This window comes from Streptomyces sp. TSRI0281, assembly GCF_001905125.1.
GTDB lineage: Bacteria > Actinomycetota > Actinomycetes > Streptomycetales > Streptomycetaceae > Streptomyces.
Genome location: NZ_LWLE01000001.1, coordinates 980609 through 1034344 on the forward strand (window position 1 = coordinate 980609; position 53736 = coordinate 1034344).

General features: G+C 71.2%; 62 protein-coding genes and 1 pseudogene (2 of these 63 only partly in view). 34 read left to right on the plus strand and 29 right to left on the minus strand.

All coding sequences use genetic code 11. From position 1 onward, the window contains the following. The 3 genes from A6A29_RS04520 to A6A29_RS04530 form a co-directional block, all read right to left on the minus strand. Positions 1 to 918 carry the 5' portion of an acyclic terpene utilization AtuA family protein gene (locus A6A29_RS04520; protein WP_079182564.1) on the minus strand. 906 nt of this gene lie to the left of the window's left edge, so only the first 918 of its 1824 coding nucleotides appear in the window; it begins with the start codon at positions 916 to 918; the stop codon falls past the left edge of the window. Continuing rightward, on the minus strand, positions 918 to 1712 hold the full coding sequence (locus tag A6A29_RS04525) for a TIGR03084 family metal-binding protein (RefSeq protein WP_107468149.1): 795 nt from the start codon (positions 1710 to 1712) through the stop codon (positions 918 to 920). Before A6A29_RS04525 ends, A6A29_RS04520 begins: the two co-directional genes overlap by 1 nt. Before the next feature lie 253 nt (positions 1713 to 1965). Continuing rightward, positions 1966 to 4350: an FG-GAP-like repeat-containing protein gene (locus tag A6A29_RS04530; protein WP_241838312.1), complete on the minus strand. Its 2385-nt coding sequence runs from the start codon at positions 4348 to 4350 to the stop codon at positions 1966 to 1968. A 352-nt stretch (positions 4351 to 4702) separates the two neighbouring features. Here A6A29_RS04530 and A6A29_RS04540 point away from each other — a divergent pair, with 352 nt between their 5' ends. The 3 genes from A6A29_RS04540 to A6A29_RS04550 all read left to right on the plus strand — a co-directional run bounded on the left by A6A29_RS04540 (position 4703) and on the right by A6A29_RS04550 (position 5705). Then, positions 4703 to 5005: a hypothetical protein gene (locus A6A29_RS04540; protein WP_143196947.1), complete on the plus strand. Its 303-nt coding sequence runs from the start codon at positions 4703 to 4705 to the stop codon at positions 5003 to 5005. 19 nt (positions 5006 to 5024) lie between these two features. Beyond that, positions 5025 to 5243 carry a hypothetical protein gene (locus A6A29_RS43730; RefSeq protein ID WP_073718562.1) on the plus strand — a complete coding sequence of 73 codons (219 nt, stop codon included), beginning with the start codon at positions 5025 to 5027 and terminating at the stop codon, positions 5241 to 5243. A gap of 84 nt (positions 5244 to 5327) precedes the next feature. Next, complete coding sequence (locus A6A29_RS04550) at positions 5328 to 5705, plus strand: nuclear transport factor 2 family protein (protein WP_073718563.1); 378 nt, start codon at positions 5328 to 5330, stop codon at positions 5703 to 5705. Positions 5706 to 5902: 197 nt separating this feature from the next. Here A6A29_RS04550 and A6A29_RS04555 read toward each other — a convergent pair whose 3' ends face one another. Continuing rightward, the gene (locus A6A29_RS04555) at positions 5903 to 6268 is read right to left on the minus strand and encodes a DUF6112 family protein (RefSeq protein WP_443333349.1); all 366 of its coding nucleotides are present in this window, start codon (positions 6266 to 6268) and stop codon (positions 5903 to 5905) included. Between the two features lie 107 nt (positions 6269 to 6375). On the opposite strand from A6A29_RS04555, the gene A6A29_RS04560 reads away from it, so the two are divergent. Further along, positions 6376 to 6834 carry a hypothetical protein gene (locus A6A29_RS04560; RefSeq protein WP_073718564.1) on the plus strand — a complete coding sequence of 153 codons (459 nt, stop codon included), beginning with the start codon at positions 6376 to 6378 and terminating at the stop codon, positions 6832 to 6834. Positions 6835 to 6935: 101 nt separating this feature from the next. Continuing rightward, positions 6936 to 7259 (plus strand): hypothetical protein, encoded by a 324-nt coding sequence (locus A6A29_RS04565; protein WP_073718565.1) that lies wholly within the window; start codon positions 6936 to 6938, stop codon positions 7257 to 7259. Between the two features lie 116 nt (positions 7260 to 7375). Here A6A29_RS04565 and A6A29_RS04570 read toward each other — a convergent pair whose 3' ends face one another. The 3 genes from A6A29_RS04570 to A6A29_RS04580 all read right to left on the minus strand — a co-directional run bounded on the left by A6A29_RS04570 (position 7376) and on the right by A6A29_RS04580 (position 9320). Next, a complete protein-coding gene (locus A6A29_RS04570) occupies positions 7376 to 7948 on the minus strand; it encodes a DinB family protein (protein ID WP_241838314.1) in 573 nt (190 codons plus the stop codon). Positions 7949 to 8283: 335 nt separating this feature from the next. Further along, on the minus strand, positions 8284 to 8490 hold the full coding sequence (locus A6A29_RS04575) for a DUF397 domain-containing protein (RefSeq protein ID WP_198952983.1): 207 nt from the start codon (positions 8488 to 8490) through the stop codon (positions 8284 to 8286). Beyond that, entirely contained in the window at positions 8490 to 9320 is an 831-nt protein-coding gene (locus A6A29_RS04580) for a helix-turn-helix domain-containing protein (protein WP_073718567.1), read from the minus strand. The genes A6A29_RS04575 and A6A29_RS04580 overlap by 1 nt, the downstream gene beginning before the upstream one ends. A 103-nt stretch (positions 9321 to 9423) precedes the next feature. Here A6A29_RS04580 and A6A29_RS04585 point away from each other — a divergent pair. The 3 genes and pseudogenes from A6A29_RS04585 to A6A29_RS04595 form a co-directional block, all read left to right on the plus strand. Next, positions 9424 to 9612, plus strand: a pseudogene (locus A6A29_RS04585) (hypothetical protein); the annotation flags it as partial. Positions 9613 to 9782: 170 nt separating this feature from the next. Then, on the plus strand, positions 9783 to 10577 hold the full coding sequence (locus A6A29_RS47745; RefSeq protein ID WP_198952984.1) for a hypothetical protein: 795 nt from the start codon (positions 9783 to 9785) through the stop codon (positions 10575 to 10577). A gap of 206 nt (positions 10578 to 10783) precedes the next feature. Further along, entirely contained in the window at positions 10784 to 11392 is a 609-nt protein-coding gene (locus A6A29_RS04595; protein WP_073718569.1) for a hypothetical protein, read from the plus strand. A 58-nt stretch (positions 11393 to 11450) separates the two neighbouring features. On the opposite strand, the gene A6A29_RS04600 is transcribed toward A6A29_RS04595, so the two are convergent. Beyond that, positions 11451 to 12284 carry a helix-turn-helix transcriptional regulator gene (locus A6A29_RS04600; RefSeq protein ID WP_073718570.1) on the minus strand — a complete coding sequence of 278 codons (834 nt, stop codon included), beginning with the start codon at positions 12282 to 12284 and terminating at the stop codon, positions 11451 to 11453. Positions 12285 to 12402: 118 nt separating this feature from the next. On the opposite strand from A6A29_RS04600, the gene A6A29_RS04605 reads away from it, so the two are divergent. From A6A29_RS04605 to A6A29_RS04615, 3 genes are all read left to right on the plus strand, one after another. Beyond that, the gene (locus tag A6A29_RS04605; RefSeq protein WP_073718571.1) at positions 12403 to 13467 is read left to right on the plus strand and encodes an aldo/keto reductase; all 1065 of its coding nucleotides are present in this window, start codon (positions 12403 to 12405) and stop codon (positions 13465 to 13467) included. Positions 13468 to 13584: 117 nt separating this feature from the next. Beyond that, on the plus strand, positions 13585 to 13827 hold the full coding sequence (locus A6A29_RS04610) for a CopG family transcriptional regulator (RefSeq protein WP_073718572.1): 243 nt from the start codon (positions 13585 to 13587) through the stop codon (positions 13825 to 13827). Beyond that, the gene (locus tag A6A29_RS04615; protein WP_073718573.1) at positions 13824 to 14258 is read left to right on the plus strand and encodes a PIN domain-containing protein; all 435 of its coding nucleotides are present in this window, start codon (positions 13824 to 13826) and stop codon (positions 14256 to 14258) included. Before A6A29_RS04610 ends, A6A29_RS04615 begins: the two co-directional genes overlap by 4 nt. 27 nt (positions 14259 to 14285) lie before the next feature. Here the strand turns inward: A6A29_RS04615 and A6A29_RS04620 are convergent, their stop codons facing one another. After that, positions 14286 to 15245 carry an EamA family transporter gene (locus tag A6A29_RS04620; protein ID WP_073718574.1) on the minus strand — a complete coding sequence of 320 codons (960 nt, stop codon included), beginning with the start codon at positions 15243 to 15245 and terminating at the stop codon, positions 14286 to 14288. Between the two features lie 151 nt (positions 15246 to 15396). On the opposite strand from A6A29_RS04620, the gene A6A29_RS04625 reads away from it, so the two are divergent. Continuing rightward, entirely contained in the window at positions 15397 to 16299 is a 903-nt protein-coding gene (locus A6A29_RS04625; protein ID WP_073718575.1) for a LysR family transcriptional regulator, read from the plus strand. Between the two features lie 47 nt (positions 16300 to 16346). Here A6A29_RS04625 and A6A29_RS04630 read toward each other — a convergent pair whose 3' ends face one another. Together A6A29_RS04630 and A6A29_RS04635 are read right to left on the minus strand one after the other, a co-directional pair. Continuing rightward, positions 16347 to 16931, minus strand: coding sequence for a hypothetical protein (locus A6A29_RS04630; RefSeq protein ID WP_073718576.1), 585 nt, complete (start codon positions 16929 to 16931; stop codon positions 16347 to 16349). Further along, the gene (locus tag A6A29_RS04635; RefSeq protein ID WP_073718577.1) at positions 16928 to 19861 is read right to left on the minus strand and encodes an FAD-binding and (Fe-S)-binding domain-containing protein; all 2934 of its coding nucleotides are present in this window, start codon (positions 19859 to 19861) and stop codon (positions 16928 to 16930) included. Before A6A29_RS04635 ends, A6A29_RS04630 begins: the two co-directional genes overlap by 4 nt. 226 nt (positions 19862 to 20087) lie before the next feature. Here A6A29_RS04635 and A6A29_RS04640 point away from each other — a divergent pair, with 226 nt between their 5' ends. The 9 genes from A6A29_RS04640 (at position 20088) to A6A29_RS04680 (ending at position 28122) form a co-directional block, all read left to right on the plus strand. Continuing rightward, positions 20088 to 21674: a sensor histidine kinase gene (locus A6A29_RS04640; RefSeq protein ID WP_073718578.1), complete on the plus strand. Its 1587-nt coding sequence runs from the start codon at positions 20088 to 20090 to the stop codon at positions 21672 to 21674. Beyond that, entirely contained in the window at positions 21671 to 22108 is a 438-nt protein-coding gene (locus A6A29_RS04645) for a roadblock/LC7 domain-containing protein (protein WP_073718579.1), read from the plus strand. Before A6A29_RS04640 ends, A6A29_RS04645 begins: the two co-directional genes overlap by 4 nt. Next, positions 22105 to 22476, plus strand: a complete 372-nt coding sequence (locus A6A29_RS04650; protein WP_073718580.1) for a DUF742 domain-containing protein — start codon at positions 22105 to 22107, stop codon at positions 22474 to 22476. Before A6A29_RS04645 ends, A6A29_RS04650 begins: the two co-directional genes overlap by 4 nt. Further along, positions 22457 to 23110: a GTP-binding protein gene (locus A6A29_RS04655; protein WP_073718581.1), complete on the plus strand. Its 654-nt coding sequence runs from the start codon at positions 22457 to 22459 to the stop codon at positions 23108 to 23110. The genes A6A29_RS04650 and A6A29_RS04655 overlap by 20 nt, the downstream gene beginning before the upstream one ends. Before the next feature lie 11 nt (positions 23111 to 23121). Then, positions 23122 to 24357 (plus strand): cytochrome P450, encoded by a 1236-nt coding sequence (locus tag A6A29_RS04660; RefSeq protein ID WP_073719000.1) that lies wholly within the window; start codon positions 23122 to 23124, stop codon positions 24355 to 24357. After that, the gene (locus A6A29_RS04665) at positions 24354 to 25562 is read left to right on the plus strand and encodes a cytochrome P450 family protein (protein WP_073718582.1); all 1209 of its coding nucleotides are present in this window, start codon (positions 24354 to 24356) and stop codon (positions 25560 to 25562) included. The genes A6A29_RS04660 and A6A29_RS04665 overlap by 4 nt, the downstream gene beginning before the upstream one ends. A gap of 141 nt (positions 25563 to 25703) precedes the next feature. Next, on the plus strand, positions 25704 to 26822 hold the full coding sequence (gene serC / locus A6A29_RS04670) for a phosphoserine transaminase (RefSeq protein ID WP_073718583.1): 1119 nt from the start codon (positions 25704 to 25706) through the stop codon (positions 26820 to 26822). Between the two features lie 146 nt (positions 26823 to 26968). Further along, complete coding sequence (locus A6A29_RS04675) at positions 26969 to 27583, plus strand: Uma2 family endonuclease (RefSeq protein WP_073718584.1); 615 nt, start codon at positions 26969 to 26971, stop codon at positions 27581 to 27583. A gap of 35 nt (positions 27584 to 27618) precedes the next feature. Further along, on the plus strand, positions 27619 to 28122 hold the full coding sequence (locus A6A29_RS04680; protein WP_073718585.1) for a DinB family protein: 504 nt from the start codon (positions 27619 to 27621) through the stop codon (positions 28120 to 28122). A 35-nt stretch (positions 28123 to 28157) separates the two neighbouring features. On the opposite strand, the gene A6A29_RS04685 is transcribed toward A6A29_RS04680, so the two are convergent. The 5 genes from A6A29_RS04685 to A6A29_RS04705 form a co-directional block, all read right to left on the minus strand. After that, positions 28158 to 28571: a DUF4259 domain-containing protein gene (locus A6A29_RS04685; protein WP_073718586.1), complete on the minus strand. Its 414-nt coding sequence runs from the start codon at positions 28569 to 28571 to the stop codon at positions 28158 to 28160. Positions 28572 to 28584: 13 nt separating this feature from the next. Further along, positions 28585 to 29283: a class I SAM-dependent DNA methyltransferase gene (locus tag A6A29_RS04690; protein ID WP_073718587.1), complete on the minus strand. Its 699-nt coding sequence runs from the start codon at positions 29281 to 29283 to the stop codon at positions 28585 to 28587. 10 nt (positions 29284 to 29293) lie between these two features. After that, positions 29294 to 29818 (minus strand): GNAT family N-acetyltransferase, encoded by a 525-nt coding sequence (locus tag A6A29_RS04695; protein ID WP_073718588.1) that lies wholly within the window; start codon positions 29816 to 29818, stop codon positions 29294 to 29296. 110 nt (positions 29819 to 29928) lie between these two features. Beyond that, positions 29929 to 30768 carry an ABC transporter permease gene (locus A6A29_RS04700; RefSeq protein ID WP_073718589.1) on the minus strand — a complete coding sequence of 280 codons (840 nt, stop codon included), beginning with the start codon at positions 30766 to 30768 and terminating at the stop codon, positions 29929 to 29931. Further along, positions 30765 to 31826, minus strand: a complete 1062-nt coding sequence (locus A6A29_RS04705) for an ATP-binding cassette domain-containing protein (RefSeq protein ID WP_073718590.1) — start codon at positions 31824 to 31826, stop codon at positions 30765 to 30767. The genes A6A29_RS04700 and A6A29_RS04705 overlap by 4 nt, the downstream gene beginning before the upstream one ends. A gap of 94 nt (positions 31827 to 31920) precedes the next feature. On the opposite strand from A6A29_RS04705, the gene A6A29_RS04710 reads away from it, so the two are divergent. Continuing rightward, the gene (locus A6A29_RS04710) at positions 31921 to 32703 is read left to right on the plus strand and encodes a TetR/AcrR family transcriptional regulator (RefSeq protein ID WP_073718591.1); all 783 of its coding nucleotides are present in this window, start codon (positions 31921 to 31923) and stop codon (positions 32701 to 32703) included. 296 nt (positions 32704 to 32999) lie between these two features. Here A6A29_RS04710 and A6A29_RS04715 read toward each other — a convergent pair whose 3' ends face one another. After that, positions 33000 to 34007, minus strand: a complete 1008-nt coding sequence (locus A6A29_RS04715) for a hypothetical protein (RefSeq protein ID WP_073718592.1) — start codon at positions 34005 to 34007, stop codon at positions 33000 to 33002. Here A6A29_RS04715 and A6A29_RS04720 point away from each other — a divergent pair. Both A6A29_RS04720 and A6A29_RS04725 read left to right on the plus strand, forming a co-directional pair. Next, positions 34006 to 34752: a GDSL-type esterase/lipase family protein gene (locus tag A6A29_RS04720; protein ID WP_241838315.1), complete on the plus strand. Its 747-nt coding sequence runs from the start codon at positions 34006 to 34008 to the stop codon at positions 34750 to 34752. The two genes, A6A29_RS04715 and A6A29_RS04720, sit on opposite strands and share 2 nt — an antisense overlap. Positions 34753 to 34832: 80 nt before the next feature. Then, on the plus strand, positions 34833 to 35297 hold the full coding sequence (locus A6A29_RS04725) for a hypothetical protein (RefSeq protein WP_073718593.1): 465 nt from the start codon (positions 34833 to 34835) through the stop codon (positions 35295 to 35297). Between the two features lie 27 nt (positions 35298 to 35324). Here A6A29_RS04725 and A6A29_RS04730 read toward each other — a convergent pair whose 3' ends face one another. The 5 genes from A6A29_RS04730 to A6A29_RS04745 all read right to left on the minus strand — a co-directional run bounded on the left by A6A29_RS04730 (position 35325) and on the right by A6A29_RS04745 (position 38841). Then, complete coding sequence (locus A6A29_RS04730; protein ID WP_073719002.1) at positions 35325 to 36866, minus strand: sensor histidine kinase; 1542 nt, start codon at positions 36864 to 36866, stop codon at positions 35325 to 35327. Positions 36867 to 37028: 162 nt separating this feature from the next. Further along, positions 37029 to 37667: a TetR/AcrR family transcriptional regulator gene (locus tag A6A29_RS04735; RefSeq protein ID WP_107468128.1), complete on the minus strand. Its 639-nt coding sequence runs from the start codon at positions 37665 to 37667 to the stop codon at positions 37029 to 37031. Between the two features lie 137 nt (positions 37668 to 37804). Beyond that, a complete protein-coding gene (locus A6A29_RS47450) occupies positions 37805 to 37942 on the minus strand; it encodes a mycothiol transferase (protein WP_274535785.1) in 138 nt (45 codons plus the stop codon). A 22-nt stretch (positions 37943 to 37964) separates the two neighbouring features. Continuing rightward, positions 37965 to 38225 carry a DUF664 domain-containing protein gene (locus tag A6A29_RS47455; protein ID WP_079182568.1) on the minus strand — a complete coding sequence of 87 codons (261 nt, stop codon included), beginning with the start codon at positions 38223 to 38225 and terminating at the stop codon, positions 37965 to 37967. Positions 38226 to 38364: 139 nt separating this feature from the next. Continuing rightward, complete coding sequence (locus A6A29_RS04745; RefSeq protein WP_198952985.1) at positions 38365 to 38841, minus strand: polyketide cyclase; 477 nt, start codon at positions 38839 to 38841, stop codon at positions 38365 to 38367. A 305-nt stretch (positions 38842 to 39146) separates the two neighbouring features. On the opposite strand from A6A29_RS04745, the gene A6A29_RS04750 reads away from it, so the two are divergent. From A6A29_RS04750 to A6A29_RS04780, 7 genes are all read left to right on the plus strand, one after another. Beyond that, the gene (locus A6A29_RS04750) at positions 39147 to 39551 is read left to right on the plus strand and encodes a WXG100 family type VII secretion target (RefSeq protein ID WP_073718596.1); all 405 of its coding nucleotides are present in this window, start codon (positions 39147 to 39149) and stop codon (positions 39549 to 39551) included. Positions 39552 to 39568: 17 nt separating this feature from the next. Then, entirely contained in the window at positions 39569 to 39871 is a 303-nt protein-coding gene (locus A6A29_RS04755) for a WXG100 family type VII secretion target (protein WP_073718597.1), read from the plus strand. Next, positions 39871 to 41691, plus strand: coding sequence for an RNase A-like domain-containing protein (locus tag A6A29_RS04760; RefSeq protein WP_073718598.1), 1821 nt, complete (start codon positions 39871 to 39873; stop codon positions 41689 to 41691). The genes A6A29_RS04755 and A6A29_RS04760 overlap by 1 nt, the downstream gene beginning before the upstream one ends. A gap of 19 nt (positions 41692 to 41710) precedes the next feature. Then, on the plus strand, positions 41711 to 42460 hold the full coding sequence (locus tag A6A29_RS04765; RefSeq protein WP_073718599.1) for a hypothetical protein: 750 nt from the start codon (positions 41711 to 41713) through the stop codon (positions 42458 to 42460). After that, positions 42454 to 42753, plus strand: coding sequence for an RNase A-like domain-containing protein (locus tag A6A29_RS04770; protein WP_073718600.1), 300 nt, complete (start codon positions 42454 to 42456; stop codon positions 42751 to 42753). The genes A6A29_RS04765 and A6A29_RS04770 overlap by 7 nt, the downstream gene beginning before the upstream one ends. 15 nt (positions 42754 to 42768) lie before the next feature. Then, positions 42769 to 43425 (plus strand): contact-dependent growth inhibition system immunity protein, encoded by a 657-nt coding sequence (locus A6A29_RS04775; RefSeq protein WP_073718601.1) that lies wholly within the window; start codon positions 42769 to 42771, stop codon positions 43423 to 43425. 126 nt (positions 43426 to 43551) lie between these two features. Beyond that, entirely contained in the window at positions 43552 to 44736 is a 1185-nt protein-coding gene (locus tag A6A29_RS04780) for a serine hydrolase domain-containing protein (protein ID WP_073718602.1), read from the plus strand. A gap of 64 nt (positions 44737 to 44800) precedes the next feature. On the opposite strand, the gene A6A29_RS04785 is transcribed toward A6A29_RS04780, so the two are convergent. The 3 genes from A6A29_RS04785 to A6A29_RS04795 all read right to left on the minus strand — a co-directional run bounded on the left by A6A29_RS04785 (position 44801) and on the right by A6A29_RS04795 (position 47779). Further along, on the minus strand, positions 44801 to 45289 hold the full coding sequence (locus A6A29_RS04785) for a hypothetical protein (protein WP_241838316.1): 489 nt from the start codon (positions 45287 to 45289) through the stop codon (positions 44801 to 44803). 168 nt (positions 45290 to 45457) lie between these two features. Further along, positions 45458 to 47308 (minus strand): alpha/beta hydrolase, encoded by a 1851-nt coding sequence (locus A6A29_RS04790; protein ID WP_073718604.1) that lies wholly within the window; start codon positions 47306 to 47308, stop codon positions 45458 to 45460. Between the two features lie 9 nt (positions 47309 to 47317). Next, positions 47318 to 47779, minus strand: a complete 462-nt coding sequence (locus A6A29_RS04795) for a hypothetical protein (protein ID WP_073718605.1) — start codon at positions 47777 to 47779, stop codon at positions 47318 to 47320. 430 nt (positions 47780 to 48209) lie between these two features. On the opposite strand from A6A29_RS04795, the gene A6A29_RS04800 reads away from it, so the two are divergent. Both A6A29_RS04800 and A6A29_RS04805 read left to right on the plus strand, forming a co-directional pair. Next, on the plus strand, positions 48210 to 48599 hold the full coding sequence (locus A6A29_RS04800) for a PadR family transcriptional regulator (RefSeq protein ID WP_073719003.1): 390 nt from the start codon (positions 48210 to 48212) through the stop codon (positions 48597 to 48599). Beyond that, on the plus strand, positions 48596 to 49234 hold the full coding sequence (locus tag A6A29_RS04805) for an HAAS signaling domain-containing protein (protein WP_073718606.1): 639 nt from the start codon (positions 48596 to 48598) through the stop codon (positions 49232 to 49234). Before A6A29_RS04800 ends, A6A29_RS04805 begins: the two co-directional genes overlap by 4 nt. 90 nt (positions 49235 to 49324) lie before the next feature. Here the strand turns inward: A6A29_RS04805 and A6A29_RS45710 are convergent, their stop codons facing one another. The 4 genes from A6A29_RS45710 to A6A29_RS04825 all read right to left on the minus strand — a co-directional run bounded on the left by A6A29_RS45710 (position 49325) and on the right by A6A29_RS04825 (position 53565). After that, positions 49325 to 49486, minus strand: coding sequence for a hypothetical protein (locus tag A6A29_RS45710; RefSeq protein WP_198952986.1), 162 nt, complete (start codon positions 49484 to 49486; stop codon positions 49325 to 49327). 170 nt (positions 49487 to 49656) lie between these two features. Then, positions 49657 to 49956, minus strand: coding sequence for a hypothetical protein (locus tag A6A29_RS04815; RefSeq protein ID WP_073718608.1), 300 nt, complete (start codon positions 49954 to 49956; stop codon positions 49657 to 49659). A gap of 243 nt (positions 49957 to 50199) precedes the next feature. Beyond that, positions 50200 to 51066, minus strand: coding sequence for an AraC family transcriptional regulator (locus tag A6A29_RS04820; protein ID WP_073718609.1), 867 nt, complete (start codon positions 51064 to 51066; stop codon positions 50200 to 50202). 180 nt (positions 51067 to 51246) lie between these two features. Beyond that, positions 51247 to 53565 (minus strand): glycoside hydrolase family 3 N-terminal domain-containing protein, encoded by a 2319-nt coding sequence (locus tag A6A29_RS04825; protein WP_073718610.1) that lies wholly within the window; start codon positions 53563 to 53565, stop codon positions 51247 to 51249. 138 nt (positions 53566 to 53703) lie between these two features. Between A6A29_RS04825 and A6A29_RS04830 the strand changes: the two genes are divergently transcribed. Next, positions 53704 to 53736, plus strand: partial view of a TetR/AcrR family transcriptional regulator gene (locus A6A29_RS04830; RefSeq protein ID WP_073718611.1) — the 5' portion only. Its footprint extends 567 nt past the window's final position; 33 of the gene's 600 nt are visible here — the first part of the coding sequence; the start codon lies at positions 53704 to 53706; the stop codon falls past the right edge of the window.

A 53736-nucleotide genomic window follows, 5' to 3' on the forward strand; every position in this document is an offset into this window, starting at 1 on the left:
GCGCCAGCCGCCGAGCCGGTTGAGCCCGGCCTTGAGCGTGGGCGGCGGGGCCTCGCCCCGTACCCCGTGGACACGGACCCGGTCCGGCCCTTCCTGGGTGAGCCGTACGGTGTCGAGCCGGGCGGTGACGTCGGGCCCGGCGTACCGGGCGCCCCCGGTCTCGTACAGGAGTTGCGCGGTCACCGTGCCGATGTCGACGACGCCGCCCGTCCCGTCGTGCTTGGTGATGACGGACGATCCGTCGGCGTGGATCTCGGCGAGCGGGAAGCCGGGGCGGCGCACGTCGTGCTCGCCGAAGAAGGCGTAGTTGCCGCCGGTGGCCTGGGTGCCGCACTCCAGGACGTGCCCGGCGACGACGGCTCCGGCGAGTGCGTCGAGGTCGTCCGGCCCCCAGCCGAAGTGGGCGGAGGCGGGTCCGGTGACGAGGGCGGCGTCGGTGACCCGCCCGGTGACGACGACATCGGCCCCGGCGCGCAGACAGGCGGCGATGCCCGCGCCGCCGAGGTAGGCGTTGGCGGTGAGGAACCCGTCGGGCACGGGCAGGCTGTCGCCCTCGACATGGGCGACGCGCACCGGCACGCCCACCTTGTCGGCCAACTCCCGTACGGTGGCGGCCAATCCGGCGGGGTTGAGCCCCCCGGCGTTGGCGACGATCTTTACTCCGCGTTCGTGGGCGAGCCCGAGCCCTTCTTCGAGCTGGCGCAGGAAGGTGGTGGCGTATCCGCGCTGCGGGTCCTTCAGGCGGCTGCGTCCGAGGATCAGCATGGTCAGCTCGGCGAGATAGTCGCCGGTGAGGACGTCGAGGGGGCCGCCGGTGAGCATGTCGCGTACGGCGTCGAAGCGGTCGCCGTAGAACCCGGAGGCGTTGCCGATCCGCAGGGGTCCGGACCGCGCTGGGGGTATCGGTGGGGGCTGCATCAGTGGCCCTTGCGGGGTGAGCGCCCGGTTCCCGCGGGCCCCGCGAACGCCTGGGCGATGTTCAGCCACTGGTCGGCGTCGTGCCCGGTGGCGGTGACGGCGAGGTCGTCGCGGTGGGCGCGCTGGGTGACCAGGAGGCAGAAGTCCAGGAGCGGCCCGGCGATGCACTGCGGGGCACCCTCGGGCCCGTACGCAATCAATTCGCCCTCAGGTGACGTCAGTTCCACCCGGAACTCGCTCTCCGGCGGCTTGATCCCCCGTACCGCGTAGGCGTAGTCACGGGCCCGGACCCCGATCCGCGCCACATGCCGGAGCCGGGCGGTCGGCGTGCGGGTGACGCCGAGGGCGTCGGCGATGTCCTGCCCGTGCGCCCAGGTCTCCATGATCCGGGCGGTGGCCATCGACGCAACGCCCATGGGCGGCCCGTACCAGGGGAAACGGCTCCCGGCGGGGGCGGCGCGCAACACCCCCTGGAGCCGCTGCCTTCCCGCCCGCCACCGCGCGAGCAGCGCGTCCGGGCCATGGGCGGCCACCAGCTCCCCGGCCGCCTCGTCGACGAAGGAGTCCGGGCGCTCCAGCGCCTTCGCCACCTCGTCGGCGAACCGGTCCGGCTCGGTCGCTGCCACCAGCGCGACATCGTCGGTCCAGCTGAGGTGGGCGATCTGATGGGCGACGGTCCACCCCTCGGCGGGCGTCGGAACGGCCCACCGCTCGGCGCTCAACCCGCCGACCAGCCGGTCGAGTTCGCCGCTCTCCTCGCGCAGATCGTCGATCACGGCTACGGCGTCGAACACGTGCGCCCCCTCGGGACCGGGTGTGGTGCCCAGGAGCATGGCAGCGGGCCAGGAAACAATCAAGCACGCTTGCATGATTACCTGATTCCCCGCCCGGGTGCCCGCGATGGCCGTCCGACGCGGCTCCGACGCCGGGGCGGCGTCGGCGAGGACGTGCGGGGGAAGGCGGCACGCCGTCCCGGCGAGGACATGCGGGGGCGGCGGCGCCGCCCTCCGCACGCCCACCACCGCCCCCCCGCACGCGCTCAGAGCGTCAGATGCACCGTCCGTCCAGCCAGGACGCGAACTCCTTGGTCCAGGTGGTGGCCATCGGCACCGAGGTGGTCGGGAGCCCGTTCCGGGTCAGCCTGTCCAGCCAGGAGGCATGGTTGCCGGAGGCCGCCGGAGCGGGCTCATCCCAGACGATGCCGTCGACCCAGTAGGGGCGGCTGTTGAGCGCGGCGCCGAGACCGGCCGCCGCGATGCGCTTCTTGAGCTCTTCATCCAGCTTGGGGTACCCGTCACTCGTGTAGATCATGATCTTCTGCTCGGAGATGCGTTCCTTGATGGGATCGATGACTTCCTTCCACGCGGCCTCGCGGATCGACGCGTCGGTGTTGAGCAGTGACGGCTCGGTCTCGCCCTTGAGCTCCACATAGGCGGCCATCTTCTGGGCCTTGGCGCTTTCGAGCCACTCACGGAAGGTGTAGACGGTCTCCCCCGCGTACGGGCCTTGGTTGATCGTGCGGCCCTTGAGCTGGTCGGCACCGGTGGCCCACCACAGGTCCGTGATCTTCGCACTGGTGCCCGTCAGTCCCCTGGTCGTGGCGTTGTGCCACATCACGCCCTTGGTGCCGTCCCTGGTGAGCTGGAGGTCGGCCTCCACACCCCCCGCTCCCCAGCTCTTCTGCTGTGCGAGGCCCTTGGGATGGTTCGGCTGACGGATCTGGTCGCGCTTCCCGGCGTCCGCCCCGGTGGGGTAGCCGCCGTGTCCGAAGATCGTCGGGCAGACGGGCAGCCCCTCCGAGTGGCGCTCGATCAGGTGCGCCCTGTCGAAGTTCCAGCCGGTGAGGTCTTCCCAGCCGTGCAGGTCGCCCCCAAGAATGCCGTCGGCCCCGGCGGTGAAGGTGATGGTCTTCACCGTCTTCACCCGCAGGTCGCTGTATCCGTAGAGAGCGGCGAGGTCGTCGCGGCCGTCACCGTTGTAGTCACCGGTGACGATCTTCATGCGAGACCGCTCGTACCAGCCCGCCGGTCTGTTCAGGATCTCGCGGCGGTTGCCGAACGTGCCGTCGGCGCCGAGGGTGAAGGCGATCAGGGCATCGTGACCGTCGCTGTAGTCGTACCAGGCGGCGAGGTCGTCGCGCCCGTCGCCGTCGAAGTCACCGGAGTGCATGGTCGCCCGGCTGAACGTCCAGCCGCTGGTGGCCTCCCAGCCGCGGACGACCTCGTTGAACCCGCCGTCGGGCCTGGTCGTGAAGGACATCAGCGTCACGGTGCCGGAGGCGTAGCCGTACAGGGCACCGAGGTCGTCGCGGCCGTCACCGTTGTAGTCGCCGGTGGCGAACTTCATGCGCTCGACGTCCCATCCGTCGGCGGCGGTCCGCTCGAAGGACGAGAAGGGGGCGGCGAACCCGCCGTTGGCGTTGGCGAGGAAGGTGAAGAGCTTGTCGTCGCCGTTGCTGTAGTCGTACCAGACGGCGAGGTCGTCACGGCCGTCACCGTTGAAGTCACCGGCCTCGGCGGTCATGGCGTCGAACCACCACATCTTGGGAGCCACGGACCAGGAGGAGAAGGGGGCGGCGAAGGTGCCGTCGCCCTTGCCGAGCCAGGTCCAGAGGGTGACCTTCCCGTCGTCGTAGCCGTAGAACGCGGCGACGTCGCCCGTCCCGTCACCGTTGAAGTCACCGGTGAGGCGCTTCATGTGCTCGGCCCAGTAGTGGCCAGGGACCGCCGACCACCCCTCACCGGGCGTGAGCAGGGCACCGTCCGCACCGGCGGGGAAGACGTGCAGGGAGTCTTTGCCGTCCGTCTGCCCGGCTGCCTCGGCATAGTCGTACCAGGCCACCAGGTCGCTGCGGCCGTCGCTGTTGTAGTCGTGGCGGGCGGAGGTACCGCTGGTCCACTGCGACGCGTCGTCCGCGTCGTAGATGACGAGGTTGCCGCGGTCCTGGAGGACGGCCTCGCCATCGGGAGCGGAAGTACCCGACTCCCACAGGACGGTGGAGGCGTCGTCGTCGAGGACGCGGAGATTGCCGCTGTCGTCGAACCGGGCGGTGGCACCGGGGTTGCCCGCGGTGCCGGTGGACCACACCGTCGCCCCCGTGCCCGAGACGATGGCGAGATTGCCGTCGGTCCGCATCGTCATCCGTACGCTCTCGGAGCGCACGCTCTCTCCGGGGGTGAGCGTGGTTCCGGCCGCGATCCGCGTCCCGTCGACGGCTTCACCGCCGCGCGGCGAGGCGGCACCGGGCTCCACACCGGCCGGGCAGTTGTCGGCGCACACACGGTCCGCGTCGGTGCCGCCGGCGCCCACGGTGGACTCGATGCCCACCTGCGGGCCCTGTTTCACCACGGCGCCCGCACTGCCGGTACCGGCGTGCAGACCGAGCAGAGCGCACACAACTGCGGCGCTTATTATGCCAAAAGGTTTCTTCATCCGGCTGTTCATGCCCCTTGTCACTGGACGGGAGAATGCGCCCGTGAGCTACGGGCGCGCATCGCTCCGCCGCGAAGAGACCGCACCCCCGGCCATCGATAGGGCATACGTTCGACCCGTCGGAGCGCCGCTGATTAGACCACCGGCGCGCTGTGTGAGCCAGCCTTTATGTGGCGGGCCGGACGTATCGGGCCGTTCTCCCACCGCCCGTCGACCGCTGCCCTCGTACGTCAACTGCGGGGCGGCTCCGGTCTGCTGATATCGACACAGCCAACTCGCCGCGTGCGCTGGAGGAATGCGCAGGGACTCCCCCTGGTCGGTCTCACCGGACGCTGTCTCCCGTGGAGGTACCGTGACCGGTCGAGTGATCTACGCGTCGTTCGAGTTCCAGTTCCCGGTGGGCGGCATTCGCGTACTGAACCAACAGATCTCGTTGCTGCGGTCCATCGGGGTCGAGGCCTACCGCTGGACCCCCACGCCGGGGTTCCGCTACACGTGGTTCGACGACGATGTGCCGACGCTGTCCGGTATGACCCTGGATCTCGGGCCCGAGGACGTACTCGTACTGCACGAGGTCAGCATGGTCCCGGACCACGACCCGGCACCCGGCGGACACAAGGTCATCTACTCGCAGGGCACTACGTCAACTTCCTGACCTGCCCGACCAGGAGGAGGTGCGGCAGGCGGGCCGCCGGTGGGTGGCCGACCGCTACACCGCCGAGGCCGCGACCGCAGCACCGATCGAGGGCATCCGCGGCGCACGCGCCCTCCCGGGCGGCGCCGCGACGGCCACCCATCCGGCAGCCTGGATGGAGGAGTTGCTGAGGCGCTTCCCGGTGCCGCCGGAGACGCACACACAGGTGGAACCGAAGGCCGCCTCTCACAACGGCTAGTGCTGTGACCGGGATGGTTCACCGTGGTCGGGAGACGGCTCACGGAACGAGCGCGGTCCGCGAGGCGAGTGGTATTACTGGTGCATGCAGGAAGAGACCGCGCGGTCCGCGATCGACACGTTCATCTCCGCGTTCAACGCCTTGGACGACAGCTATGTGACTGCGCTGCTCTCCCAGGCCCTAACCTCGGACGTGGTCTTCTGGGGACCGTTGGGCCGCAGTGAGGGGATCGAGGCGGTCGAGCGGTTCGTGCTGGACATCCGGCGCCACCCCGCGGGGACCGGCACGATGGTGCGCTGTTCGGCGGTGGACATGCCGAACGAGTGGGCCCGGTACCAGTGGGTCTTCACGACGCCGGATGGAGGCCCCCGCCTGGCGGGAACAGACGTCGTCCATCTGCGGCAGAGCCTCATCGATCAGGTCATCGTCTTCGCGGGGGAGATCGAGCCGTCCGCCTCCTGAGTCATTCCCCCTCTGGCGCCGTCCTTCTCCTGAACCGGCCCCGTTCGGGGCTCCGGGTCTGCCCAGCCGAGATCATCTTCACAACGCTTCAGTCGTCCGCGCTTGGCCACGAGCGGACCGATGATGCGCTGTGGCTGTGTAAGTTCGCGGTTGGTCAGGCTGCGGACCAAACCCGGCGAACCTATGCGGTCACAGCACTAATTCACGGCCTGGCCGACGGTCCAGAAGAAGTTGATCGGCGTGACCGCCGCTCCGCACAGGATCGCGGCACCGCACGGGACCAGCACCCCGGTCTTGCCACGGGACGCGGGATGAGGGTTGCTGCTGTTGGCTCCGAAGCCCCGGACGATCGCCGAGACGATGAGCGCGAGCACGCTCAGGAACAGGCCGACGGTCATCACCGCGCCCACGATGTCGCGCAACTGCGCGATCCCCGGAAGCCCGCTACTGTTTGGGGCCGATATCGATCGCGGCTTGGTCCTCCTGTCGGCGTGCGGACGTGGCTCGTCCGACAGACAGGTGCACCGACCGAGCCCGTCCGCGACCGCAGACGGCGACCCCATCGGGACGGGGCGATGCGACGGAAATCGGGAATGGCCGCGACGTACAACCGCAGTGAAGGCGAAGCGCCGGGCCGAGATTCCGGCACCGGTGTGAGGGAGGGGTCAGGATGTTCGGTTCGAAGAAGAAGCTCAACAATCTGAATCTCAACGATCTGATGGCGCAGCTCAGGCCCGACCTGAGTCGGGAATCGCTCGGCGTCGGGCCCGCCTTCCCGGGCGTCGCCCCGAACCCGCTCCTGAGCAGTGATGCACGGAAGCGCAATGCGGAACTGCGTACGGGGGTGCTCGCGCTCGGCGTTCTCGTCGACTGGCGGGAGGTCAGCAGCGACGGCAGTCCGCGCGTGGTCCTGATGTTCGACGTGGAGACCGCCGGCGGCATCTCGTTCCGCGGTATCGCGGACGAAGACCTCACGATCACCGCGCTCACCCGACTCGCCCCAGGACAGACGATGCCCGTGCGCTACCGGCCGGCCGTCATGGACCACTACGTCGCCCTTGCCCGGGACGCGGACCCCGCCCACGTGCAGCAGCTCTCTGACGAGATCGCGAGCCGCAAGCGGACCTGACCCGAAGCCCTTGGCCGGATGCCTGGCCAGTGCGCCGACCGCAGAGGTTCACCGGGTCGGCCCGGTCGGGACAGGCCCAGCGGCCCGAGTAGCCTCGCCCTGTGGTGGATGAAGCGGAGTACGCCCGCTATCGGGCGGACTCGAAGGTGCTGGCAGCGATCGGCAAGCATGTCGACGCGCAGGTCGGCCGGGTCACCGTGCGACTGCCCAGGGCGGTCGCCGAGGCCGCGGTGGACGCCTGGGAGCGTGACGAGTCGGGCGACCTCGGCGAGGAGACCTCCGAGCAGTACGACCTGCGGGACCAGGCCGGTGATCTGGCACTGATCGGCCTGGTGATCTCGGAGCGCGGCCGCCGGGAGGGCGAGGAGGTCGTGATCGACCTCGATGTCGTCTTCGCCGGGGCAGCCGTGCGGGCGTCGCTGTAGTCAGAGGTTGGACGCAACCCCGATGACCCGGCCCTGACCGGGACGGCCACGGAGCGCAGCCGCGGCCGTTGGCCCGCGCCGTCCCCCGCAGTCGCATCCGGGTCATGATCGGGGAATCACTCCGAGGCGGCCTTCGCCATCCGCGCGGTGGTGCTGGCGCCGTCCAGGGCTTCGCGCACGATGTCCGCGTGGCCGCTGTGGTGGGCGATCTCCCGGAAGATGTGCAGCAGAACGTGCCGGACGGTCCAGGTGACCGGCTCCGGCGGTGACCACGGGTACTGGGGCAGCGTCACCGTACGGTTGAGATCGGTCTCTTCCCGGACCGTGCGGTCGAACTCCCCGGCGGCGGAGTGAAAGGCGTCGATCGCGCCCGCCAGCGTCTCGGACTCGGTCAGCCGGTTGCCGTCGGGGTCGAGGTCGGACCACTCGACCTTCACCGGCGCCGTGCCGTCGACCACTTCGAGCCAGCCGCGCTGCACCTGCGCGAGGTGCTTGACCAGCCCGCCGAGTGTCAGCTCGCTCACCGTCGTACGGGAGCGGGCCTGCTCCTCGGTGAGGTCCGCGACGGTGTACAGAAAGTTGGTGCGCTGGTCGGTGACCAGCGCCAGCAGATCCTCGCGCTCCACGGACTGCGGGAGGTCGGAGCCGTTCGACGTCATGGTGATGTCCTTCTGATCGTTCTGGATCAACCAGGCGATTCTGCGCTGCGCGACCGGGCGGACGATGGCGTTCCGGCAGGTCCGCCCCAGGTACACCCGCGTGGCCCTGGCAGCCCGGCCTGCACTCCGCGTTGCTCGCTGGTGTTGCCGTAACGCATAGTCGACCGGATGCCCGTCCGCGTACGCGAGGACAGCTGTGAACCCCGGCACGGCGCTGTGTGAAGGAGGGCGGGGGCGACGACTGGCAACTCCCGTCAATCCCGGTGCTCGACGCCGACTGCAAACCGTGTCGCGACCCGAACAGCACGGAGCCCCACCATGCGGCGCACGATGGGGCTGCTCGGCTCGCCAAGAGTTCGGGGTGTTCAGACGTTGCCAAACTCTCCGGCCTTGACGCCGCCCACGAACGCGGAGAACGCAGCAGCGGGCAAGTCCAGAACGGGACCTGTCAGATTCTTGGAGTCACGGACGGGAACCACGCCGCGCGAGGCGATCAGATCGGCGGCGACCTCAACACAGCTACCGCCGTTGGAGCTGTGGGAGGACTTGAACCAGTTGAGCGATTCGGTCATCACGGGATGTCCTTTCCTGCTTGATTGATCATGGCCATGGAATCTGCCTGGGACAGTGACTCAACCTGTAGGTGATGGTAGGCCGTGAACAACGGCCCGACGAAACGGGATTCCCGCTCCATGCGTCCCTGATGTGCCGACTCTGCGTACGCGACGCGAGTGCCGTCACTCAATGTCACCAAGTTGACCGGTAGGTCATAGGCCCGCATCTCTGCGAGGCTGTACGGCGCGATCTGGAGGACGACGTTCGGGCGGGATGCGAACTGTGCCAGGTGTGCCAACTGCTCCCGCGTGACCCCGGACCCGCCCACGGGGCGGCGCAGGCAGCTTTCGTCCAGGACGAAGTACAGCAACGGCGGCTGCTCGCGCTCCATGGCCGCCTGGCGCCGCGCAAGCAGAGACAGGCGCTCTTCTGCCTGCACTTCCGTGATAGCACCCCGGCGAACTGCGCCGCTGGTGATCGCCTGGGCGTACTCGGGGGTCTGGAGGAGTCCGGGCACGATCCCCAGTTCAAATGCGCGCACCTTCGCCGCGGTCATCTCCAAGGCCAGGTACTCGGGAAATCCTTCGAGTATGGCGCTGTCCCGGGCCGCCGCCCCCTGCCGGGCGAGTGCTTCCCCTGTGCCGAGTGCCTTGTCCGCACTTGCGGTGAACTTGGCGGTTGGATTTCGGGCCCCAGTTTCGACCCCGGAAATATGCGACGGGGAGTAGCCGGTGCGGTATGCCAAATCCTCCTGTGTCCAGCCTCGCTCCTCTCGCAGCCTGCGTAAACGCTCCCCGAAGGCCGCACGCGGCCCGTCATCAGGATCAAGTTGTTTGCGGTTAGCCACTTTTCACCCAACTTTCGTTCAACTTGTCGGAGGTTGAAGGTCCCCTGAGAGTAGGTCACGCTGGGCCGCCTTGGTAGTGGAATGACTACGGAGAGGCACGGCTGTGTGTACAGAAAACGGTTCCTCGAACGGACAGGCCCCCCACGTTCCGGCCCCAACCCTCGGCACCCTCATGCTCGACACCAGTCGCGCCAACCGTGTCGGGGAGTTCCGTGGGCTGGCCGGCCCGTACTGGTCTCTGCGGCCGGTTGGCGGTGGGCCGGAGTGGGAGGCCGATCCCGAACGCGTACGACTGGTCACTCCGAACGACCCATCTGCGCCCGAGCCGTGCCGGGGCTGCCAGGAGATCGATCACGCCGAGGCCGTCGCCAACGCCGAGCACGACACCGGCAAGCAGTCCGACTGCCGGACATCACGCGAGCGGCACAAGACCGCCGAACACGGTGGACACGGTGAGCGGTCATGAGGTTGAGATTCTTACCGGTCCTGCTCGCTCTCACCCTCGGGGCCGCCACTATTGGCCTGCGGCAGCGCTTCCCCCGGATCATGCGGGTGCTCGCCCCTCAACCGCGCCGGCCGCAGCCGTTGTTCGCCGAGCTGCAACGTATCGAGACCGACCTCGCGTACCGGGCCCTGTTCCTCGCCGGGCTGGACGCCGCGATCGTCCGGCGCGAAGCGGAACGCACGGCCGAGCTGCACGCGGTCGAAGCGGCGGCCGACCTGCTCCAGCGCCTGGTCCGCCCCAGCTACGTCGCCGAGGTCACCGTGACCACCGTGACCACCGGAACCAGACGCCCCGTCTCGCTCGGCCGGGTCACCGCGCCCAACCGCCGTCTCGCCCTGCGCTGGCTCCGCAGGCAGGCACTACGGCTCGCGGACGGGCACGGACACCTCCAACCCCCCGATACCACCCCCTGGGCACGGGCGGGGAACGACGTCCGGCCGGTCACCTTTCACAGCTCCGACGCCCCCGAAAGCCTCCGCGCCTGGGCCGCCGACGACCAGCGCCAGACCGACGCACTGCACCACCTGGAAACCGGCACCGGCACCCTGCTCACCGTGGCCGACCCGGCCGTCGGCCTGCACCTGACCCTCACCGGCCGACCCGCCCGACCCGCACGCCCGCACGGGACCACCGGCCTCCAGCACCCCACACACCCCCGTCCTGGTCGCGTTCGCAGTGGCTCCCCCACGGGCGACCAGGACGGGCACCACCCAACAAGGCACCGAACACACCCCATGGAAACCGCCCCCTGAGACCCGGATCCAGGACTGCCCCCACTGCAACCTCTGCACCGGCACCAAACCCGGCCGCCCCTACGCGAAAGCCGCCCCGCCCACCACGGCACCCCGCACCCCCGGCACACACCCGGCGGCCCAGTAACCCCCAAACCCCGCCCGGCTGCCCCCTGTCATGGGGACGGCGGCAGCCGGGCGGCCCCCACCCCCACAAGGAGGAACCCATGCCTCTCCTGACCCCGTATGTCGCCTCACGGAGCACCGACAGAGGCATGCCGGAATCCACCCTCGACGTCGAGTTCACCGCGAACGGGCCCCGACTCGCCTACCGGGACACACGCCCGGAGGACCGCGACAAGCACGGCAACCTGTGGGTCCGCATCGAGGAGTCCGACGACCCCGGCCATGTCCAGTACGACTCCCTGCACTCCACCCGCCAGCGCACCTGCATGGAAAACCTGCTCTGCCAGATCTGCGCCCGGCCCGCCGACCGGAACAAAGAGGGCTGGCTGTTCATCGACTGGCGGCGCGAGGACTCACCCCCCACCTGGCCCGAGAAATCGCTCACCACCATGCCCCCGCTCTGCACCGAACACGCCCGCATCTCCGTACGGCAATGCCCCTTCCTCCGCCGCGGCGAACACGTCCTCCTGCGGGTCAGGAAACCCCACCTCTACGGGGTGTCCGGCACGCTCTACCGCCTCACCACCACCGGCTGGGTCTCCACCGAGAACGGACAGCTCTCCCCCTACAGCAAACCCCGCTACCCCGGCATGCTCGCCTTCCTCGCCATCCGCGAACTACGCGGAGTGACCATCGCCGAGCTTCCCTGACCCCTGGTCGACGGACGGTGCGGGTCCGGCGAGATGCCGCCGGAACGCCGGTTCGACGTCACTGTGCGTACAACCGGGCCAGGGCCGCCCGGCTCCCCTCGTCCGCGGCGCGGTAGATCACCAGCCGCTGGTCAGGATCTTCGAGTGGCGTGAGGACTTCGAAATGCACGGCGATCACTCCGGCGTCGGGGTGCCGCAGCACCTTGCGCCCGCGGCCGTTGACCTTGATGTCCTGCTCGGCCCACAGTCGCGCGAACTCCTCGTTGTGGGTGGTGCATTCGGTGATCAGGTCGGTCAACGCCCGGTCCTCCGGATGCGCGGCCCACGCGGCGCGCAGGTGGGCGATCCCCTCCCGCACCACGCGTTCGCGGTCGACATAGAGGTCACGGATCTCCGGATGCAGCAGGCACAGCCACATCGCATTGCGCTGCGACGGCGGCAGGGTGTCGAAGTCCAGGAGCAGCCTCGCCATTTCGCTGTTCCACGCCAGAATGTCGTAGCGGTGGTTCATCACCATGGCCGGCAGCGGCGACAGGTCGTCGACCAGCCGGGCCAGCGGCGGCGCCGCGGCATCGGCGGGCTTGCCGGTGTTACGGGGGCGCTGCTGGGCCAGATCGAAGAGGTAGGCGCGTTCGGCGGGAGGCAGGCGCAGCGCACGGGCCAGCGCCTCCACCACGTCCGCCGAGGGCCGCAGTCCGCGGGCCTGTTCCAGCCGCACGACGTAGTCGGTGCTGACCCCGGCCAGTTCGGCGACCTCTTCGCGGCGCAGTCCGGGGGTCCGCCGGGCCTGGCGACGCGACGGCAGGCCGAAATCCTGCGGGTCCAGCCGTTCGCGCCGGGTCCGCAGGAACGCGGCCAGCTCCTGTGTCGTGTCCACGGTGCGGGTCGTCATGTTCGGTCCAACAGCGAGGGTAGGACCGGCGTTCCCAGGAACTGCCTTCCCTTATCCCCCGTGCGCGGCGGGCACAGACTTCGTTCTCGGCAACGGATCACACGCGCAGGAGGACACCATGTCGCTCACCTTGGACACCTACCGGCTTCTGGGCCGCTCCGGGTTGCGGGTCTCACCGCTGGCGCTGGGCACGGCGACCTTCGGCACCGAATGGGGCTGGGGCGCCGAGCAGGACGAGGCGCGCAAGCTGTTCGACCTCTACGTCGGGCGCGGCGGCAACTTCATCGACACCGCCAACACCTACACCGATGGCAGCTCCGAGCGGCTGCTGGGCGCATTCGCCCGCGGCAACCGCGAAAGCCTGGTGCTGGCGACGAAGTACACGACGCTGCGCCGGCCCGGCGATCCGAATTCCGGGGGTCCTCACCGAAAGAGCCTGTTCTCGTCGGTGGAAGCCAGTCTGCGCCGGCTGAATACGGACTACATCGATCTGCTCTACCTGCACGTGTGGGATTTCACGACACCGGTCGAGGAGATCCTGCGCGGCCTGGACGATCTGGTCCGGCAGGGCAAGGTCCTGTACGTGGCGATGTCCAACGTCCCGGCCTGGCAGGTGTCGCGCATGCAGGCGATCGCCGACCTGCGCGGCTGGTCGCCGCTGGTAGCGCTGCAGATCGAGTACAGCCTGATCGAGCGCACCGGGGAGCGCGACCTGATCCCCATGGCACGAGAGATGGGGCTGGGCGTGGTGCCGTACTCGCCCCTGGCCGGCGGGGTGCTCACCGGCAAGTACAGCCGCGACGACCTGACCGCGACGGACGCCGCGGTCGAGGACGGCACCCGGAAGAACTTCACCCTCGCCAACGGCGGACTCACCGAACGTAACCTCGACATCGCCGATGTCGTGAAGGAGGTCGCCACGGAGCTGGGCCGCACAACCGCCCAGGTCGGGCTGGCCTGGACCCTGCGGAACCCGGATGTGACGGCATCGCTCATCGGCGCCCGCACCCCCGCGCAGCTGGAGGACAATCTGGGCGCCCTGGAGGTCGACTTCACGGCCTCCCAGCTGGCCCGCCTCGCCGAGGTCAGCGCGATCGAACCCGGCTTCCCGCACGACATGCTCGCCGGCGACAGGATGCGCGCGGTGACCCGCGGCGATCTGAAGATCGAAGCCCGCCGCTGATACCCGATCGAGCGCCGGGGGCGGCACTACCGCTGCCCTCGGGGCGCTGTTCGGCGAGGTGTTTCCCGCAGGAGTTCGTCGGAGTGCCATACGTATGGCAGGGGGTAGCGTGGAAGCATGATAAAGACGACCGTGTACCTCCCGGAGGAGCTGGAAGTACGACTGGACGCCGAGTCGTCCGCCACCGGCGTCAGCAAGGCCGAGCTCATCAGGCGCGGTGTCGCCCTGCTCCTCGACAACGCGGAGCGTCCGAAGCGGGGCCATGAGATGCCCGTGTTCAACAGCGGCCGCCCGCTCACCGCCGAGGCCATGGACGACACGCTCTACGAGCACATCAAGGAACGAGCGGCCCGCCGTTGATCATCGTCGCCGATACATCCGCCCTGTACGCCGCGTTCGATGCCGCCCAGAAGGAGCACTCCGCGGCGGCCGAGATCCTGAGGAACGAGCGGCTTGCCGTCTCTCCCCTGGTCGTCACCGAACTGGATCATCTGGTCCATCGCGACCTGGGCTTCCCGGCAGCGATGCAGGTGATCGACGCCTTGAACGCACGCATGGCCGACGGCCAGTACCGGCTTGCCGAGCTGAAGCTCCCTGACCTCCGGGCCGCCCAGGAGGTCCGGCAGAAGTACGAAGGACTGCGGCTGGACCTCGCGGACGCGGTGGGGGTGGTCCTCGCGGACCGCTACCGGACGAACCGCATCTTCACACTGGACCAGCGCGACTTCCGGGCCATGACGCCCCTGACACCGGGGCTGGACGCCTTCCGCGTCCTGCCCGCCGACGGCTGAGCCCCGGCCGCGCGGGCCCGCCCCGGCTCAGCCCTTCTTGCCGCCGCCCACCTGGCTGCGTACCGCGCCCACGCTCGCGCCGATGACCAGGGCGATGGCGAGGGCGTCGGTGGTGGACAGGGCCTGGTCCAGGATCAGGAAGCCCGCCGCCGCCGCGATCGCCGGTTCCAGGCTCATCATCACCGCGAACGTGGGGGCGGGGAGCCGTCGCAGGGCCATCAGTTCCAGGGTGTACGGGAGGACCGAGCTCAGCATCGCCACCGCCGCGCCGAGCGCCAGCGTGGAGGGGACCACCAGCTTGCTGCCCGACTCGACGATGCCCAGCGGCAGCGAGAGGACCGCCGCGACCACCATCGCCAGGGCCAGGCCGTCCGCCTGCGGGAAGCGGCGGCCGGTGCGGGCGCTGAAGATGATGTACACCGCCCACATCGCGCCCGCGCCCAGGGCGTAGGCGGCGCCGACCGGGTCCAGGCGGTCGAAGCCCCCGCCACCGAGCAGGACGACCCCGCCCACCGCGAGGCCCGCCCACAGGACGTTGATCAGGCGGCGGGAGACGATGACGGAGAGGGCGAGCGGGCCCAGCACCTCCAGCGTCACGGCGATACCGAGCGGGATGCGGTCCAGCGCCTGGTAGAAGAGCGTGTTCATCCCGGCCATCGCGACGCCGAAGGCCAGCACCGTGCCCCAGTCCGCCCGCGAGTGGCCGCGCAGCCCGGGGCGGCAGACGATCAGCAGGACCAGCGCGGCGACGGCCAGGCGCAGGGTGACCACGCCGAGCGCACCGGCCTTCGGCATCAGCAGCGCCGCGACCGCCGAGCCGAACTGGACCGAGAGGCCGCCCGCGACCACCAGCACGACCGGGGCCAGTGCGGCCCGTCGGCCACCCGGGCGTCCCGCACCGCCGCCGGTCCCGTCGAGCGCCGACACCGCCTCGGGTACGGCGACGGCCGCTGCGGCCGATTCTGCGGCGGTGCGCCGGTCGTTCACGGGTGGCCTTCCGGAGGGCGGGAATCCGGTGCAATGAAATGCACCCGGCAATTGACGATACTGGACTGACCGCATCGCTGCGCCTCTCCACCGTAGGGACCCCGGCGCGTCCCGTGAAATGCCTGTTGGGCTCCCGTTATGCTCCCCGCGCATGAGCATGGAACCTACCTCCGGCCGCCCCATGGAGCTCCGGCATCTGCGGGCCTTCCTCGCCGTCGCGGACGAGGGCAACGTCACCCGCGCCGCCGCCCGCCTCCGGCTCACCCAGCCCGCCGTCTCCCGTACGCTCGCCGCCCTGGAGAAACACCTCGGCGTCCGGCTCGTCGACCGCTCCACCCACCACCTCGCCCTCACCCCCGAGGGCGTCGCCTTCCGCGACAAGGCCGCCGCCGCGGTCGCCGCCTTCGACGAGGCGCTCGACTCCGGACGGCTGCGCCACTGGCCCCTGCGCGTGGGGCACGCCTGGTCCGCCTTCGGCCCGTACACCACACCGCTGCTGCGGACCTGGCAGGAGCGCTACCCGGACACCCCGCTCGAACTGCTGCGGATCGACGACCGCACCGCCGGGCTCACCCGGGGCGAGGTCGACGCGGCCCTGCTGCGCGGACCGGTGGACGCGCCGGGGCTCGTCACCGAGGTGCTGTTCACCGAGGAACGGGTGGCCGCCGTGGCCGCCGACGGACCCCTTGCGGCGCGCGTCTCCCTCTCCCTCGCCGACCTCGCGGGTGCGGGCCGCACCGTCGTCCTGAACACCGTCTCCGGCACCACCGCCCTCGACCTGTGGCCGCCGCACGCCCGGCCCGCCGCCACCCTCACCGTCGCCAACACCGACGACTGGCTCACCGCCATCGCGGCCGGGCGCGGCAGCGGGGTGTCAGGCGCCTCCACCGCCGTCATGCATCCGCACGCCGGGGTGGCCTACCGCCCGCTCCACGACGCCCCGCCGCTGCCCGTGCTGCTCGCCCGCCGCGACGCCCCCGGCCATCCCGCGCTGCCGAAACTCGCCGCACTGGCCCGCGAGATCGTGGGGCGGGACCACGACGCCCGGCCCTGAGGGCTGCCGCATCGGACGACGGGCCGCCGAGCCGCGTTCCTGACTCCTCATTCGCCCGGAACCGGAAGCGGCCACGACCAGACCACATCGGCGGCGTCCCGTTCCCTGATGATCCGCCGCTGCCGGGATGCTTCGCGTTTCGTTCCCGAGTTGAGCGGGCGGTACCGGACCCAGTCGATCGGGACGATGTGGAGGGCCAGGGTTTCCCACGCACGTTGCCGGTCGACCAAGTGCACGAGCACCACGGCGAAGCGCTGGATGCACCACAAGCACTCCCAGGGCGGTCCGGTGACGACGGCTCCGGCGTCAGCGAGCTTCCGGCCGTACCCGTCCTCGGCATCGAGCTCCATCTCCGCATGGAAATCGTCGCCCCCGAAGAAGTGGACGCAGCTGCGCCGCAGGCTGTGCCTCATGTCCGACAGGCGCTCGGCCGGTCCGGAATCGCCGTCCCCCCGCACACGGGCCACCGCGAGCGGGAAGATCGCGTACGGGCCCCGGTCGATCACGGGGAAGCCGAGAGCTGCCCACTGCGGAGTCCTCTCGGAATACCTGTGGCCGAGCGTGCGCCCAAGCGCCTGCATGATCGACAGGCCGTCCGAGATCCGGTGCTCCTCCTGCCCGACCCCGGTCACGAGGCCCCCGTCCCCGCCGCGGGATCGTTCTGTGCGATGTCCAGCCCCTCCGCCAGCAGCTCCGCGAGATGTCTGGCCCGGCGTCCGGCCAGTTGTTCCAGCTGGGTCCGGCAGGAGAATCCGTCCGCCAGGATCTCCGTGCCGGGCTCCGCCGCCCGTACGGACGGCAGGAGTTGTTCCTCCGCGCAGGCCACCGACACCTCCCAGTGGCCCTTCTCGAAGCCGAAGTTCCCGGCGAGCCCGCAGCAGCCGCCGCTCAGTTCGCCGGTGAGCCCCATCCGCTCCCGGAGCCGCCGCTCGGCGCCGTCGCCCAGCACCGCGTGCTGGTGGCAGTGCGTCTGGCCCACGACGGGGCGCCCGGTGCGGGGCGGGGTCCAGTCGGGGGCGTACTCCTCAAGGTACTGAGCCAAGGTGCGGACGGACGCGGCGAGTTCGGCGGCTCGCGGGTCGTCGGGGAGCAGTTCGGGGAGGTCGGTGCGGAGGGTGGCGGCGCAGCTCGGTTCGAGGACGACGAGCGGTTGACCGGGGAAGAGGTCCACCCGGTCCAGGGTGCGGCGCATCACCCGGCGGGCCGCGTCGAGCTGGCCGGTCGATACGTAGGTGAGGCCGCAGCACACGCCCCGGGCCGGGAGGTATGCCGTGCGGCCGGTCGCCTCCAGAACCCGTACCGCCGCCCGCCCCACCTCCGGGGAGAGGTGGTCGGTGAAGGTGTCCGGCCAGAGGGCAACCTCCTGGTCGGCCGGGACGATCCGGGTCCCCCTGCCCGCCCGCGCCCGCATCCACCGGGCGAACGTCTCCGTCGCCAGTACCGGAATCGTCCGTTCCGGCGCGATGCCCGCCAGTCGTTTGGCGAGCGCGGCGAGCGGGCGCATCCGGGCCAGGGCGTTCAGCGGGCGGGCGAACGGGGCGGCGAGCCGCAGCCACCGGGGCAGCCGGCCCATCGCGTAGTGGGACGCGGGGCGCAGCCGCCCCTGGTAGTGGTGGTGCAGGAACTCCGCCTTGTACGTGGCCATGTCCACGCCCACCGGACAGTCGCTGCGGCAGCCCTTGCAGGACAGGCAGAGGTCGAGCGCGTCGCGTACCTCGCTCGACCGCCAGCCGTCCGTGATCACCTCGCCCGCCAGCATCTCGTGCAGCAGCCGGGCCCGGCCCCGCGTCGAGTGGGCCTCCTGCCCGGTGGCCCGGAAGGACGGGCACATCACGTCCGTGCCCGTGCCCGTGCCCGCCGTGGCCGTACGGCATTTCGCGACGCCCACGCAGCGGCGGACGGCCGCCGGGAAGTCGCCGCCGTCCTGCGGGTAGCCGAAGGCGACGTCCACGGGGCGTTTCGGCAGCACGGCGAAGCGGAGGTTGGCGTCGAGACGGTCCGGGCGGGCGAGCACGCCCGGGTTCAGGCCGCCGTCCGGGTCCCACAGGTCCTTGAAGCGGTGGAAGAGGCCGACGAGTTCGTCCCCGTACATCCGGGGCAGCAGTTCGGCGCGCGCCTGGCCGTCGCCGTGCTCCCCGCTGAGGGAGCCGCCGTGCGCGACGACGAGGTCCGCCTGCTCCTCGGAGAACCGGCGGAAGCGGGCCACGCCTTCGGCGCTCAGCAGGTCGAAGTCGATCCGGACGTGGATGCAGCCGTCGCCGAAGTGGCCGTAGGGCGTGCCGCGCAGCCCGTGGTCGGTGAGCAGGGCGCGGAAGTCACGGAGGTACGGGCCGAGCCGGGCGGGCGGAACCGCGCAGTCCTCCCAGCCCGGCCATGCCTCGCTGCCGTCGGGCATCCGGGTCGCCGTTCCGGCGGCGTCCTCGCGGATGCGCCACAGGGCGCGCTGTACGGCCGGGTCGGTGACGACCGAACCGTCGAGCGCGTCGGCCGCCCGCAGGACGCGTTCGGCGTGGGCGCGGGCCTCGGCCGGGGTCGCCCCGCCCGTCTCGACGAACAGCCAGGCCCCGCCGCGCGGGAGTCCGGCCGGTTCGCGTACGAGGTCGGCGGCCATGCCCTCGACGGTGAGCGGGCCGTACGGCAGGAGACCGGCGGCGGCTTCGGCGGCCTCGGACTCGTCGGCGTACCCGAGGACGGCGAGCGCACGGGAGCGCGGGACCTCGACCAGGCGGACGGTCGCTTCCGCGACGACGGCCAGGGTGCCCTCGCTGCCGCAGAAGGCGCGGGCCGGGTCGGGGCCGCCCGGATGTTCGGGGAGCAGGGCGTCGAGCGCGTAGCCGGAGATGCGGCGCGGGAGGTCGGGGTAGCCGGTGCGGAGCAGGGCGAGGTGGGCGTCGACGAGTGCGCGCAGGCCCGGCGGGGTGTCGGCGAGGCGCCGGTCCTGATCGCGGTTCCGGTCCCGGTCCCTGCCGGCCCCGCCCCGGCCCCCGCCCCGGTCCGCGTCCCGGTCCAGCCGCAGTGTCTCGCCGCCGTGGCGGACGACCGTCAGCGCGTGCACGTTGTCCGCGGTGGTGCCCCAGGCCACCGAGTGCGCGCCGCAGGAGTTGTTGCCGATCATGCCGCCGAGCGTGCAGCGGCTGTGCGTGGACGGGTCCGGGCCGAAGGTCAGCCCGTGCGGTGCCGCGGCGGCCCGCAGGTCGTCCAGGACCACACCCGGCTGGACCACGGCGGTACGGGAGGTGGCGTCCAGCTCCACGATCGACCGCAGGTGGCGGGTGAGGTCCAGGACGATGCCGGTACCGGTGGCCTGCCCGGCGATGGAGGTCCCGCCGCCGCGCGGCACGACCGGAACCGCGTGTTCACGGCAGACGGCGAGTGCGGCGGCGATGTCGTCGGCGTCGCGCGGGGCGACGACGCCGAGCGGCACCCGGCGGTAGTTGGAGGCGTCCATCGTCATGAGCGCCCGCGCGGAGGCGCCGAAATCGACCTCTCCGCGCACGGCGGCACCGAGGTCGTGCCTCAGGTCGCCCGTCTGTCCGGAAATCCCCTCGCGCTGTTCGGCCATGCCCTCAGGATGCCTTCGACGGGGTGAACTCTTGGGACAGGACCGGGCGCAAAGGTGCATTCGGAATATAAAAGCCCACAAGAACTTCCCAAACCAATCGTCAATTCTCTTATAGTGACCAAGACTTGAGCAGGAATTATCAGCTCCAGTTGTCATGATCATCCATACTCGTGATGAACTGTCCCGATCTGACCTGTCCCGCACCGTCCGCTCCCAAGGACTCCGATTGCGCCCCTCATTCCGGCCGACCGCACTCGCCTTGCTGATCTCGGCAATCGTCACCGGCTCACTGACCCTGTGGGCCGTCGCCGTCGCCCCCGATTCGGTGAGGACCCCGCTGGCCTGGGGGGCGGGCGCCGCCTCCGTACTGCTGAGCATCGCCGTGGCCGTCATCGTCCGCACCCTGGGCACCGCCCGCGCGCTGCGTGCCCAGCGGGCCGCCGAGGCCCAGCGGTTCACCGCCGAGACCTCGCGTCTGGTCTCCGCCTCGGCGGCCGACGCGCAGCGCTTCACCGCCGAGACCGCCCGGATCAAGGCGACCGCCTCCGCCGAGACCGCCCGGGTCACGGCCGAGGCGCGGGCCGAGATGTCCCGGATCACCACCGCGACCGCCGCTGAGCGGGCCCGGCTGACCGCGGAGTCCCAGCACCTCACCGCGCGTGCCACCCGCGCCGAGACCGAACGGTCCGCCGCCGTCGCCGCCTGCGCCAACGCCGCCGGTCGTATGCAGGCCCTGGCCACCAGCATGCTGGCCGACCTGCGGGACATGGAGCACCGGCACACCTCGGAGGACGTACTCGGGGATCTGCTGCACCTGGACCACCGCACCGCCCAGGCGGGCCGGCTCGCCGACTCCATCGCCGTGCTGACCGGTGCGCGTTCCGGTCGCCGCTGGGCGAAGCCGATCGTCATGGAGTCGATCCTGCGTGGCGCGATGGGCCGGATCGGCAGCTACCAGCGGGTGCGCCTGCACTCGACGAGCGACGTCGCCATCGCCGGGCACGCGGCCGAGGGCGTCATGCACGCCCTGGCCGAGCTGCTCGACAACGCCGCCAACTTCTCGCCGCCCACCGCCGAAGTGCATGTGTACGTCGAGGAGGTCCCGGCGGGCATCGTCATCACCGTCGAGGACAGCGGCCTGGTCATGAGCGATGTGCAGCTGCGCCGCGCCGAGCGTGCGGTGTCCGCCGAGAACCAGGACCTCACCGGCCTGTCCGGCACCCGGCTCGGCCTCGCCGTCGTCGGCCGGCTGGCCCGTAAACACGGACTCACCGTCTCTTTCCGGCCGTCCGCGCGCGGCGGCACCGGCGCGCTGATGATGCTGCCTCAGGACCTCATCTCCCGCACCCCGTCGCCCACGCCCGCCCAGCTCGCACCCGCCGCCGCGCCCGCCCCGGCGTCCGCCCCGCTCGCGGCGCCCGCGCCGGTGACCGGCCCCCTCGGGTCCGCCGAGCCGGAGCCCGCGCACGCGGGGGCCCTGTACCCGGACGCCACCCCCGCGTCCGTCCCCGCCGCCCGGCCCGCGCCGGACCCGGCCCCCGGCGCGCAGGACCCCGACCAGGACACCGGCCCCCAGGGTCCGGAGTCCGAAACGACCGGCGCCGTTCCCCAGTTCGGCGAGAGCGGCCTGCCCAAGCGCCGCCGCGGCCGCACGCTGGCCGCCGCCGAGTCCCGTACCGGCACTGCCGCCCCCGGCGAAGCCGAAAGCCCCCGGCCCCGTACCACCGACCCGAAGGTCCAGGCAGCCCGCTTCAGTACCTTCAGCAAGGCGGTACGAGCCAACTCCCCGCACCCGGAAGGCAACACCCGATGACCGCGACCACCGACGAGAAGCTCAACTGGCTGCTGGAGGGGCTGCTCGAACGCACGCCCGGCACCCGGCATGCCCTCGTCCTGTCCCGGGACGGCCTCAAGCTGTGCCGCACCCCCGAGCTCTCCGTCGACCAGGCGGACCAGCTGGCCGCGATCTCCGCCGGAATCCAGAGCCTGTCGCACGGCGCGTCCATCGAGTTCGGTGACGGCACCGGCGGCGTACGGTCCGCGATGACCGAGTTCTACGGCGGTGTGCTGTTCATCGTCGAGGCGGGCGCGGGCGCCCACCTGGCGGTCGTCGCCGCGGAGGACTCCGACGTCGGCCTCGTCGGCCACAACATGAGCGAACTCGTCGAGCAGCTCGGCGAGCACCTCGTCGCCCCGCCGCGCTATCCCGCCGAGGGCCAGGCCGCGGCCGAAACCACGGCCGTATGACGACGGCGCCCCGGCCCCGACCCGGTCGCGACGACGATCCGGACCGGCTCTACACCCTCACCGGTGGCCGCAGCCGTTCCGACTCGGCCGCCTTCGACCTGGTGACCCTCGTCGTCTCGGAATGCGATCCGTCTCCCGGCATGCAGTCGGAACACGTCGCGATCCTGCGGATGTGCGAGCGCCCCACGGCGGTCGTCGAGATCGCCGCGAGCCTGAGCCTGCCCGTCAGCATCGTCCGCATCATGCTCTGCGACCTGCTCGACACCAGCCGGATCAGTGCCCGTCACCCCCGTACAGCCCGTGTCGCGGACCGGCTCCCCGACCCCGACATCCTGGAACAGGTGCTCGTTGGACTCCGCAACCTCTGACCGTGCCGCCCTGCGGGCGACGGCCGACAACGGACTGAAGATCGTGGTCGTCGGCGGCTTCGGCGCCGGCAAGACCACCATGGTCCGTTCCGTCAGCGAGATCCGCCCGCTCAACACGGAAGAGACCATGACCCGCGCGGGCGAGGCCGTCGACCACCTCGACGGCGTGCACGCGAAGACGTCCACCACGGTCGCGTTCGACTTCGGCCGCATCACGCTCGACGCACGCTCGGTGCTCTACCTCTTCGGCGCGCCCGGACAGGAACGCTTCTGGTTCCTGTGGGACCGGCTGTTCTCCGGGACGCTGGGCGCCGTCGTCCTCGTCGACACCCGGCGGCTCGCCGACTCCTGGTACGCCATCGACCGGCTGGAACACCACGGCACGCCCTTCATCGTCGCGTGCAACGACTTCGGCGGCCCGCTCCACACCGAGCAGCAGATAAGGGAGGCCCTGGACCTCTCCGAGGACATCCCGCTCGTCGAGTGCGACGCCCGGGACCGGTCCTCCAGCAAGTACGTGCTGATCACGCTCGTCGAACACCTGCAGACGCTGGCGCGTGCCCGGACCCCGCAGGCGCCCCTGCCGGCGACCTCGGCGTCCCCGGCAGCCAAGACCCCGGAGCCCACCCCGTGACCGCTCTCCCCGTGACGGGCTGCCCCGTCACCCACGGGTCCGTACCGCTGTCCGGACCCCGCTTCCAGACCGACCCCGTGCAGCTGTACCGGGACATGCGGCGCGACCACGGCGCCGTGGCCCCGGTCGTCCTCGACGGCGACGTGCCCGCCTGGCTGATCCTCGGCTACCGCGAACTGCACCAGGTCACCGGCGATCCGGTGCTCTTCAGCCGGGACTCGGACCTCTGGAACCAGTGGGACCGCATCCCGGACGACTGGCCGCTGCTGCCGATGATCGGGCGCAAGCAGCCCTCGATCCTCTACACGGTCGGCGAACGGCACAGCCGGCGCGCCATGATGATCAGCGACGCCCTGGAGGGCGTCGACCCGTTCTCGCTGAAGCGGTACGCGGAGGAGTTCGCCGACGGTCTCATCGACCGGTTCTGCTCCACCGGCGGTACGGACATCATCGCCGCGTACGCGATGCTGCTCCCCGTACGCGTCCTGGCGAAGCTCTACGGCTTCTCCGACGAGACCGGTGCCGCGCTCGTCGGCTCGATCAACGACATGATAGACGGCCGGGAGCGGGCGCTCGCCGGACAGCAGCACCTCGCCTCGTCCATGGTCCAGCTGCTGGTCGACAAGCACACCGCGCCGGGCGACGACGTCGCCAGCCGGATGCTCGCCGACGACGGGGGCTTCACCGACGAGGAGATCGCCCAGGACCTGATGGTCATGATGGCCGCGGGCCACCAGCCGACCGCCGACTGGATGGGCAACTCCCTGCGCCTCATGCTCACCGACGACCGGTTCGCCGCCTCCCTCTCCGGCGGCCGGCACAGCGTCGCCGAGGCGATGAACGAGGTGCTCTGGGAGGACACCCCCAGCCAGAACATCGCCGGACGGTGGGCCTCCCGCGACACCCACCTCGGCGGCCGGCACATCCGCGCCGGGGACCTGCTCATCCTCGGGATCGCCGCCGCCAACGGCGACCCGCAGATACGGACCCACGCCTCGGCCCTCACCGGCGGCAACAACGCCTTCCTCTCCTTCGGCCACGGCGAGCACCGCTGCCCGTTCCCCGCCCAGGAGACCGCCGAGGTCATCGCCCGTACGGGCATCGAAGTCCTCCTGGACCGGCTGCCCGACGTGGACCTCGCCGTCCCCGCCGAGGCGCTGACCCGCCGCCCGTCGCCCTGGCTGCGCGGTCTGACCGACCTGCCGGTGCGTTTCACTCCCACTCCCGCCCTCGGAGGAAGACCATGACCCGGATCGCCCTGGACCCCTTCGTCGCGGACCTCGACGGCGAGGGCGCCGTACTGCGGGCGGCCGGACCACTGGCCGAGGTGGAGCTGCCGGGCGGGGTGCACTGCTACGCCGTCACGCACCACGCCGAGGCGAAGGCGCTGCTCACGGACAGCCGGATCGTGAAGGACATCAACGTCTGGGGCGCCTGGCAGCGCGGCGAGATACCGATGGACTGGCCCCTGATCGGCCTCGCCAACCCGGGCCGCTCCATGCTGACGGTCGACGGCACCGAGCACCGCAGGCTGCGCACCCTAGTCGCGCAGGCCCTGACCGTGAAGCGGGTGGAGCGGCTGCGGGCGGGGATCGAGGCGCTGACGAACGCGAGCCTGGACCGGCTGGCGGCGCTGCCCGAGGGGCACAGCGTCGACCTGAAGGCGGAGTTCGCCTACCCGCTGCCGATGAACGTCATCAGTGAGCTGATGGGCGTGGACGCCGCCGACCACCCCCGCCTCAAGGAGCTGTTCGAGAAGTTCTTCTCGACGCAGACGCCGCCCGAGGAGGTCCCGCGGATGATGGCGGACCTCGGCGCCCTGTTCACGAAGATCGTCGACGGCAAGCGGACGAACCCGGGCGACGATCTGACCAGCGCCCTGATCGCGGCGTCCGAGGACGGTGACAGCCTCACCGACGAGGAGATCGTCAACACGCTCCAGCTGATCATCGCGGCCGGTCACGAGACCACGATCAGCCTGATCGTCAACGTCGTCGAGGCGCTCCAGACCCACCCCGAGCAGCGCGAGCGGGTGCTCGACGGGGAGATCGCGTGGGAGAGCGTGATCGAGGAGACACTGCGCTGGAACACCCCGACCTCGCACGTCCTGATCCGGTTCGCCGCCGAGGACGTGGAGGTCGGCGACAAGGTGCTGCCGAAGGGTGAGGCGCTGATCGTCTCCTTCGGCGCGCTGGGCCGCGACGAGGCGCAGTACGGCCCGACGGCGGGCGAGTTCGACGCCGCCCGCACGCCCAACCGCCACATCGCCTTCGGCCACGGCCCGCACGTCTGCCCGGGTGCGGCCCTGTCCCGCCTGGAGGCGGGGATCGCGCTGCCCGCGCTGTACGAGCGCTTCCCGAAGCTCGATCTCGCGGTGCCCGCCGCCGAACTGCGCAACAAGCCGATCGTGACGCAGAACGACCTGTACGAGCTCCCCGTCGACCTCGGCTGACCCCGCGCCGCCGCCCGCGCCGCCCCACGGGCCGCACCCCGCGCCGCCGCCCGCGCGACGCCCCGCCCACGGGTCGGAGCCCCTGTCTCATCCGACGGACACGGACTTACGCCGTGCCGCCGAGGGACTACGCTCCGACTCGTGGCCGATATCCAGATTCCCGCTGACATCAAGCCCGCCGACGGACGTTTCGGCGCCGGACCCTCCAAGGTGCGGACGGAGGCGCTCGACGCGCTGGCCGCCACCGGTACCTCTCTTCTCGGTACGTCCCACCGCCAGGCCCCGGTCAAGAACCTGGTCGGCGAGGTACGTGACGGTGTACGCAGCCTCTTCTCCCTCCCCGAGGGATACGAGGTGATCCTGGGCAACGGCGGCTCCACCGCCTTCTGGGACGTCGCGACGCACGGTCTGATCGAGTCGAAGTCCCAGCACCTGAACTTCGGCGAGTTCTCGTCGAAGTTCGCCAAGGCCGCGAAGCTCGCGCCGTGGCTGGCCGACCCGACGGTCATCGCCTCCGACCCGGGCACCCACCCGGACCCGCGGGCCGAGGCGGGCGCCGACGTCTACGCCTTCACCCACAACGAGACCTCTACGGGTGTCGCCGCGCCGGTCAAGCGTGTCGCGGGCGCCGACGAGGGCTCCCTGGTCCTGGTGGACGCCACCTCCGGCGCGGGCGGCCTGCCGGTCGACATCACCGAGTCGGACGTCTACTACTTCGCCCCGCAGAAGTCCTTCGCCTCCGACGGCGGCCTGTGGATCGCGGCGTTCTCCCCGGCCGCCCTGGACCGCGCCGCGCGCATCCACGCGTCGGGCCGCCACATCCCGGAGTTCTTCTCGCTCCCGACGGCGATCGACAACTCCCTGAAGAACCAGACGTACAACACCCCGGCGCTGGCCACCCTCTTCCTGCTGAACGAGCAGCTGAAGTGGATGAACACCCAGGGCGGCCTGGACTTCACCACCGGCCGCACGGCCGCCTCCTCGCAGCACCTGTACGGCTGGGCCGAGGAGTCCACGTACGCGACCCCGTTCGTCACCGACCCGGCGAAGCGCTCGCAGGTCATCGGCACGATCGACTTCGCGGACGAGATCGACGCCGCCGCCGTCGCCAAGGTGCTGCGCGCCAACGGCATCGTGGACACCGAGCCGTACCGCAAGCTGGGCCGCAACCAGCTGCGCGTGGCGATGTTCCCGGCGATCGACCCGTCGGACGTCCAGGCCCTGACGGCCTGCATCGACTACGTGATCGAGAAGCTGTAACCGGACGTACGGAGACGGCCCGGCACACCACGTGTGCCGGGCCGTTTCTGCTTCACTCGACCGGGTGGCGGATCGCCTGCGGGACACCCGGAGCGACTCCGTCCTACGATGATGTTCTCGACACCAGCCATTCCAGGAGGCCCGCAATGTCTGCAGCAGCAGTCGAGCACCCCTGTGACGGTGAACCGGAGATCTCGCTGCTGGAGAGTGCCAACGAACTCTCCGAGCAGCTCCCGGGGCGCCGCGTCGAGATTATCGGAGGCGTCATCACCGTGGCTCCATCGCCGGACGGCCGACATGGCCACGCACTGACCAAACTGATGCGTCCGTTCATTGCCGCAGGTCTCGACGACGGCGAATCCGCCATCATCCAAAGTATCGGCGTGTGGCTGCCCAGTGGCCCGCACGACTACGCCATTCCTGACCTGGCCCTGGTAGATGCAGACTTCGACGACCACCGCGCCGAGAACAGCTGCTACGACCCCAGCGTCTTCCGTCTGGTCGCGGAGGTCACCTCCGGGAACTACCAGAACGACCTCCGTATCAAGGTCGCCGCGTACGCCCAGGCCAAGATCCCCGTCTACGTCATCCTCGACCGCAAGCACAGCCGCATCCATGTCCTGACCGAGCCACTGGCCGGAGGATACGACCGGCACGAGGTGTACGCCCCCGGCCAGAAGGCCCCCCTCCCCGCCTCCATCGGCGCCGAGGTCTCCCTCGATGTCGCCGAGCTGGTGCAGGCGGGCAGCCCGAAACGCTGAGGTCCGGGGCGGGACCCCGCCACTAGGATTCGTACATGAGTTCACCCGTGGCCCATGTTCCGTACACCGGGGGCGAGAAGGAAAGCCTCCACATCAGTCTCGACCGGCATCGCGATGTCGTGCTCTGGAAGCTGGAGGGGCTGGACGACGAGCAGCTGCGCCGGCCCATGACACCGAGCGGGACGAATCTGCTCGGCATGGTGAAGCATCTGGCGACCGTCGAATACGGCTGGTTCTGCGCCACGTTCGCCCGGGAGACCGAGGAGTTCTGGTTCGACACGGTGACCGAGGACATGGCCGTCGCCCCGGACGAGACGACGGCCGACATCCTGGCGTTCTACGGGCGGGCACGGGCCGCCGCCGACCTCGCGATCCGGGAGACGGACCTCGATACGACGGGGACCTCCTGGAACGGGCGGACGGTGTCCATGCGGTGGGTGCTCATCCACATGCTGGAGGATGTCGTCCGCCACGCCGGACACATGGACATCGTCCGGGAACTGATCGACGGCGCGACGGGCTCCCACCCGAGCCGCTGACCCGGCCCCGCCGCCCTCATGTCACCGCTGAGCCGTCACTCCCCCGGTGCCGCCGCCAGTACGGCGCGCAGGGCGGCCACCCCGGCCAGCCACTCCTCGCCCGCACCGCCGTCCGTCCACAGTTCCAGCGTCTCCGAATTCTCGGCGGTGACCCGGTCCAGGGCCCGGACCGCGAGCGGGCGCAGGTCCGCGGGGAGCGGCGGCAGGGGCTTCTTCGGGCCGTACGCGGTGGTGACGGGCTCACCGCCGGGGCACTGGGCGGCTATCAGCGCCGCGGCGGCCACCGCCACCTCGCCGTCGTCCACATAGTCCTGCGGCGACATCCCCACCACCGCTGTCAGCGCGCCCCTGAGGACATCCGCGCGCTTCTCGGGCGGCGCGTCGTCCACCCGGCCCCCGAAGTCCGCCGCGGTGTCGTTGTCGAAATGGCCGATGTCCCAGGCGCCCATGAGGGTCCCTTTCTCAGTTGGTGTCCCCATCCTGACGCCCACCACTGACAATCGGCCTACGGGCCAGGACGAAACCCTGCGGCGCCCGTTCGGGGAACGCGCCGTCGGTGTCCCGCTCCCGCCACAGGCGCGCCCGTACCTCCAGGCCCGCCCGGCGCAGCAGTTCGGCGATCCCCTCCACCTGACGCCGGTGGAAGACGAGCGAGATCTCATGGCCCCAGCCGTCGTTCATCGGCAGGGGTTCGTCACCCACCTGGAAGCCCAGTTGTACGTGGGCACCCGGCGCCAGCACGCGGTGGAACTCGGCGAAGACCCGCGGGAGTTCCCCGTCCGGTACGTGAATGGTCGAGTACCAGGCCAGCAGTCCGCCCAGCGACGCGTCCGGGAGGTCGAGGCCGAGCATGGACCCCTCCTCGAAGCGCAGCCCGGGGCAGTTCTCGCGGGCCACGGCCAGCATCCCCGGGGACAGGTCGATCCCGAACACGTCGACGCCGAGACCGTGCAGATACTGCGTGATCCGGCCCGTCCCGCAGCCGACATCGGCCACCGGGAGACCGTCGCCGCCCCCCTTGCCCACCAGTTCGGCGAAGGCGTCGAGCACGGCCCGTTCGATCGGCTTGGCGGCCAGCTCACCGCGGCTGCGGGCGGCGTAATCGACGGCGAGGGTGTCGTAGGAGTCGCGGGTGGAATGGAGGAAGGCGGGTTCGGTCATGGCGAGGACCCTAGGCGGTGCCCACGGCTCCGGGCACGTCATCGCGCCACCGGACTTCGCCGTCCTCCCACTCCTCGGTCGGGGCGAGCCCCGCCGCCTCGGCCACGGCGGCGGACGCGGCGTGGTCGGGGTGGATGTGCGCGATGACCGTACGGACGGAACAGTCCGCCCGCAGGTGCGCGACGAGGCCCACCGCCGCCTCCTTCGCGTAGCCGTGCCCCTGCCACCGGGTCCCCACCACCCAGGCGATCTCCGCCTGCGACCCCCGTACCGTCGCCTGGACGTAACCCGCCAGGCGGCCGTCCTCGCGCACCCGGAGGACCCAGTTGCCCCACATCTCTTCGGGGTCCGGCGACCCGGCGCTCTGGCGCTCGTAGCGGGCGCGCAGCGCGGCCACGTCCTCCGGGGCGCCGCCGGTGTACGTGTGCAGGGCCGGGTCGTCGAGGACGGCGGCCATCTCATCCGCGTACGCGGCCTCCAGGGGCAGCGCGTCGAGACGTTCGGTGGTGAAGGGCAGGGGCCCGTTTCTGTGCATGAGGCCCGACCCTATGCCGGGCCTCCCACCTGCGGCATCACCATTTCCCTGCCGCCCGGATCGTGCTCGGCCGCCCACCCCCACGCGGCTCGGCCGCCCGGCTCAGCGGCTCAGCGGCTCAGCCGCTGGAACCTGCGCACCGCCAGCGGCAGGAACACCACGGTTATCACCAGCGGCCAGACCAGAGCCATCAGCAGCGCGTGCTCCTCGACCCAGGTGCCGCCGCCGGCCACCGGGTTGCCGAACAGTTCGCGGGTCGCGGTGGCCGTCGAGGAGATCGGGTTCCACGCGGCGACGGTGCCGAGCCGGCCCGGCATCAGGGAGGGCGCGACCAGGGCGCTGGAGATCATCGTGACCGGGAAGGCGATGGCGTACAGACCGCCCGCCGCCTCCGCGTTCGGGACCAGCAGCCCCAGCCAGACGCCCACCCAGATCAGGCTGAACCGCAGCAGCAGGAGCAGTCCGAAGGCGCCGACCGCCTCCATCGGGCTGCCGCCCGCCCGCCAGCCGATCGCCAGGGCGGTGGCCGCCAGGATGGCCAGCTCGGCGGCGGCCACCACCAGGTCCGCCACCCCGCGCCCCGAGGCGACCGCCGACGGGGCCATCGGCATGGAGCGGAACCGGTCGATGACGCCCTTGCCCGTGTCGGTGACCACGGCCATCGCGGTGTTCATGAAGCCCATCGTCATGGTCGTGACGAACATGCCGGGCATCAGGAACTCCCGGTAGTCGCCCCCGCCCGGCACCTTCATCGCGCTGCCGAAGACATAGCCGTACAGCAGCACGGACAGGATCGGGAATCCCAACTGCCAGACGATGGCTATGGGTTGGCGCTGATAGTGGGTGAGGCTGCGCCGGGTGACGTTCCAGCTGTCGGCGAGCGCCCAGTAGGCCCGGCCGTGCCGCGGACCCGCGGGGACCGGGCCCTCGTCCAGTTCGAGCACGGTCATGCCGCCACCCCCGCCTTCCCGTTCGCGGCCTTCCCGTTCGCGGCCTTCGCGGCCTTCGTGTCCGGCGCCGTCCCCTCGTCCGCGCCGCGCCCCGTCAACCGCAGGAACACGTCGTCCAGGCTGGGCCTGCGCAGCCCGATGTCCTCGACCGCGATCCCCTCGTCCCGGAGCGTCCGCGCCACCTCCGTCAGCGCGGCCACCCGGTCGGAGACCTGCGCGTGCACGCGGTGGACCGTGTCGTCGGTGACGACGAGACCGCCCCCGGCCACCCGGTCCACCGCCCTCACCACCGCCGGGAGATCGCCCGCTTCGGCGGCGACGACCTCGATCCGGTCCCCGCCGATCCGGTTCTTCAGCCCGTCCGGGCTGTCGTCGGCGATGGCGCGGCCCCGGTCGATCACGGTGATGTGCGAGGCGAGCCGGTCCGCCTCGTCCAGGTACTGCGTGCTGAGCAGGACCGTCGCGCCGCCCGCCACCATTGCCCGTACCGCGTCCCAGACCTCACCCCGGCCGCGCGGGTCGAGCCCGGTCGTGGGCTCGTCCAGGAAGAGCACGGCGGGCGCGAGGATCATGGACGCGGCGAGGTCGAGCCGCCGCCGCATACCGCCGCTGTACTCCATGACGCCCTTGTCCGCGGCCTCCACCAGGTCGAACTGTTCCAACAGCTCCCCGGCCCGCCTCCGGGCCCGGCCGGCGCCGAGGTGGAAGAGGCGGCCGAACATCTCCAGGTTCTGCCGGCCGGTGAGGACCTCGTCGACGGCGGCGTACTGGCCGGTGAGCCCGATCCTGCTCCGTACGAGCCGGGGTTCGCGCCGCACGTCGAGCCCCGCCACCTCCACCCGGCCGCCGTCGAAGCGCAGCAGGGTCGCCAGGACCCGCACGGCGGTGGTCTTGCCCGCACCGTTCGGCCCGAGCAGACCATGCACGGTGCCGGGGCGGACGGCGAGGTCGAACCCGTCGAGCGCCCGTTTCTCCCCGCCCCCGCCCCTGCCCCGGCCCTTCTCCCGGTATCGCTTCACGACCCCTTCGGCCAGCACCGCGTATCCGGACGCAGACATGGCAACCCCCTCCGCAACATCAGAACTGAGTACGCCGTACCCGAATGAGAGTACACCGTACCCAATTCCTGTCCGGAGCATTACTCTGGTGCCCATGACGAGAAACGGTTCGGCAGCGGAAGCGGACGGCACAGCCACCGGCAGCGGCGATATCGCACGCAGCCTGGAGCTCCTGTGGAAGACCGGCGACCGCCCGAGCCGCGGCCCCAAACCGGGCCTCACCCTGGACCGGATCGTCACCACCGCCGTCGCCGTCGCCGACGCGGAGGGACTGGGCGCCGTCTCGATGCGCCGGCTCTCCACGGAACTGGGCGCGGGCACGATGACGCTCTACCGGTACGTCCCCGGCAAGGCCGAACTCCTGGACCTGATGCTCGACCGGGTTCTCGGCGAACCGCTCACCGCGGGCACCGCCGACGTCCCCGACGACTGGCGCACCGCCATCGACTCGATGGCCCGCACCTACCTGGACAACCTGCGGACCCACCCCTGGCTGCTCAAGATCAACCAGGCCCGCACGGTGCTCGGCCCCAGCGCCCTGCGCGGCCTCGAACTTGCTCTCACCGGCCTGCGGGGCATGGGCCTCAAGGACCCCGAGCTGATCGCCGTGATCATCACCGTCAACAGCTTCGTCGAGGGCCTCGCCCGCACCCAGAGCCATGCCGTGGAGGCCGTGCGGCAGACCGGACTGAGCGACGCCGACTTCTGGGAGGACCAGCGCCCCTACCTGGAGCGGGCCATGCTCAGCGGCGAGTACCCGATGATGGCGGGCATGGCGGAGGACACCTTCAGCGCCGACTTCGACCACTTCGAGTTCGGGCTCCGGCGGCTGATCGACGGGTTCGAAGTGCTGGTCGGGGAGCGCGCGGGAGGATGACGGCGGGCCCGGTCGGTCCATGTGCCGATGGGGCCCGACCCGTGTGCCGATCGGGCCGGTCCGTGTGCCGATGGGGCCCGGTCCGTGTGCCGATGGGGATACGGAACCACCCGGAGGCGGGGATCGGCCCGTGCACGGTGCGGGGCGGTGCGGGGCGGTGCGGGCCCACCGGGCCGCAGATCACGGCCCCACGGGATCACGGCCCCACGCGCCGCCGCTCCGGCCCTCCCGCCTCAGCCCCGGCTCACCCCCGCCCGTGCCGCCCGGCGCCCCTGCCTCACCGCCGCACCATCGCCTCAGCCCCGCCCGCCGCGCCGCCTGCGCAGGGCGAACCAGGCCACGGCCACCCCGGCGAGGACGACCGCGCCCAGGGTCATGCTCCCCTTCTCCCCGTCGCCGTCCGCGCCGTCCCCGCCGGACCCGCTCCCGGCACTCCCGGAGCCCCGTCCCGCGTCCTTGCCACCGTCCCCGCTCCCGCCCCCGCCCTTCACGTCGACCCGCTCGACATCGCTCCCCTCGCCCTCCGAGCCGAACATCAGCGCCGAGCCGTCCGCCGTGTACGTCACGGACTCGGCCTGCCGCTGGAACGGGGCGCTCACCGCGTGGTCCTCGCCCAGCCTGCCGCCCTCGAAGGCGTACGCGCGGGCGCTGAAATAGGACCGCAGCAGCAGTTCGCGCCCGTCCGGCGAGAACGCCCCGTCCGTCACCCACGGCACCTCCCCCACCCGCCGGAACACATTGGTCCCACCGGTGGTGAGCTTCGCGGGCCCCTCGTACAGCCCGCCGCCGTCCTCGTTCTTCGAGGCGATGTACACCCGGCCGGTCTTCGGGTGAACCATCAGCGCCTCGGCGTTGCGCGCCCCGTCCGCGTACTTCACGTCGAACTGGGTCGCCGTCACCGTGGCGTCCCGCAGCTGCTTCGGCTCGGGGAAGCGGTAGATCCAGACGTGGTCCCACGTCCCGTCCAGGTTGTCGCCGATGTCACCGACGTACACATTGCCGTCGGGCCCGATCGAGATGGCCTCGACATCGCGGGGCTCGCCGACCCCGCGCATGGTGATCGTCGCGACGGTCTTCCCGGTGCGGGAGTCGACGGCGTAGATGTACGGGCCGTCGTCGCTGTCGTTGTGCGTCCAGTAGACGCCCGGATGGGTCGGGCTGGCGGCGAGGCCGCTGGACTCGGTGATCCGGGGGTCCTCGATCGTGAAGGTCCGGTCGGCCCCGCCGTCGTCGGCCACGGCCGTGGCCGCCCCCGTCAGCACGAGCAGGAGGGCGGCACCGGAGGCTGTCAGATACGAACGCATGACCCCAGTGTCCATCGTCACGTCGCAGGCCGAAGGGGTGATCGGCCATGATGTCGCCATGCGTTTCCTCTTCGTCGGCGACTCCATGACCGTGGGCAGCGCCGGGGGTTTCACCTGGCGCTTCCGGATGTGGCAGCACCTCGAAGCGACGCTCCCCGGCCGGTACACGATCGTCGGCCCGCGCACCGCGCTGTACGACACCGAGGCGCGGGCCCCGCTCTCCCACGCGTACGGCGCCCCGTCCTTCCCCGCCGACGCCCGCCGCCACCTCGCCGGCTGGGGCGAGGGCTGGCTGCACATGGCCCCGGTGATCGCGGACGCGGTGAGCGAGGCCCGCGCCGACGTCCTGCTCGTCTCGCTCGGGCTGATCGACCTCGGGTTCTACACCGACAGCGCGCAGACCGCCGGGAACGCCCGCGCGTTCATCGCGGCGGCCCGCACCGCCAACCCGCACATCAGGATCGTGCTCCTGCCCGTCATACCGAACATCAGGGCCGAGTCGGACGCCCCCTTCGCCGCCGAGTGCGAGCGCTTCAACGAACTCCTCGCCAAGGCCGTCGCCGACCTCGACGGACCGGCGTCCCCGCTGCTGCTGGCCTCACGCCCGGCCTCGTACGACATCCACACCGACACCTACGACGGCACGCACCCCGGCCCCAGCGGCGAGCACAAGCTCGCGGCCGCCTTCGCCGACGCGATGCACCAGGCGTGGGGGCTGGGCGGCCCGTACACCGCCCACGGCTGAAACCGCTGCGCCCGCCGGACCGGCCACCGTACGGTGGTGCCTGATCGGTGAAGTGACGAGCTGTTACGGGGGTGGGGTCCATGGACCCGATTTCGCTGGGTGTGCTGGCGGCGCTGGCAGGCGGCGCGGGCGGGGAGATCGGCCGTCAGGCGTGGTCCGGGCTGACGGGCCTGGTGCGCCGCCGCCGGGACCCCGCGCCGGGGACGCCCGACGGTGCGGCCCCGGAACCCGACACCGCCGAGACCGCGCTGACCGCGCTGGAGGGGCAGCCCGGGGACCACGAGTGCGCCGGGGAGCTCGAACGGGCGCTGCGTACGCGGGTCGAGGCGGACCAGGCGTTCGCCCGCGCGGTACGGGTGTGGGAGGCGATGTTCCAGGCTTCGCTGACCGCGGACCCGGACGCGGCGGCGGACCTGGAGGCGGCCGTCCGGGCGATCGACCCGGAGGCCGCGGTGCCGGGGTCGGTGCACAACGACTTCCGCGACAGCACGTTCAGCGGCCCGGTGCAGGGCAGCGGCACCCAGAACAACACGTTCAACGGATAGGTTCCGCTGGTTCCGCTCTCGGCCCCGTCACGGGGTGAGGGCGTCCGCGGACACCAGCGTGCCGTCCCGGAAGCAGACCCGGTAGGCGTCGCCCGACCGGTCGTCGAACCGGTCGGCCGTCATCGCGTAGTAGGCGCACGTCGTGCCGGGTTCGCCCGGCTCGGCGGCGACCGGCCGGTGGTCGGTACGGCGTTCGGGCAGCAGGGACTCGGCCTCGGAGCGCTCCATGCCCACCCGCAGCCGGGCGAAGTCGCCCGGTTCCAGGACGGAGCGGGACGCCGACCACATCTCCCACCCCATGAGCACCGTGCTCAGCAGCGCCCCCGCCACCAGGGGCACCATGACGGCGGCGGCGAGGGTCCGGCGTATCCGGCGGCCGGCGTGGCGGTGCTCCTGCGGCAGCGCGACGGATGTGCGGGAAGTGAGGGGCGCGGCGGGCGCGGCGGATGCGGCGCGTGCCGAGGTGTCGGGGGCGTGCGGCATCCGCGCGACCACCGCGAAGCCTCCGTCGCGGGGACCGTGCTCGAACGTGCCCCCGGCCAGCCGCACCCGCTCATGAAGCCCGATGAGCCCGCGCCCGCCATGTCCGCCGTGCCGCCCGTGCCGCCCGTGCCGTCCGTGCCGTCCTTGCTCTCCACGCTCTCCCCGGCGGGGCGGCGCGGCCGAGGAGCCGTCCGACGGTGGCCCGTTCTCGACCACCACCTCGGTCCCGGTGTCCGCGTACGTGACGCGGACGTGCGCCGTGGCGTGCGGGGCGTGCTTGGCGACGTTGGTGAGCGCCTCCTGCACGACGCGGTGGGCGGCCCGCGCGACAACCGGAGGGACGGCGCCCGCAGGGCCCTCGATCCGCAGGTCGACCGCGAGCCCGGACGCGGAGGCCTCGCCGGTCAGCCGCTCGATGCCGGACGCGGAACTCCCCTCACCGGCACCCGGTTCAGCACCGGCACCGGCTTCCGTACCGGCACCCGCTTCAGCACCGGCACCGGCACCGGCTTCCGCTCCGGCACCGGCTTCCGGATCGCCGTCCGTCCGCGCCGCCGGGCGCATCGGTGCCTCGTCCGTCTCCTCCCGCAGGACGCTGATGACCTCCCCCAGCCGCTCCACCGCGGCCGCCGCCCTGACCCTGAGGTCCCCGGCCGCCCGCCGGTGCCGGTCGTCCAGGTCGGGGGCGAGGCTCAGGGCGCCCGCCGACAGGGCGATCAGGCTGAGGTCATGGCCGAGGACGTCGTGCATGTCCTGGGCGATCCGGGCCCGTTCGCGCAACCGGGCCTGCTCGGCGACCAGCCGCTGTTCGCGCTCCAACCGCTCGGCCCGCTCCCACCCGGCCCGGACGAGCTCCCGGTACTGGCGCCAGAACCGCCCGGCGAACCACGGCAGCATCACCACGACGACCACCACGCCCACGAACCGGCTCCCCAGCGGCAGCCAGGACGGCACCAGGGCCACCGCCACCACCCCGGCGGCGACGACCGCGACCAGGGCGAGCACCGTGGAGCGGGCCCGCCCGGACCGTCGCCCGTCGAGGAACGCGGCGAGGGCGGCGGGCACGGTCCACCAGGAGCCGACCATGCTCAGGCCGACACAGACGGCCGCACCGGTGGCCGGGGCGGCTGCCGCGAACGGACCGGCCCACCCGGCCCACCCCGCCGCACCGCCACGCTTCGTACTGTCCATGACGAGGACGGTACTGAGCCGGTGTCCCGCCCCCGCCCGCCCGGGGGCACTTCCGGGTCACTCCCCCTGCTGCGACCCCAGCATCGTCAGCGCGAGCTGGGTCAGCTCACCGGACACCTCGCCCGGCCGCGCCCGCCGGGGCCGCCTGCTGTGGTGCGCCATGAGCTCATGGACCGTACCGACCATCACCATCACGTCGACCCGGTGATCCCGGTCCTCCGCCTCGCCCCGGTCCACCGCCCGCTCGGCCTCCCCCGTCAGGAACTCCGTCCACAGGGCCCGCCACAGCTTGCAGTGCTCATCCACGGTGGCGCTCACACCCAGCACCTCGACGAAGGTCACCCGTGCCTCACGCGGATCGCGGGTGACGGCCTCCACGTAGGCGTCGAAGAGGCGCTGGACCCGTTCCGCCGTCCCGCACTTGCTTATGTCGTCCGCGTGCAGGGCTCTCTCCGCCGCCCGCAGGCCACTCGTCGTCACCCGGTTGTGCAGGGCGATGAGCAGCCCTTCCCGGGAGCCGAACTCCTGGCGCAGCACGTCGGCCGGTACCCCGGCAGCCTCGCAGAGCGCCATCTCGGTGGTCTCCGCGTAGCCGCCGGCGCCGAACAGTTCCCGCGCCGCGTCGAGGAGTCGCTCGCGCGCCTGGTTACGGAGCATGTCACCGGGCCCGGTGCGCTGAGCCGGCCAGTTGTCCATCACCGGTCCTCCTTCAGCGGAAGAGGTGCGGGAGAGGGCCTCAGGCACCTCTGCACAGACCGCCCGCACCATTGTGCTCGCCCCCGCACCCCGGTTCCGACTGCGCCACACCTCCATCGGTAGCGCGGCGCCCGCCTTCACACCCCTGTCGCGCCGTCGATGCGCTCCCTCAGCAGATCGGCGTGCCCGTGGTGGCGGGCGTACTCCTCGATCAGGTGCACGATCCACCCGACGCGGCGAGACCGGGCCCCGCCGGGCATTGTGGCCCTCGACATCGGGACCGGGGGCATCGGCGACCTACCGCTCGGCGCACGCCACTTCCGCCCGCCATGCCCTCCAAGCACCGGATATGACAGCGGTATGGGCGCACGCGCCGCCGAGATCCCCGTCCGGATCGGCTTCCGGGGAGAGGAACGGCGGCGCGTCCTGTCCGGCCATGTCCTGCCGGAACCAATGGCGTTCCGTGTCGGCGGGACGGCGGACGAGGCGGGGCAGCGCGAGCGGGAACGGCTCCACGGACCACTGCGCCGGCTCGTCACCCGGCCGCGCACACTTCATCTCAAGGGTGGTGCGCTGGGCGGACAGGAAGTTGACGAGCAGGGCGCGTCGGGGACCGGAACCCTGGCCGGACCGCCGCCCACACCCGCGAGGGACGACCGGCGCCCCCGGGCCGGACGCCGCCGCGGGTCCGGCACCCTCACCTGCCCGCGACGATCTCGGCCAGGTGGTTCAGCGAGTTGCCGAGATGCTCGGGGCCGAACGGCGGGAACGGGAAGTTCTCCCGGATGGAGGGCGGCACCGCCGACCAGTCGTAGGTGAGCGTGACCCCGGTCTCGGACGGGCCGATCGACGCGAGGTCGTAGCGCCAGGTCCAGCCGCCGTACTCCACCTGCCCGTCGTCCTTCTCCTGCCCCGTCAACCAGCCGATGGCGCGCGGCTGTTCGAGCACGTGGACCTTGTTGGCCACCTGGTAGTCAACCTTCGGGTGGTGGGAGTGATGCATGTCCATCCGGAAGATCTGCCCCACCTCGGTCAGCGGCGCCCGGTCGCCCACTTCCTGTATCCAGCCGGTGCCGTCGATCGCGGCATGGGTCGTCGGGTCCGCCAGCACCGCGAACACCTTCTCGGCGGGCGCGGCAACAGTCAGGGTGGCGCTCACATTCTCCTGGTCCACGGTGTTCACCGCTCCTTGTCGTCTCATCCCGGTTCTCCCGCGGGCGCGGAAGGCTGAAGGGGGACGTTCCCCATGGGACGTTCCCCTACGCAGACGGCGCGGCGGGGCAGAACTCATCGGTCGAGCGTTCGCGAACCGCGCCCGTGCAACCGCACCCGGACTGCGACCAGCAACGTCACCCGGACCCCAACATCCTCTTGTACATAACGTGACTCTTCCTCATCTTCCTTTTGAACGTGGTCACTTATAAGTTGTGGCGCGCGAAGGAGGCTTCGCGCGCGGCCGAGGGGCGGGCGGAGTCCGGCATGGCAGTGCACAACCCTGATCTCGAAGTCCCGGAAGACGACGGGCTGACGAAGCTCGCCAACGATCTCCACGCCATGCAGCGGCATCTGGACAGCCAGGTAAGGCAGATGGACGGCATCGTGGACCGGATCCAGTCGCGCTGGCGGGGGGCGACCGGTGAGGCCTACCGCACCCTGCAGAAGGGCGCGGCGGAGGACGCCGTACGGATTCGTGAGGATCTGCGGCTGCTGGAGGAAGCGGCCCGGCTCGCCCGGGACGGCTTCACCGAGCAGGAGCTGGACGTCCTGGCACAGATGCGGCGGGTACAGGCCGACGCCGACATCGCTCGGGAGGCCGCCGCTCTTCAGGCCCCGCCCGCCGCGCCGGTGCCACCCGCTCCCCGCAGCCGGATCAACGACCTATAGCGGGGGGGGGCCGGGACGTGACGAGCGACGATCACATAGGTGTCGACATCATCGCCTTACAGGCGCTGGCGGGCGAGTTGGAGGAGATCCTCCGGAAGCTCAACGAGGAACTGGGGCTGCTGTACGAGCGCACGGAGAAGGTGGTGCTCGGGTGGCAGGGCGACGCGCGTGATTCCTTCGTCCTCACCCTGGACCGGTGGAGCGCCGAAATGGCCGATCTCAAAGCCCGCCAGACCTGGCTGCACGAGGTCGTGACCGGCGCCCACACCAACTACAGCGCCGCTCATCAAGCGGTACTGCGCGGCTGGGGGGCTGCCTGATGGCCACTCCCCCGCCGCCACCGCCGGGCTCCGGCGGGAACAGCGGCGGTCCGCCGACCACGCCCGCGGTTCCGTCGCCCGCCCCGGGGAAGCTCTACGACCCGCAGGGCAACGACATCTCCCAGGCTCAGCCCAAGCCCGACCCGGTGAAGGAGGTCCAGTCACTCAAGCCGTCGGTGGACCCCGGGGGCTTCGTCAGTGGCTTCGACGTCGACCCGGGTCACGTCTGGTACACCTCGTACCTGATCCGGAACCATCAGTCGGACTTCCACAAGGCCCCGAAGTATCTGCTGGACGCCCTGGAAGGCCACAAGCACGTCTGCGGCATCGGCTCGGGACCTTCGGAGTTCGTGCAGCAGTACAACGCCGTCACCGCCCTCTATCTGGAGGTGTGGGCCAAGGCCGTGGTCGCGGTGGGCGGTGTCTCCACCGGCCTGACCATCACCGCGAACAACTACGTCAGCGCGGAGTACGCCTCCCATCCCAGCTGGGGCGCCCCGACCACCCTGAAGGCCGTACCGGAGGTGATCCGGACCCCGCCGCCGTACGGAAAGGTGGCGGACCTCGGCTGGGGAGGCGGGGACGGCGGCGGCGCCTGGGGCGACCGGATCATCGACAACGTGATGGGCGAGGTGGGCCGGGCCTTGCACTGGCTCCTGGAGCAGGCCCTGAGACGGGCTCTCCGGCACGGCAAGGTCGCCGACATCACCCCCGGCGGCAACGACGACGATCTGCCGAAGGTGGCCGCGCTCTGGCGCAAGGTCGCCGATGACGCCGAGAAATCCGGCCGGGACCTCGACGCGGCAATCGGCTACCTGCGAGATCCCGGTCCCTCGCCGGTCAGCGGCGAATGGCAGGCGGCCATGGGCCAGTTCACCGGAAGCCTGTGGGGTACGAGGCCCTGGGGGAAGAACGCGCCCAGCCCCGTGGCCAAGGGGTACCGCTGGAAGCACATGTCCGGCCAGCAGCCCGTTCTCCAGATCCTGATCGATACCGCGCGCAAGATCGCCGATCTCCTGGACCGGTTCGCCGACGCGGTGAGGGCGGTCCGCAAGGTGATCGAGCGGGTGTACATCCAGGCCGCCAAGGACTGCATGGAACTGGACAATTTCAAGGGTGCGGCCGAGGACATCTTCCGTCTCGTCATCGGCAACGTGGTGGGCCTGGCCGAGCAGTTCATCGAGAACATCGACACTCCGACGCTCGACAGCGGGGTGAACCGCTACAACGCCGACACCCAAATCCTGGCACAGCAGATGAAGGGGCTGACCGACGCGCTGGACGAGGCGAGGAAGAGCGTGCCGACCTTCCTCGCCGAGGAGGCCCGCGCCCAGGCGATCGGTGCACGGAGCATCGAGGGGTACGAGCCGCAGCACAACTGGACGGTGCCCGGGGACAGCGCCGCGAACCACACGTACCCCATCGACCTCGCCAACCAGGAGGACACGAAGGTCGGTACGCAGACCACGCACCCCATCGACCGGCACGTGGCTCTGACCCCCGAACAATTGCAGCAGCGCATGCGGGACCAGCACCCTCCGGCCGCGTCCTCGTTCACGGACCTCACCAGCGCCCAGCGGTTCGTCCAGGCGGCGATCGACCGGAACGAAGCGGACATCACGCAAAAGCTGACGGCCAACCCCACCGGGCAGTTCCTGCTGGACAAGACCGACTTCGGCCCGGAAGTCACCGGATCAACCGTGACCAGTGCCACCGGGCTCCCGACCGACACGCACAATGTGATCGTCCGCATCCAAGGTGTCAACGACGGCAGAGTGCCGCCGTTCATCGTGGTCACCGCCTTCCCTGAGTCCCCCTAGCCAGGTCAGGAACCGCCCCGTGCACGAGAACCACTTCCGCTACTCGGCCGCCCGCACGCTGCTCAGCCCCTTCCTGCCCTTCACCTCCCCCGGCATTCCCGCCGACCCCGAGGTGAGGGCCGAGGCGCTGCAGGCTCCGTTGCGCGCGTTGTGGGACCGGTGGGAGCGGGGCGGAGTGACGGTCCACGAGGCCGCCGCCGAGGTGCGGGCCATCGGGGAGGCCCTGGCGGCGGGCGGTTCGGCGGTGGAAGGGGTACCCAAGGATCTGCGGGAGCTGGCGGAGAGGTCCGGAGCCGGGGGCGAGCCGTCGGTGTTCCTCGACATCGCCTCGTACGCCGACGAGTGGCCGGCCGGTCTGTACGCCAGGCTCGGCAGCACGGTCCCGACCGTGTGGGAACTGGGCCTGCGGTTCCCGCAGCTGACCCAGATGCTGTCGCTGTACTTCGGGCAGGACGGCATCGCGCTGGAGGACCCGGACCTGACCGACGTCGAGGGGATCGGGCTGTTCGTCGCCGAATGCCACGGGGGCGGGCTGTGCCAGTGGCGGCTGCCGCCCCTCGTCGCCGAATGCGCGGAGGCCCTCGCGCTCTTCCCCGACGAAGGCGCCCTGAGCCGGTTCTTCGCCGTCGAACTCGGCCTCGGCTCCGGGTCCCAGGAGTCCTGGACCACCTGGCTGACCCTGATCCCCGACACCCTGACCGACCATCTGCGCCGGGAGCACGGGCCGATCGCCTGGACCGGCGGCCGAGAGGAGCCGACGCCGTGCTGACGCGTTCCGCCACCTATACCGACCGGGAGACCGCCCAGTGGGCCACCCAGGCGGTGGTCAGCCAGAACGAGCAGTCGGTGCACCGATGGCTGGCCCTGTCGACCCGGCAGCGGCTCACCATCGAGGCGTCCTGGCCGTCCCGGCCCGAGCCGGTCGGGCAGGTGCTGCTCCAGGCGATGATGCTGGCCGGACTCGGACCGGTGGACGCGCGGGCCGCGCGGGTGGTGCTGAAGACCGCCCCGGACAGTCCGCTCGGCTTCGCCGTGCACGCCACCTTCCCGATCCACCTCTGAGAGGAAGGGCCCGCCATGGCGTTGACCCCGCTCCAGCACGACCGCCAGTACGGCGAGATGGACCAGGTGCTCCGGGCGTACGCCGGGCTGCCCGCCGACGACACCGAGGAGAAGCCCGGCGAAGCCCTCACCGCCTATCTGCGGCACACCTGGCACACCCGGCCCTGGGCGATCGGCGCCGCCGAGACGCAGCTGCGCGAGTACGCCCGCAATCCCCCCGGGCCGCTGCGGCTGCGGCTCGGCGAGGTCTATCCGCTGCCCGACACCGGGCTGGACAACGCGGCGGTGCGGTCCTGGCTGCTGATTATCGCCGGCCATCTGCGGCGCAGCCTGGCGGAGGGTGACGTGCCGGCGCCCGGGGCGCCTCGTACACCGTGGGAGTGGCAGGCCCGGTTCCCTGAGCTGGGGCAGTTCCTGGGCGGCTGGTTCTCGCAGGACTTCGGGGCGGAGTTCGAGGAGCACGAGGAGGCGCTGCGCGACTACCTGGACACATCGGACCGCGGCCTCACGGCCCGGATGCTCGGTGAGGTGCACGAGCTGCTCGCGCTGAGCCTGGACGAGGCGGACCTCTCCCTGGGCCTGGCGGTCCTGGGCCTGGAGGTGGACCCTCCGGCTCCGTACAGCCATCGCGCCTGGCTGGAGATGATCGCGGAGGACGTGGCACGGGGCTGAGCAGCTCGGGGGTTAGCCCCACCCCGCACCGGGCGGGTAGCAGGATCGCCCCGTGAGGCCGCCTCCGGAGATGCTGGGCCCGGCGGATATCGCCGGTTTCCCGAACAGTTCCAGAGGAGTTGGCGCGTGCGCGAGCAGGCATGGCAGAGGTTCCGTTCTCCCGGGCGGCAGAGCGGGCGGCGCGGCAGTCGGCGTGCGGCCGCCGCAGCCGCCGCGGTGGTCGTCGGCGTCATGACGATGGGTGCCCTGGCGCCACCCGCGGCGTTCGCCGCCTCCGGGCGGACCGACACCGTCCAGCGGGGCCTGAACACGCTGGTGCACCCCGACGGGCCGCCCGGCGCGCTGGCGAGCGTCACGGACCGCGACGGCCGCATCCGTCACTACACCGCGGGGATCGGCGACCTGGCCACCGGTGCGAAGGTGCCCACGGACGGCCGGATACGGATCGGCAGCAACACCAAGACGTTCACCGCGGTCGTCGTGCTGCAACTGGTCGGTGAGGGGAAGATCCGCCTCGACGCCCCGGTCGACACCTATCTGCCGGGCCTCGTACGCGGGGAGGGGATCGACGGAAGCCGCATCACCGTCCGTCACCTCCTCCAGCAGACCAGCGGGCTCCCCAACTACAGCAACTACCTGGGCGAGGAGGTCCGTTACTTCGCTCCCCGCGAGCTTGTCGACATCGCGCTCCAGCACAAGGCCGGCTTCGAGCCGGGGAAGAAGTGGGAGTACAGCAACACGAACTACGTACTGGCGGGCCTGATCGTCGAGAAGGTCACGAGAAATTCCCTCGCCAAGGAGATGGACCGGCGCATCATCAAGCGCGTCGGGCTGCGCCACACCTACTTCCCGGCCCCCGGTGACGCGACCGTCCGAGGGCCCCATCCCAAGGGCTACTACCAGGATGCGGTGGGCGCTCCGCTGACCGACATCACGGAGATCGATCCCTCCTGGGGGTGGGCGGCAGGGCAGTTGATCTCCACCGACTCCGATCTCAACCGCTTCTTCGGCGCGCTCCTGCGCGGCCACCTCCTCCGCCCGGCCCAGCTCGCCGAGATGCGCGGCGCCACCCGCCCCGCGGACAAGACCTTCGGCCCCGGCGCCCGCTACGGACTGGGGCTCGTGAGCAGGCCGCTGCCGTGCGACGGCGGAATCTACTGGGGCCACGGCGGCAGCTTCCCGGGATACGAGACCCGGGGCGGCGCCACCGACGACGGCCGCGCCGCCCATGTCGCGGTCACCGTCCAGCTGAACGACGAGGCGTCCAGGAAGCGTGTCGACAGCGTCGTGGAAACGGCCCTGTGCCGGTGATTTCCCGGACGCGGAGCGCGTGCGCCGCCGCGTCCGGGCTGCGGGCGCCCGTGGTGGCTCCGGCTCAGGAGTGGACGATCGTCTGCCCCTCCGGTACCCGGTAGCAGCCGGACGTGACGTCGATGCCGATGCTCGGGGTGTCGCGCTTGCTGTACGCGACGACCCAGACGCTCACCTTCCTGGCGTCGTTGTCCGCGACGAGGTTGAGGTTCTTGTTGGGGCTGTTGTCGCGGAAGGAGTCCTTGACCACCCAGCCGTCCGTGCTCAGCTTCTTCTTGAGGTTGGCCATGGCGGTGTCGTTGTCGGCACCGGACGTCGGGAGGAAGTTCCAGGGGTGGTGGACCCGGAAGTAGGTGTCCGGGTCCTTGCCCTCGCACTCCCGGACGCCGGGCCCCGGTGCGGATGCCTCGCCGGGCACCCCCACGAAGTCGTAGAGCTGGCTGGAGACCTCCTTCACGGCGGCGACCGCCTCCGTGGTGCCCGCGGTGCCCGCGGACGGGATCTCCCGTGCCGTCGTGCCGGACGAGGACTTGCCGGTGTCGTTGTCAGTCATGCCACATCCGGTGAGGAGGAGTCCGGTCAGTGCGAGGGCCAGGCAGGTGCCGCCCGGCCGGTACCGACGCGGGACGGGGAGTGGTGCACGGAGCATGAAGTTCCTCGGTGTTCCTCGGTGGGTCGGTGACGGTGCCGCCGCACGGCGGCACCGTCCGGGAGCGCCGCGCTACTGGGGAGCGGTGACGTCTCCGTAGCGGCCGACCACGACCAGCGCCTGGTTCTTCAGCGCGGTCGAGCCCGGGGACCAGTACTGGCTGTGACCTTCCGATTTCTTGGGATCGTTGGGCCCACCGCCCTCGCCGTGGGTGTTCATCTGGTTCGCGCCGAAGAGGTCGTCGCTGGGGATGATGAAGGTTCCGCCGCCGATTTTCCACTGGCTGCCGCCGTGACCGTAACGGCCGATGTCGGGCACCTTGTCACCGTCGGCCTCCTCGTTCCACACATGCCCCTTCGGCACGTCCATCTGCTCCGCCGAACCGACCTTGACCCCCGGGCTTCCGGCGAAGATCACGTCGTCGGCGTTGAGATCGCCCTTCTCTGCCGCCGCCCCGATGAGGGTCGTGCCGTACGAGTGGCCGATGGCCGTCCGGTGCGGCTCCCCGGGGCCGCTGTGGGAGGCGTCGAGGCCGTCCATGAACTGGCGGTAGGCCGGGGCGCCGTCATAGGCGTAGTGCTCGAAGGGGGCGTCCTTGACGGGGTCCTGCGGAGCGTCGTAGCCCAGCCAGGTGATGGTCGACACCGAGGCCCCCGGGGACGCCTGGTTGGTCTGGCGCCAGAGATCGGTCATCCGGTTGATGTTGCCCCCGACGCCGTCCAGGTCGGACCCCGTGCCCGGCACGTACACCGCCTGGTGCTGCGCCGTGTCCGGGTTTCCGGTGGCGACGATGGCGCGGCCGTGCCCCTCGGGGCTGAAGCCGAGCAGATACGCCTCCGGCAGCCCTTCGGTGCCGGTGGCGTCGAAACGCTTTTCGATGGCGTCCATGCCCTTGAGGGAGTCGGTGAGGTGGCGGTAGTCGTCGCCGTACTTCCGGTCCCAGTCCATCCATTCGTCGGTATGGATCTTGGAGCCCCCGGCGAGGGTCATCAGGATGGTCCACTCCTTGGCGGGCGGCTTCGGGATCGCGTCCAGCCTGATCCGGTACTCGGCCTGTTTCTCGTCGAGCACGATCCGGTTGGCCTCGTCCCTGACCTCGGCGGGCAGACCGTCCAGTTTGCCCACGAGATCGGGGTGGAGGGAGAGGTACGCCTCCTGTTCCTGGGGGGAGAGCCCCTTCCACCAGTCGGCGTTCCGCACGGGGGTGGCGTCCTTCGGCGGCCCGCCGATCGAGTCCAGGTAGCCCCGGCCCGCTTCCCGTACACCCGCCGCGTCCGACTGGGCGTCGGCGAGGTCGTGCGCGGAGACGGTGAGGTCGTCGTCCGCCTTCAGCGCCCGTATCTTCGGCTCCCACTTGGCGTCCGCCTCCGTCGCCTCCCTGAGGGCGGCGGCGATACGGTCCGCGAGGGCGATCGCCTCGGCGCGGTGGGGGTTGGGGTCGGGGTTGAGGCTCAGACGGGCGAGCGCGGACTGGCCGCCGGGCGCCAGGGGCCCGGGGGCCTGGGGCGCCGCGCCGGCGGCGACCGTGCCGCCGGGGGGCGGCAGCTCGACGCTGTTGCGCGACTGTCCGGCCGGGTAGGTGACGCTGCCGTCCGCGCCGACCGCGAACTTGAGCGCCTCCGCGTCACCGAGCGCCGACACGAGCTTCCCGCGGGCCACGTCCATGTCGTGGGCGAACCCGTTGAGCGCGGTGCTCGCCAGCCCGCACTCGATCTGCGTGTAGTGGAAGTTGGCCGCCAGCTTCTTCAGCTCCGCGAGTGCGGCGTCCATGGCTTCCCCGCTGAGGGAAGCGCGCATTCCGGCCGCGACGACGTTGTCGAGGTGGTCCTTGGACGCGGCGGCCATGTTGCTGGTCGCGCGGTAGCCGTCGGCCGCCTGGGTGAACTCGGACGGCTTCAGTGCGTTGAGCGTGGCGAGATCCATGGCGGCCCGTCACCGCCCCGGTGCCTGGCCACCGACAGCGTGCGTGTCGGCGTACCGGCTGTCGATGGCGGTGAACGCGCCCCTGACGGCGTCGTCGGTCCGGAGGAGGTCGTGCCCGGCTCTCTCCAGGGCCTCCTTGACGCTGCCGCAGCGCTCGTCGACGCTTCTGACGTACCGGGACCAGGAGCCGTACACGTCCTTCTGGGCCCCCGCGGTCAGGCACCCCGCGGCGTCGGCCCCCTGCTGCCCGTCCGCCAACTGGGTCAGGGCCTTGCCCAGCCCTTCCCGCAGCCCTCCGACGCCCTCGCCCGCCTTGTTCCACGCCTGCTTGTTGGACTGCAGGCCCGCGGTGACGGCGCTCGTCGACGGTGCGGCCGGCCCGTCACCGGGCAGGTACTGGTTGAGCTGCATCTGCGTCCCGTGCCGCTGGGCGGCTTCCTGCTTCAGCTGTTCCCACTCGTCCCACGCCATGCGTGGTCTCCTCCCCCGTGGCCCCCGGGCGTGCCCCGGAGCGTGTGGTCCCGCTGCCCCGCGCCCCATGGGGGCGCCGCCGCGGACGGTACGGACGGGAGCCCGGTCCGCCCTGGTGCCCTCATCGAGCGGCCCCGAGTGTCCGTACGTGGCGGCAGCGTGGCCCATCCCGGTGCACTGCCGGAGACCGGACCGGCTCAAACCGATCGGTGCGGACGGATGCCCTCCGCGCGGTACGGACAGCTCGGACGCCATCGAGCGGCAGAAACCAACTACCGTCCACGGAAAGGAAATTGGCTTGATGGACCTCCAGGAAAGCCAGGACCTTCCGCAGGGATCGGACCGACCGGGGGAGCGGGGCCGGGCGCTGGACGTCACGGCCGCACGGGCGGCGTTCCACTCCTCTCTCAAACAAGGTACTGTGCATTGCATGGAACCGGTCGAAGCGAGCAGCCGCCCCGGAAGCAAGGCCGTCAGCCAGCTTCGTAAGGGCGTGCTGGAGTACTGCGTGCTCGCACTGATGCGCGACGGTGCGCGGTACGGGGTCGAGCTGCTGCGGGAGCTGGAGGAGACGGGGGCGCTGGCGACCAGCCAGGGCACGGTCTACCCCCTGCTGTCCCGGCTGCGACGGGACGAGCTCGTCGTCACCACCTGGCGCGAGTCGGTCTCGGGTCCGCCGCGGCGCTACTACGAACTGACCGAGGCCGGACACGCCGCCCTCGCCGAGTTCACCGGCACCTGGCCCGCCTTCCGCAACGCCGTCGACCACCTTCTCGCACCGAAGACGCGCACCCAGGCACCTGGAGAGACAGAACGATGAACACCCAGCACACGGGGCAGACGGACAGCGCGTTGGTCCAGCAGTACCTGGCGGCCGTCGAGCGTGAGACCTCGGCGCTCCCCGCGGACCGCCGTCAGGAGCTGGTCTCCGATCTCGCCGAGCACATCGAGATAGCGCTCGCCGAACGGCCCGGCAGCAGCCGGGACATCCTGCGCGAACTGGGCGACCCCCGCACCATCGCCACCACCGCGCTCCAGGAGGCGGGGGCCGGGGCCGACGCCGGGGCCGGAGCCGGGGGCTCTGGCGGGGCAGCGGTGAAGACGGGTAACGGGAAGACCGCCGGGCGCCGTTCGCCCGCGTGGGTCGCGGTGGCGCTTCCGGTACTCGCCATGGTGCCCGGCCAGTTCTGGGGGCCGCTGGGCTTCGCGTTCAGGATCGCCGGGATCATCGTGCTGTGCAGGTCCCCGTACTGGACGCGGGACCAGAAATGGGCCGGCGTGGCGATCACCGCGGCCCTGCCCACGGCGATGGCCTTGGCCTTCAACTTCGGCCTCGCCCCCAGCGATCCGCCGGCCGCCGTGGGCTGGGTGACCGCCGCGGTGATGGCGGTCATTGCCTTCGGCGGCGCGGGCTGGCTCTGGAAGGTACGCAACGACCGGGACCCCGCCGCGTAGACCGGACCCCGGCGAACCGGCCCGACGAACAGCCCGGCGATCCGGCCCGCCATCAGGCCCGCGAACGGCCGGCGCTCCGCACGCGACGGCCTAGAAGATCCCCCACAGCAGCCCGACGAACTGGTGTACCAGCACCGCCAGCAGCACAAGAATCCCGACGATCACCACTGTGACCCAGGAACAGCCGGAACCCGCGGGCTCCACCCCGTGACTGTCGCGCCCGCCACCCAGCTCCCCGTCGAACAAGTCCACGGCCGCCCCCTCTCTCCCGCACCCGGAGCCCCCCGGCTCCATCGGCATGTACTGTCGCACGCTCCAGCGCTGCCGGGGAGCTGTGCACCGTACTCAGAGGCCGGGGAGAACGTACTCAGAAAGAGCCCCTCAACCTGACCGCGCCGCAGCGCGGTCGACCCGCCACAGGGTCAGCCGTCGCGGTCCCGGGCGGCCAGCCAGATCGTGAGGTCGTTGGCGATCCGGTGGATGCTGGTTTCGGTGGCGACCTCGTGCTCGCGCCGGGCCGTATCGCGGCGGACAACCTCGTAGCCCCCGTCGCGGACGGTGACCGACGCGTACCAGGGCGGATCATCCGTGTAGGGCCGGATGACGACGAAGGTGTTGTGCGCGTCGTTGAGGTCGCTGAACAGCATGAACAGCGCGTCCTCGGACGGGTCGTCGATGAAGTCGCCGTCCTCGCTCTGCGCGCGGTAGTACGAAGCCTCCATGAGCTGTCCCCTCTGCGACATGCCGGGCCGATTGCGGTCAGCCTCGCACGCCGGTCCGACAACCCCACGGCGCGAACGACAGCGCGAAGGGCGGAGAAGGAGCGGGGCAGAGCGAAAGGGGCAGGAAGAAGGGGCGGAGAGAGAAGGGCAGGACGAGGGGGCAGGACGAGGGGGCGGAGAGCGAAGGGGCCAGGACGAGGGGCGGCCCGGACAGTGAGCCGGTAGGCCGCCCGTCCGTACCGCTCAGGCGGCCTGCCGCTCCACGGGAATCCACAGCTCCGCGTCCGCCCGCGCCCCGTCGTCGAAGACGCGCACGCGCAGGATCTCGGGGCCCGGCCTGCTCCGGTACGGATTCGACGGGAACCACTGCGTGAACACGTCCCGCCACAGGTACTGGAGTGCCTGCGGGAAGGCGCCCGAGTTCCCGAAGACGGCCCACGCCCCCGCCGGAACGTCCAGGGCCTCCATGTCCGCCGGAGCCTCGGCACACGTCACCACGCCGTGGTAGTAGTCGAGTTCGGTCCCCTCGGCCCGGCTCGGATCGATGTGGTCGCTCACACCGACCACCCCCTTCGGCTCCTGGTCCGACAGTTCCGCGATACGCCGGTGCTTCTCCGGGTCCATGCCCCGGATGAACGCGGCGATCGCCGGGTTGACCCCTTCATGGACGAGCGGTACGCGGGCCTTCCCGCCCACCACGCGGAACGCCTCCTTGTCCACGATCCGGTAGCGCATACTGCTGCTTCCTTCGATGACGAGGCGGAAGGACATCCGTGGCTGGGACCGCAGAGCCGCACCGGTCCGCCGGGCCTCGCCCGGACCCACACCGTGCACGGCGCGGAACGCACGGGCGAACGCCTCGCCCGAGCGGTAGCCGTAGCGCATACCGACGTCCAGCAGCGTCCGCTCACCGGCGAGCACCTCGGCGCCCGCCACGGTCAGCCGTCTGCGCCGGATGTACTCCGACAGCGGCATGCCCGCCAGCGCCGAGAACATCCGGCGGAAGTGGTACTCCGACGTCACCGCGATGCGCGCGAGATCCGCCACGTCGATCGGCTGATCGAGGTGCGACTCCACGTGCTCCATGGCCTGGTTCAGCTGCTCCAGCATCCCGGCCCCCTTCCCGTTCGCTCCCTCAGGCTAGGAGAGAGCCCGCGCGCCGCACCCGACATCCTGTGCCCGAAGCGGTCGGGTCGGGCACAGGAGGCCGGGAAGGGGTGCCGGGGACGTCGGGGGCGCCGGGAGCGGGCGCCGGAAGCGGGCGTCGGGGGGGGGCGTGACGCCCTGCCCTCAGCCCTTCACCGTGAAGTCCGCCCGCAGCAGCGCCTCGTCACGCGACGACGGGCCGACGAGCAGTTCGAAGCGGCCGGGTTCCACGATGCGGTGGCCCTCGGCATCCACGAGGGTGCAGTCCGCGACCGGCAGCTCGACCGGAACCTCCCGCGACTCCCCCGGAGCCAGCGCCACCTGCCGGTACGCCTTCAGCTCCTTCTCGGCCCAGGTGACCGACGTGACCGTGTCGCTGACGTACACCTGCACCGTCTCCAGCGCGGGCCGCGCACCCGTGTTGGTGAGCGTGACACGCGCCCGCACCGTGTCGCCCGCCCCCACGACGGAGGTCAGCACCTCCAGGTCCGCGTACTCCACCGTCGTGTAGCTCAGGCCCTCGCCGAACACGAACGCCGGGCTCTGCGTGAGATCCGCGTACCGCGTGCCGTGCTGGCCGCGCACCTGGTTGTAGTACGTCGGCTGCTGACCGGCGTGCCGGGCGAAGGACAGCGGCAGGCGACCGGTGGGCTCGACCAGCCCGAGGACGAGTTCGGCCACGGCCCGGCCACCGAGCATGCCCGGGTTGAACGCGTGCACGATCGCCGCCGCACCGCGAGCGGACGGCGGCAGCACCAGCGGCTTGGAGCTGATGACCACGACGACGAGCGGCTTGCCCGTCGCGGCCAGCGCGTCCAGCAACGCCACCTGACCGCCGACCAGTTCCAGCGTCGCGGTGGACTTCCCCTCACCGACCAGTTCGATACGGTCGCCGACGACCGCGACCACGTAGTCGGCTGCCCGCGCCGCCGCGACCGCCTCCTCGATCAGCGCCGCGTCGGCCCCGGCGGGCACGACGACCTCCGGCCGGGGCTGCCCGTCCGGGAAGAACGCGCCCTCCGGGTCGGGCCCCACGGTGAGAATGTCGGCACCGCGTGCGTACGAGACGTTCCACCCGGCGGGCACATGGTCGCGGAACCCGTCCAGCACCGTACGGATCATGCGGCGCGGCTGCCCGTCCGGCAGCCAGTCGGCCTGGCCCGATGACCCCGCCCAGTCCCCGAGCTGAGTCTGCGGGTCGTCGGCGTTGGGGCCGACGACGGCGACCGTGCGCGGTACGGGACCCAAGGCCCCCGGCGCGGAGGACGACCCGGGCGCGGCCACCGCCCGCCCGTCGTCACCCGTCTCGAACCCGCCGGACAGCGGCAGCGTCCCGTCGTTGGCCAGCAGCACCAGCGAGCGCCGGGCCGCCTCCAGGTTCAGCGCGGCGTGCTCGGCGCTCCCGATGAACTCCGCCTGCCGGGCCGCGTCCGGGCGGCGCGGGTCCTCGAAGAGGCCCAGCTCGAACTTGAGCGTCAGGATGCGGCGTACGGCGGCGTCGATCTCCACCTCGTCGAGCGTGCCGGCCGCCACCGCCTCCTGCGCCCCCTCGAAGAAGGCGGGCGTCGTCATCACCATGTCGTTGCCCGCGCGCACCGCCGCCGCCGACGCCTGCGCGGCATCGGCGTACACCTTCTGCTCCCACACCATGCGGCCGACGTTGTCCCAGTCGGTCACCAGCGTCCCGGTGTACCCCCACTCGCCGCGCAGCACCTCGTTCAGCAGCCAGTTGTTCACCGTGATCGGCACGCCGTCCATCGACTGGTAGCCGAGCATGAACGTCCGGCAGCCCTCGCGCGCGACCCGCTCGAACGGCGGGAGGAACCACGACCGCAGCTTGCGCCGCGAAATGTCCGCCTCGCTCGCGTCACGGCCGCCCTGCGTCTCGGAGTAGCCCGCGAAGTGCTTGGCACACGCCAGGATCGCCGTCGGGTCGGCCAGACCGTCGCCCTGATAGCCGCGCACCATGGCCGAGGCCAGCTCGCCGATGAGGAACGGGTCCTCGCCGAACGTCTCGCTCACCCGCCCCCAGCGCAGGTCCCGTGTGATGCACAGCACCGGCGAGAACGTCCAGTGCACACCGGTCGCCGCGACCTCGACGGCAGTCGCCCTGGCGATCCGCTCCACCAGCTCCGCGTCCCAGGTCGCGGCCATGCCGAGCTGCGTCGGGTAGATCGTGGCGCCCTCCCAGAAGGAGTGCCCATGAATGCAGTCCTCCGCGACGAGCAGCGGAATCCGCAGCCGGGTGCGCCCGGTGAGCTCGGCGGCCTCCAGGACGCGTTCGGGCGAGGCGTGGAGGATCGATCCCACGTGCAGGTCCTCGACGAGGTGCCGCACCCCGTCCTTGGCGTTCAGCTGAAGCATCTGGCCGGTCTTCTCCGGCAGCGTCATCCGGCCGAGAAGGTCACTGACCCGCTCCGCCACGGGCAGCGCAGGGTCGAGGTAGGGCGGGAAGAGACCCACAGGAGTTCCTTTCAGGACGTCACTCCACACATCACCGCATCACCGTACGCTCAATACCGACCGGGTGGTAAGTATCTGGCTGTGACAGCCTGGCGGCACAGCCGTCCGGGGTACCGGGAAGAAGTCGGGAGCGTACGAGTGACCGCAGAAGCGGGGCGTGGCTACGCCAAG

Bases quoted from the DNA above. Each gene is read 5' to 3' on its own strand.
- A6A29_RS04530 (WP_241838312.1), bottom strand. From the start codon at position 4,350: ATGAAGAAACCTTTTGGCATAATAAGCGCCGCAGTTGTGTGCGCTCTG.
- A6A29_RS04550 (WP_073718563.1), top strand. From the start codon at position 5,328: ATGCAGGAAGAGACCGCGCGGTCCGCGATCGACACGTTCATCTCCGCG.
- A6A29_RS04555 (WP_443333349.1), bottom strand. From the start codon at position 6,268: ATGGGGTCGCCGTCTGCGGTCGCGGACGGGCTCGGTCGGTGCACCTGT.
- A6A29_RS04560 (WP_073718564.1), top strand. From the start codon at position 6,376: ATGTTCGGTTCGAAGAAGAAGCTCAACAATCTGAATCTCAACGATCTG.
- A6A29_RS04575 (WP_198952983.1), bottom strand. From the start codon at position 8,490: ATGACCGAATCGCTCAACTGGTTCAAGTCCTCCCACAGCTCCAACGGC.
- A6A29_RS47745 (WP_198952984.1), top strand. From the start codon at position 9,783: ATGAGGTTGAGATTCTTACCGGTCCTGCTCGCTCTCACCCTCGGGGCC.
- A6A29_RS04595 (WP_073718569.1), top strand. From the start codon at position 10,784: ATGCCTCTCCTGACCCCGTATGTCGCCTCACGGAGCACCGACAGAGGC.
- A6A29_RS04600 (WP_073718570.1), bottom strand. From the start codon at position 12,284: ATGACGACCCGCACCGTGGACACGACACAGGAGCTGGCCGCGTTCCTG.
- A6A29_RS04605 (WP_073718571.1), top strand. From the start codon at position 12,403: ATGTCGCTCACCTTGGACACCTACCGGCTTCTGGGCCGCTCCGGGTTG.
- A6A29_RS04610 (WP_073718572.1), top strand. From the start codon at position 13,585: ATGATAAAGACGACCGTGTACCTCCCGGAGGAGCTGGAAGTACGACTG.
- A6A29_RS04625 (WP_073718575.1), top strand. From the start codon at position 15,397: ATGAGCATGGAACCTACCTCCGGCCGCCCCATGGAGCTCCGGCATCTG.
- A6A29_RS04635 (WP_073718577.1), bottom strand. From the start codon at position 19,861: ATGGCCGAACAGCGCGAGGGGATTTCCGGACAGACGGGCGACCTGAGG.
- A6A29_RS04645 (WP_073718579.1), top strand. From the start codon at position 21,671: ATGACCGCGACCACCGACGAGAAGCTCAACTGGCTGCTGGAGGGGCTG.
- A6A29_RS04650 (WP_073718580.1), top strand. From the start codon at position 22,105: ATGACGACGGCGCCCCGGCCCCGACCCGGTCGCGACGACGATCCGGAC.
- A6A29_RS04665 (WP_073718582.1), top strand. From the start codon at position 24,354: ATGACCCGGATCGCCCTGGACCCCTTCGTCGCGGACCTCGACGGCGAG.
- A6A29_RS04675 (WP_073718584.1), top strand. From the start codon at position 26,969: ATGTCTGCAGCAGCAGTCGAGCACCCCTGTGACGGTGAACCGGAGATC.
- A6A29_RS04680 (WP_073718585.1), top strand. From the start codon at position 27,619: ATGAGTTCACCCGTGGCCCATGTTCCGTACACCGGGGGCGAGAAGGAA.
- A6A29_RS04685 (WP_073718586.1), bottom strand. From the start codon at position 28,571: ATGGGCGCCTGGGACATCGGCCATTTCGACAACGACACCGCGGCGGAC.
- A6A29_RS04690 (WP_073718587.1), bottom strand. From the start codon at position 29,283: ATGACCGAACCCGCCTTCCTCCATTCCACCCGCGACTCCTACGACACC.
- A6A29_RS04695 (WP_073718588.1), bottom strand. From the start codon at position 29,818: ATGCACAGAAACGGGCCCCTGCCCTTCACCACCGAACGTCTCGACGCG.
- A6A29_RS04700 (WP_073718589.1), bottom strand. From the start codon at position 30,768: ATGACCGTGCTCGAACTGGACGAGGGCCCGGTCCCCGCGGGTCCGCGG.
- A6A29_RS04705 (WP_073718590.1), bottom strand. From the start codon at position 31,826: ATGTCTGCGTCCGGATACGCGGTGCTGGCCGAAGGGGTCGTGAAGCGA.
- A6A29_RS04710 (WP_073718591.1), top strand. From the start codon at position 31,921: ATGACGAGAAACGGTTCGGCAGCGGAAGCGGACGGCACAGCCACCGGC.
- A6A29_RS04720 (WP_241838315.1), top strand. From the start codon at position 34,006: ATGACCCCAGTGTCCATCGTCACGTCGCAGGCCGAAGGGGTGATCGGC.
- A6A29_RS04715 (WP_073718592.1), bottom strand. From the start codon at position 34,007: ATGCGTTCGTATCTGACAGCCTCCGGTGCCGCCCTCCTGCTCGTGCTG.
- A6A29_RS04725 (WP_073718593.1), top strand. From the start codon at position 34,833: ATGGACCCGATTTCGCTGGGTGTGCTGGCGGCGCTGGCAGGCGGCGCG.
- A6A29_RS04730 (WP_073719002.1), bottom strand. From the start codon at position 36,866: ATGGTCGGCTCCTGGTGGACCGTGCCCGCCGCCCTCGCCGCGTTCCTC.
- A6A29_RS04735 (WP_107468128.1), bottom strand. From the start codon at position 37,667: ATGGACAACTGGCCGGCTCAGCGCACCGGGCCCGGTGACATGCTCCGT.
- A6A29_RS47450 (WP_274535785.1), bottom strand. From the start codon at position 37,942: ATGTCGAGGGCCACAATGCCCGGCGGGGCCCGGTCTCGCCGCGTCGGG.
- A6A29_RS47455 (WP_079182568.1), bottom strand. From the start codon at position 38,225: ATGAAGTGTGCGCGGCCGGGTGACGAGCCGGCGCAGTGGTCCGTGGAG.
- A6A29_RS04750 (WP_073718596.1), top strand. From the start codon at position 39,147: ATGGCAGTGCACAACCCTGATCTCGAAGTCCCGGAAGACGACGGGCTG.
- A6A29_RS04760 (WP_073718598.1), top strand. From the start codon at position 39,871: ATGGCCACTCCCCCGCCGCCACCGCCGGGCTCCGGCGGGAACAGCGGC.
- A6A29_RS04775 (WP_073718601.1), top strand. From the start codon at position 42,769: ATGGCGTTGACCCCGCTCCAGCACGACCGCCAGTACGGCGAGATGGAC.
- A6A29_RS04785 (WP_241838316.1), bottom strand. From the start codon at position 45,289: ATGACTGACAACGACACCGGCAAGTCCTCGTCCGGCACGACGGCACGG.
- A6A29_RS04790 (WP_073718604.1), bottom strand. From the start codon at position 47,308: ATGGATCTCGCCACGCTCAACGCACTGAAGCCGTCCGAGTTCACCCAG.
- A6A29_RS04795 (WP_073718605.1), bottom strand. From the start codon at position 47,779: ATGGCGTGGGACGAGTGGGAACAGCTGAAGCAGGAAGCCGCCCAGCGG.
- A6A29_RS04800 (WP_073719003.1), top strand. From the start codon at position 48,210: ATGGAACCGGTCGAAGCGAGCAGCCGCCCCGGAAGCAAGGCCGTCAGC.
- A6A29_RS04805 (WP_073718606.1), top strand. From the start codon at position 48,596: ATGAACACCCAGCACACGGGGCAGACGGACAGCGCGTTGGTCCAGCAG.
- A6A29_RS04815 (WP_073718608.1), bottom strand. From the start codon at position 49,956: ATGGAGGCTTCGTACTACCGCGCGCAGAGCGAGGACGGCGACTTCATC.
- A6A29_RS04820 (WP_073718609.1), bottom strand. From the start codon at position 51,066: ATGCTGGAGCAGCTGAACCAGGCCATGGAGCACGTGGAGTCGCACCTC.